Below are 56,561 nucleotides of genomic sequence, written 5' to 3' on the forward strand. Positions count from 1 at the left end.
AAGCACAGCGTGATATCAGCCATTTTTTGATGCATCGTTACAACTGGATTCGGCCTCACCAATTCGCGGAAACGATCAAGTGCTTTACTTAACGGATTTCGGATCATCAGAAACGCAAAAGCCCCGCTTTCGCGAGGCTCTCGTGTCAATCTTGGCGGGAAACCAGGGATTCGAACCCTGGGAACGCTATTAACGTTCGCCGGTTTTCAAGACCGGTGCATTCAACCACTCTGCCAATTTCCCTTGTGCATCACGGGATTATAGTAGCCCTTCCCGTCTCAGCGGGCGCCATAATACCCGAATGAAACACACTGTCAAACTCTCGCCATCGCTTGTTACAGAGCGTCTGTTATGATCTTTGCGACTGAACGTTTCAAAACCACAGGAGTGTCGCCATGCGCGAACAGAATTACGCAGTGAATGGCAACGCCCAGGCTGAGCAGCTTGAAGTCAGCCGCGTGTTGCGCAACACCTACGGCTTGCTCGCCCTGACCCTCGCCTTCAGCGGTGTGATGGCGTTCGTGGCTCAGCAGATGCGTGTTGGCTACCCGAATATCTTTGTTGTGCTGATCGGCTTCTATGGTCTGTTCTTCCTGACCAACAAGCTGCGTGACTCGGCCTGGGGCCTGGTGTCGGCGTTTGCCCTGACCGGTTTCATGGGCTTTATCCTTGGCCCGATCCTCAACCGTTACTTGGGTATGGCCGGCGGCGCGGAAGTGGTCAGTTCGGCGTTTGCCATGACGGCGCTGGTGTTTGGTGGCTTGTCGGCCTATGTGCTGATCACCCGCAAGGACATGAGTTTCCTCGGCGGCTTCATCACCGCAGGCTTCTTCGTGTTGCTGGCGGCGGTGGTGGCGGGCATGTTCTTCCAGATCAGCGGCCTGCAACTGGCGATCAGCGCAGGTTTTGTGCTGTTCTCGTCGGTGTGCATCCTGTTCCAGACCAGCGCCATCATCCACGGCGGCGAGCGCAACTACATCATGGCCACCGTCAGCCTGTATGTGTCGATCTACAACCTGTTTATCAGCCTGTTACAGATCTTCGGCATCATGAGCCGCGACGACTGATTCATTGCCGCAATAAAAAATGCCCCGTATCGAAAGATGCGGGGCATTTTTGTTTGTGCGGAATTCAGTACCGGTTGGGTTCCATCTCCAACTCAACCTTGAAACGCTGGGCGATGTCCTGCTGGATACGCCGCGCGAGGTTGGCAATATCCTGCCCGGTGGCGCCGCCGTAGTTGACCAGCACCAATGCCTGCATGCTATGCACGCCTGCGTCCCCCTCTCGAAAACCCTTCCAGCCGGCCTTGTCGATCAGCCAGCCGGCGGCGAGTTTCATCTGCCCGTCGGCCTGGGGATAGGCCACCAGATCCGGGTATTGGCTTTTCAACTCGGCAGCCAGTACCGGGGACACGAGCGGGTTTTTGAAGAAGCTGCCCGCATTGCCCAGCTCTGCCGGATCGGGCAGTTTCTCGCGGCGAATACTGCAAATCGCACGGCTGACGTCACTCGGCGTGGCATCGGTGATGCCCTGCGCCGCCAGACGCTGCTGCACCGGGCCGTAGTCGAGTTTCAGATGGCGAGTGCGGCTCAGGGCAAAGCGCACGCGCAGGATCAGCCAGCGTCCGGTGTGCTGCTTGAACAGGCTGTCACGGTAGCCGAACTGGCACTCTTCCAGGCTGAAATCGCGCAGCTCGCCGGTCTGGCGATCCAGGGCGGTGAGGCCGGCGAATACATCCTTGATCTCCACCCCATAGGCCCCGATGTTCTGCATCGGCGCTGCACCGACAGTGCCGGGGATCAAGCTGAGGTTTTCCAGGCCGCAGAAACCGTGCTCAAGGGTCCACAACACAAACGGATGCCAGGGTTCACCCGCTTCGGCCTCGATCACCACGCGGCTGTCGTCGTCCTGCAACACCCGAATGCCCCGGGTTGCCATGCGCAATACCAGGGCTGGAATGTCCTGGGTCAGCAGCAGATTGCTGCCGCCACCGATCACCAGCAACGGCAGCGCCTGCGCCGCCGCGTACGCCAGGGCTTCACGCACATCGGCATCGCCACGGGCCTCGGCGAACAATTGGGCGCGCACATCGATGCCAAAACTGTTGAAGGGCTTGAGCGAGACCTGCGCCTGCACCTGCAAGGTCATAACCGTCCCTTCAATTCGATCACCAATAAATCACAGGCACGCTCGATCAGGTCCAGCACCCTGTCGAAGCCCTGTTCGCCTTCGTAGTAAGGGTCTGGCACTTCGTCCACTTCGGCGTCAAAGCGGCGCAGGAACAGATCCAGCTCCGCCTTGCCCTGCCCCGACTGCATGATCTTGAGGTGACGCAGGTTACTGTGGTCCATCGCAAGGATCAGGTCATAGCGCGCGAAATCGGCGCGGCTGACCTGCTGGGCGCGTTGGGACGACAGGTCATAACCGCGCATCAGCGCCGCACGCTGGCTGCGCTGGTCCGGCGGGTTGCCCACATGCCACTCACCGGTGCCGGCGGAGGCCACGTCGACCTGACCCGCCAGCCCCGCTTCGCGCAACTTATGGCGCAGTACGCCTTCAGCCGTGGGCGAGCGACAGATGTTGCCCAGGCAGACAAACAGAACCTCCATCAAGCCCCCAGCAGGCGCCGAACGCGCTCGAGGTCTTCCTGGGTGTCGACACCGGCCGGTGGCGCTTCGAGTGCATCGCCGACATGGATGCGCACGCCATGCCACAAGGCCCGCAGTTGCTCCAGGGATTCGGTGTTTTCCAGCCAGCACGGGCCCCAACTGACGAAGTCGTGCAGGAACCCGGCGCGATAGGCGTAAATGCCAATGTGGCGGCGGTACGGCACGCCTTCGGGCAACACATCAGGGTGTTTGGCAAAGGCATCGCGCGCCCAGGGCAAGGTCGAACGGCTGAACGTCAGCGCCAGGCCGTTGAGGTCGCTGACCACCTTGACCACATTCGGATTGAACAGGGTGTCCACGTCTTCGATCGGTTCGGCCAGGGTGGCCATGCGCGCTTCGCCATGGGCCGCCAGGTTGGCGGCAACCTGGTCGATCACGCTCGGCGGAATCAACGGCTCGTCACCTTGCACGTTGACCACGATAGCGTCGTGCGCCAGGCCCAGTTGAGTGGCCACTTCAGCCAGGCGGTCGGTGCCGGAGTTGTGGTCTTCACGGGTCAGCACCGCCTCGGCGCCAAACCCTTTGCAGACTGCGACGATGCGTGCGTCATCGGTAGCCACCACCACGCGCTCGGCGCTGCTTTTGCACGCCTGTTCCCACACCAGCTGAATCATCGGCTTGTTGCCAATCATTTGCAGCGGCTTGCCCGGCAGGCGAGTCGATGCGTAGCGCGAGGGAATGACAACGGTAAAGGCGGTGGTCATTTATCCAGACGCTCATCGGTGGTAAGGGTGCGGGCTTCGCTTTCGAGCATCACCGGGATACCGTCGCGGATCGGGTAGGCCAGGCCCGCGCCTTTGCTGATCAGCTCGGTTTTATCGGCGCTGAGCTTGAGCGGGCCTTTGCAGATCGGGCAAGCAAGGATATCGAGCAGTTTGGTGTCCATGAAGATTTCCTGGAAAAAAGCGTGTTAGGGCAAGGGACGTGCGGGCAGCAGGCGCGTCAGCTGCGTGTCGAGCCAGGCGACAAACGCCGGCGACGGCAGCGCATCCACCGCAAGGTACCACCAGTCAGGCTGTGCGAAGGCGCGGCACTTCACCGCGTCCTTCTCGGTCATCACCAGCGGCAATGACGGGGTAAAACTCAAGACCTCGGCGCTGTACTGCGCGTGGTCGGCAAATACATGGGGTATGGGCTGACAGTGTAGCGTTTCAAGGGTGGTGAAGAAACGCTGCGGGTTACCGATGCCGGCGACCGCATGCATGGCCTGACCCGCCTGGAAGTGGTCGACCGGCCTGCGCTCGCCGCTGTGCAGATTGATCAGTGCGGTGGGCTGCAGGCGAAAGGCAAAACCGTCTTCACGGTCGGCCCCTGAGCCGTTATATAACAGCGCATCGACGCTTTGCAGGCGCTCCACCGGCTCGCGCAGCGGCCCGGCAGGCAGGCACCGGCGGTTGCCCAGGCCACGGGCGGCATCAATCAGGACCAGTTCAAGATCACGGGCCAGGCGGTAATGCTGCAGGCCGTCGTCAGACAGAATCAGGTCCAGGGGTTCGCTTTGCAGCAAGGCTCTTACCGCACGACTGCGGTCGGGGTCGATCATCAGCGGCACGCCGCTGCGCTGCACGATCAGCAACGGCTCGTCGCCAGCCACGGCGGCACTGTGGACAGCCTCGACGCGCCAGGGCAGTTGCGGCGGTTTGGCGCCGTAGCCACGGCTGACCACGCCCACGCGCAGACCGGCGCGGCGACAGTGTTCGATCAACCACAGAATCAACGGCGTCTTGCCGGTGCCGCCCACGGTGATATTGCCCACCACTACGACTGGCACAGGCGCCTTGTAGATGTCGCCCTCCCCGGCCACGAAGCGCGCGCGCTTGCGCTGCACCACCCGACGATACAGACACTCCAACGGTGTCAGCAGCGCCAGGGCCGGATGGCCTGTGTACCAGGCCTTGAGCAGACGATCGGACATTGCCATCAGGGTTGGCCCGCCGCCTCGACGGTGCTCATGCGCAAGTGGCTGAAGCCCAGCTTGCCGGCGGCGTCCATCGCAGTGATCACGGCCTGGTGCTGGGTCTTGCCATCGGCACTGATGGACAACGGCATTTTGGTATCGCCGCCGGATTCTTTCTGCAACGCGTCCATCAGGCTGTTGAGGTCGTTTTTCTCCAGCAACTGGTTGTTCACGGTGAACACGCCATCAGCGCTGATGGCGATGTCCAACTGCTTGACCTGCTGGTCCTCGGCCAGCGAGCCGCTCACCGCTTCCGGCAGATCAACCCGCAGCGCGGTCTGCCGAGTGAACGTGGTGGTCACGACAAAAAACAGCAGCAGGATAAACACCACGTCGATCAGCGATGCGAGGTTGATATCGACATTTTCCCGTCGCTTGCGGCGAAATTTCACACCTTGTCCTCAACCAGGTCCACGTCACGGTCGCCCTGCACCACTTCCACCAGCTTGATGGCTTCCTGCTCCATGCCCACCACCAGCTCATCGATGCGCCGTTGCAGGAAACGGTGGAAGAACACCGATGGAATACCCACCATCAGACCCGCTGCGGTGGTGATCAAGGCTTTGGAAATACCGCCGGCCAACACCGCTGCGTTGGTGGTCATGCCTGACCCCATGAACGAACTGAAGATATCGATCATGCCCAGCACGGTGCCGAGCAAGCCGAGCAACGGCGCCATCGCGGCGATGGTGCCGAGCGCATTGATGTAGCGCTCCAGCTCATGAATAACGCGGGCGGCGGCCTCTTCGATGCATTCCTTCATGATCTCGCGACCATGCTTGGAGTTGGCCAGGCCCGCCGCGAGGATTTCGCCCAGGGGCGAATTGGCACGCAGTTCCTTGAGCTTCTGTTTGTCGAGCTGCTTGTTCTTGATCCAGCCCCACACCTGCCCCAGCAGATGCTCGGGGGTCACGCGACTGGCACGCAAGGTCCACAGACGTTCGGCGACGATGCCCAGCGCTGCGATGGAACTCAAGATGATCGGCAACATCATCCAACCACCGGATTTGACCAATTCCCACACAGTGAATGTCCCCTCGAAAAAGTGCGCCACTTTACCATATAGGTTCGGTCGCGGGGCCCGCCCGTCGCAGGCCGTGAGCGCGTTGGATAGCGAATCAGCGTAACGGTTCACGCCAGAAGCGGCGTTGCGCGCGTACAACCGTGGCAGGCTCGAAAGCCCCCAACTGCAGGCGTACCGCCCCCTGCTCGGCGCTGTCATACACCCGGCTGCTCAATGCGCGGTAACGCTCCAGCACCTGGGCGTGCGGATGGCCGAATGCATTGCCGCGCCCCCGCGAGATCAGCACCGACGTTGGCGCCAATTGCTGCACAAAAGCCCGGGACGACGAACTGCGGCTGCCATGGTGAGGGGCTTGCAGCCAGTCGGTGCGCACCGCGAGCGGCGAGTCGAGCAAGGCGCGCTCGGCGGCGCGATCGATATCGCCGGTGAGCAGCAAGCGTTCGCCGTTGGCCTGTACCTGCAACACGCAGGACTTCGGGTTACCATCGACGGCGCCGGACCATTGCCACAGCTCGAATGACACGCCGTCCCACTCCCAGCGTTCGCCACCGAGACAGGGTCGAGTGCCGAGGAACTCAGGCAGCCCGTCGGTTTCACCGCCCACCACTCGCTTGACCGGCAGCCCGCGCGCCACTGCTGCCGCGCCGCCGGCGTGGTCGGCATCGGCGTGGCTGATCAGCATCAAATCCAGCGACGCGATGCCAAGTTTTTTCAGCGACGGCAACACCACCCGCGCGCCCAGGTCTGTGCCCCTCGAACGCGGGCCGGCATCGTAAAGCATGCTGTGATGGCGGGTGCGCAGGATAATCGCCTGCCCCTGGCCGACATCCAGCTGCACCACGTCCACCCGCCCGTGGGGCACCGGCTCACGCGGTGGAAACACCGCCAGCAACAGCATCGGCCACCCCAACAGCCGAAAAGGCACACCGCCCGGCAGCAGCACGATCACCGCGCCGGCCAGACTCACCAGCCAATACCCCAAGGGCACGTCAGCCGGTATCCACGCCGGCAGGTGCGCCGCCAGCAGCGCAAGGCCCTGGAACAGCAGGTCCAGCGCGCCGCCCGCCAACCACAGCATGCCCTCTCCCAGAAATGGCACCGCCAGCAGCGCAGTCCCCAGTAATGCCAACGGCAACACCACCAGGCTGATCCAGGGCACCGCGACCAGATTGGCAAGGGGAGCACTCAGGCTGATCGGCAAATCAAGCATCAGTAACAAGGGAAAAAGACCGATGGCGATCAACCCTTGCGGACGCGTCCAGGCCTGCCACAGGCGCCACGGGCCCAAGCGCCCGCCAAAGGCCAGTATCAACACCGCAACCGCACCGAACGATAACCAGAATCCGGGCTGCAGACTCGCCAGCGGCTCCAGCACCAGCACCCCGTTGAGTGCCAGCAGCAACGGCCACCAGGCACCCAGGTGGCGAAAACGCAACCGCCACAGCAGCACCAGCCCCACCATGACGCAGGCCCGCTGCACCGGTACGCCGAACCCCGCCAGCGAGCCGTAACCCAGCGCGGCAACAAACGCCAGGCCGCACGCCCAGGGCAACCACGGCCAGGTGGCGGGCCAGCAACCATAACGCGCCAGCAACGCGATCAGCCCGTAGATCAGCCCCGCCAGCAGGCCAATATGCTGGCCGGAGATTACCAGCAGGTGCACCGTGCCGGTGTCTTGCAGCACTTGCCAGTCTTCGTCCGCCAACCCGGAGCCGTCGCCCAGCACCAGCGCGGCCAAGCCCGCTTCGCGGCCCTGGGCATCCACCGCCATCAGGCGCTGGCGCAGCGCATCGCGCCAGGCGTTGCTGGCCGGCGTCAGGCGCTCGCCGTCCTTTACCGTACCGGTCGCGCCAATGCGCTGCGCCAACAGCCAGGCTTCGTGATCGAAGCCCTGAAAGTTGAGCAGGCCGGACGGTCGCTTCAGGGTCACGGCCAACCGCCAACGCTCGCCGCTGTGCACCGCCGGCCCGCCATGCCAGGACACCCGGATGAGCCTGGGCAAGCGGGCATTGCGTGACCGGCTGTCGGCCAGCTCGAAGCGCACGCCAGTGGATGTCTGCTGCGGTAACCCGACCACCCGCCCCTCCAGCCAACGCGTCTGGCCGTCCAGTGCGGGGCTCAATCGGTCGTCCAGCGCCCGCTGCGCGCTGATGCACGCCCAGCTCAAACCGAACAGAAAAAAGGCCAGCGCGAAGGTACGAAACGGCAACAGCATCAAGGCCAGCACCAGCATCGCGAGCAGCCATCCGGTGGCCGGCAATGCCGGTAGAAAACGCAAGGTCAGCAACCCCAGCGCCAAGGCGAACATCCCTGTTTTCATGACTCATCCTTTGCAAGTGACCCACTCAGTCATAGCTGGGCCGCGGACGGCGCCTTTGATGTTTTGTCACAAAGTCTGAATTTTCTGTTTATAGAATGCGGGCATACTTGCCCCTCGAACTGACCTGGACCCCTTATGCCCCGGCGCTTATTCAAACGGTACATGCCCGACCCCAGCAGTATCAGGGAACACAAGTCATTACAGTTTCTTGGGACTTTGCTGCATGACCCGAACCTCTGGCACCTGAACCGCCACTCGGTGGCGCGGGCCATGGCCGTGGGCCTGTTCGCGGCCTTTATTCCGATTCCCTTGCAGATGTTATTGGCGGCAGTGCTGGCCATCGCGGTGCGCGGCAACATGCCCATCGCCGTCAGCCTGGTATGGCTGACCAATCCGATCACCATGCCGGTGGTGTTCGTGTGCACATACATGACCGGCGCCTGGCTGATGAACGTGCCGGCACGCAGCCTGCCCGACCACCTTACCTGGGAATGGATCAGCGGCCAGCTCAACACCCTGTGGCAGCCGTTCCTGCTGGGTTCGGTGGTGCTGGGGCTGGTGCTTGGCGCCCTCGCCTACTGCCTGACCATGGGCTACTGGCGCTGGTGGGTCGCGCGCCAATGGAAGCGTCGCAAACTGCGCCGCCGCTGAAACCCGACACGCACGCTCCCGCTCAAGACCATTAATTTTCAGGATTCCAGGCCGCGCAAATGGCTACACTGCGCAGGTGGCGCGGGCCGGATGCCCGCGTGGAAGATTGATATCAGTGGTAGCAGGAGAAGTGGCGTGCTTAGAAGAATGGGAATTAAAGGCCGCGTACTGTTGCTGACCTTATTGCCGACCAGCCTGATGGCGTTGTTGCTGGGCGGGTATTTCACCTGGATGCAGCTCTCCGAGTTGCAGACCCAACTGCTGCAACGCGGCGAAATGATCGCCGAGCAACTGGCGCCGCTGGTGGCGCCGGCACTGAGCAGCAAGAACGCTGACCTGCTGGAACGCATCGCCACCCAATCCCTTGAGCAGACGGACGTGCGCACCGTGTCGTTCCTCGCACCGGACCGCACGCCCCTGGCCCATGCCGGCCCGACCATGCTCAACCCGCCGCCGACCGGCAATAACTCGCACCTGCTGCAGCGCACCGGCAATGACGCCACGCGCTATCTGCTGCCGGTGTTCGGCCGTCATCGCAACCTGGCCGGCGAGCTGATCCCCGATGAAGCCGACCGCCTGCTGGGCTGGGTCGAGGTGGAACTGTCCCACAATGGCATGCTGCTGCGCGGCTACCGCAGCCTGTTCGCCAGCCTGCTGCTGATCGCTGTCGGCCTGATCCTGACCGCCGCGCTGGCCCTGCGCATCAGCCGCACGATCAACGCGCCGATTGGCCAGATCAAGCAGGCCGTGGCCCAGCTCAAGGACGGCAACCTGGAAACCCGCCTGCCACCGCTGGGCAGCCAGGAGCTGGACCAGCTCGCCTCGGGCATCAATCGCATGGCCGAAACCCTGCAGAACGCCCGCGAAGAACTGCAACACAGCATCGATCAGGCCACCGAAGACGTACGCCAGAACCTGGAAACCATCGAAATCCAGAACATCGAGCTGGACCTGGCCCGCAAGGAGGCCCTGGAAGCCAGTCGCATCAAGTCGGAGTTCCTGGCCAACATGAGCCATGAGATCCGCACCCCGCTCAACGGCATCCTGGGCTTCACCCACCTGCTGCAAAAAAGCGAACTCTCGCCGCGCCAGCTGGATTACCTGGGCACCATCGAAAAATCCGCCGACAACCTGCTGGGCATCATCAACGAGATCCTTGATTTCTCGAAGATCGAGGCCGGCAAGCTGGTGCTCGACAGCGTGCCGTTCAACCTGCGCGACCTGCTGCAGGACACCCTGACCATCCTCGCCCCCGCCGCCCATGCCAAGCAGCTGGAACTGGTCAGCCTGGTGTACCGCGACACCCCGCTGGCGCTGGTCGGCGACCCGCTGCGCCTCAAGCAGATCCTGACCAACCTGATCAGCAACGCGATCAAGTTCACCCGCGAAGGCACCATCGTTGCCCGCGCCATGATCGAAGACGAACAGGAAGACAGCGTACAACTGCGCATCAGCGTGCAGGACACCGGCATCGGCCTGTCCAGCCAGGATGTGCGCGCGCTGTTCCAGGCGTTCAGCCAGGCCGACAATTCGCTGTCGCGCCAGCCCGGCGGCACCGGCCTGGGGCTGGTGATTTCCAAGCGCCTGATCGAGCAGATGGGCGGCGAAATCGGCGTCGACAGCACACCGGGCGAAGGCTCGGAGTTCTGGATCAGCCTCAACCTGCCCAAGACCCGCGACGACGTCGACGACCTGCCCTCTGCGCCGCTGCTTGGCCGGCGCGTTGCCGTGCTGGAGAACCACGAACTGGCGCGCCAGGCCCTGCAACATCAACTGGAAGACTGCGGTCTGACAGTGACGCCATTCAATACCCTGGAAAACCTGACCAACGGCATCACCAGCGCCCACCAGACCGAACAGGCCATCGATCTGGCGGTGCTTGGCGTGACCGCCAACGACATTCCGCCCGAGCGCCTCAACCAGCACCTGTGGGACCTCGAACATCTGGGTTGCAAGGTGCTGGTGCTGTGCCCGACCACCGAACAGATGCTCTTCAACCAGTCCGTGCCCAACCCCAACAGCCAGTTGCAGGCCAAACCTGCGTGCACGCGCAAACTGCGCCGTGCCCTGGCCGACCTGATCAGCCCGCGTCCCTAGCGCGCCGAGCCTGGCGAGCCACTGTCCAGCCGTGCACCGCGAGTGCTCTGCGTCGACGACAACCCGGCCAACCTGTTGCTGGTGCAAACCCTGCTCGAAGACATGGGCGCCAAGGTGCAGGCGGTGGACAGCGGTTACGCAGCGATCAATGCGGTGAAGCAGGAAACCTTCGACCTGGTGTTGATGGACGTGCAGATGCCGGGCATGGACGGACGCCAGAGCACCGAGGCGATTCGCCAGTGGGAAAGCGAACGCCACGGCACGCCGCTGCCGGTGGTCGCGCTCACGGCCCACGCCATGGCCAACGAAAAACGCGCGCTGCTGCAGAGCGGCATGGACGACTACCTGACCAAGCCGATCAGCGAACGGCAACTGGCCCAGGTGGTGTTGAAATGGACCGGCCTGGCCCTGCGCAACCAGGGCCCCGAGCGGGTCACTGAAAACCTCGGCCACGGCGTGCAACTGCTGGTGCTCGACCATGAAGAAGGCCTGCGCCTGGCCGCCGGCAAGACCGACCTGGCGGCCGACATGCTTGCCATGCTGCTGGCGTCGCTGGAGGCCGACCGCCTGGCCATCACCGTCGCCCGCGAAGCCAATGACAATCAGGCCCTGATCGAACGCGTCCACCGCCTGCACGGTGCCACGCGCTACTGCGGCGTGCCGCAACTGCGCGCCGCCTGCCAGCGCGCCGAAACCCTGCTCAAGCAGGACGATGCCAAGGCCGCGGCGGCGCTGGATGAACTGGACATGGCCATTACCCGACTGGCCAGTGAGGCACGGGTGAGCGCCTGATTCGCATTGATCAGCGATAACATACCAGGCTCATGATAGGCCGGCACCCGTGATAGGATGCCGCGCCTATTTGGAGGATCCATGGCCGAACACGATTTCCGCTTCAGCTTGCTGAGCCCGCAACACACCCTGATCGAATGCCGCGCCCTGGTGCCGGGCCGTTACCAGGTGACCGGCAACGGCGGTTCGATCAAGCACGGCGACGTGCTGATCGTCACCCTGCGCGGCAGTAAAACCCTGTCGATGCGCCTGACCGTCGAAGGGGACGCACGCTACTCCATCCGCCCCGCCGGCCAGTGGGTCGCCATGGCCCACGGGCCACAATTCGGCGAACTGGAGATTCACACCTGGAAGGTCAATTGCGACAGCTGCGACAGCGTGCTGGAGTTTGAATTTGCCGTTGAAACCAAGCTGACCAAAGCACCGCTACAGCCAGCGGCCAACGCACGCATCAAAGAATTGGGCTGGGCCAGCGAGGGCGACAGGCACCGCTGCCCGAAATGCCAGCAGGCCGCGCAATGAGAGGCCTGTTGCTCATCGCCCTGGCGGCCGGCCTGAGCGGTTGCGCCGGTCACGCAGTCAAGCTCAAGCAGGATCACAGCTACGTGGTGGAATGGATCGGCGAACGGCCGCTGATGGACGACGCGAACCTGACCGTCACCCTCGGCGCCGATGGTCGCGCCTACGGCAACGGTGGCTGCAACCACTGGTTTGCGCCCTACACCGTCAACGGCGACACCCTCAGCTTCGGCAAGATCGGCAGCACCCGCAAGCTCTGCGCCGAGGCCCTGATGGAGCAGGAACAGCGCTTCTTCCAGGCCCTGCAAAGCGTGCAACGCTGGGATATCTCGCCTACCGAACAGACCCGCTTCTGGCCGGCCGAAGGCAAACCGATTCGCCTGTGGCTCGAAGAAGGCTGATCGCAAGGTTGGCGCAAACCGAATGTGGGAGGGGGCTTGCTCCCGATAGCGGTGTATCAGTCAACCGATGTATGGACTGACACTCTGCAATCGGGAGCAAGCCCCCTCCCACATGTGTTTTGGGGTATGCCCTTTAGCCGCGCAACGCCTTGAGCTTGGCCAGCACCCCCGCCGCCGTCTGCTCGCCCATCAACTGCTCGCGCACCTTGCCCTTGTCGTCAATGATGTAGGTCACCGGCAACGCCTCGCTGCGCGGGATATCAAAGAGCTCTTCGGGGTCCTGCGCCAATACGGTGAACTTGATCCCCAGCTTCTCGCTGGCGGCCTTGAGTTCCTCGCCCTGCACATTGTCGAAATTGACCCCGAACACGCCGATATTCTGGGCTTTCAACTGTTCGGATAACGCATTGAGCTCGGGGATTTCCGTGCGGCACGGGCCACACCATTCCGCCCAGTAGTTGACCACCAGCCACTGCTTGTCGAGGCGCTCCGCCGCCACCTTCTGGCCGTACTGATCAACGCCATAGTCATTGCCGCAGCCGCTGAGCAGCAGGGTTGTGATGATCGCCAATGCACCGATCAGTCGCCTTGTCATGGAGTAATCCTTCGCAAAAATGAACGTGGGCTGCGACCGGTTGCCTCTTACGGTTTAAGGACGGGCCGCCACGCGGGTAGAATACCCGCCACCTTACGCAAGATGCGACCCGCACATGACCGATCTGACGCTTTATCACAACCCGCGCTGCTCGAAATCCCGCGGTGCGCTCGAACTGCTTGAAGCCCGTGGCCTCGCCCCAACCGTGGTGCGCTACCTCGAAACCCCGCTGAACACCGCGCAACTGAAGGCGTTGCTCGGCAAACTGGGCATTACCGCGCGCCAACTGCTGCGCACCGGTGAAGACGAATACAAGACCCTCGACCTGGCCGACGCCACCTTGAGCGAAGCCCAGGTGATCGCCGCCATCGCCGCGCATCCGAAGTTGATGGAACGCCCGATCCTGGAAACCGCCGACAAGGCCGTCATGGGTCGCCCGCCCGAGAAGATACTGGAGATTTTGCCGTGAGTACGCCGTATGTGCTGGTGCTGTATTACAGCCGTAACGGCTCGGTGAGCGAGATGGCAAGGCAGATTGCCCGTGGCATCGAGCAAGGCGGGCTGGAAGCGCGCCTGCGCACGGTGCCGGCGATTTCCGCCGAGTGCGAAGCCGTGGCGCCGGGTATTCCGGAAGAAGGCGCGCTGTATGCGAGCCTGGATGACCTGAAAAACTGCTCGGCCCTGGCCCTGGGCAGCCCGACACGCTTTGGCAACATGGCCGCGCCGCTCAAGTATTTTCTCGATGGCACCAGCAACCTGTGGCTCACCGGCGCCCTCGTCGGCAAGCCGGCCGGGGTGTTCACTTCCACCGCCAGCCTGCATGGCGGCCAGGAAACCACATTGATGTCGATGCTGCTGCCATTGCTGCACCACGGCATGCTGATCACCGGCCTGCCCTACAGCGAGCAGGCGCTGCTCGACACCCAGGGCGGCGGCACGCCCTACGGCGCCAGCCACCATGCCGGAGCGGACGGCAAGCGCCTGCTCGATCAACATGAAACCGCCCTGTGCCGCGCCCTGGGCCAGCGCCTGGCGAAAACCGCACGGCTGTTGGAAGGCCAACCCGGCTAAGGTCCTGCCACCCCGCTCCCACATTTTGCAATGCATGCCAAAAGTGGGAGCGGGCTTGCCCGCGAAGGGCTCACCTGGGTCTCAATGATTGACGGTATAAGCCAGCATCATCGACAGCTGACACATCGGCCGCCCGCTCTCGGCGTGCCACTGATTGAACGCGCCCTGCACCGCCGCCAGGTCCCGCAGGCTGGTGGGTGCCCTGTCGACGATCTTCTGCGCATTCAGCGCCGCCACCACGTCATCACTGGGCACGAAGGTGTCTTTGCCCACCATGCGCAAAAAGCGCGGCGCCGACAGCCCGCCCAACTGGTGGCCGTGCTTGCTCAGGTATTTCCACAACCCGACGATATCGGTCACCGGCCAGTCGGCGACAAACGCGCCGAAGCTGCCCTTTTCCTGCTCGATGTCGAGGATCATCTGCGCGTTGCGCGGCACGCTCTTGAGCTTGCCCAAGTGGCGGATGATGCGCGTGTCCTGCATCAGCCGTTCCAGGTGTTCGGCGCCCATCAGCACGACTTTTTCCGGGTCGAAACCGAAGAATACCTGCTCGAATGCCGGCCACTTGGCGTCCACCACGCTGTGCTTCAAGCCTGCGCGAAACACCCGCAACGCCAGGGTCGACAGGTAGCGGTCATCGCTGATCTTGCGCAACTGCGCGGCCGTTTTGGGCGTTGGCAGGTGGGCTTCCAGCTTGGCCGCCGAGCCGAAGCGGTTCAGACAATATTCGTTCAGCCACTTGTAATCGCGCATGCCCTCTCCCGGGATTTAAATGAAAACGGCGCCCGTGAGCGCCGTCTCTCAGAGCGTTGCAGGGCCTCAGAGGTTCACTACATTGACGAAGCGCGAGGCGGCGCTCTCGTCGATACGCAGGCTGGTGAAGTCGAACAGGTTGCGGTCGGCCAACTGCGATGGGATCACGTTCTGCAGGCTGCGGAAGATGCTCTCGGTACGCCCGGGGGTCTTGCGCTCCCAGTCCAGCAGCATCTCCTTGACCACCTGGCGTTGCAGGTTTTCCTGGGAGCCGCACAGGTTGCACGGGATGATCGGAAACTGCTTGAGGTCGGAGTAGGCCTGGATATCCTTCTCGTTGCAATACGCCAGCGGGCGGATCACCACGTTGCGCCCGTCGTCGGCGCGCAGCTTGGGCGGCATGGCCTTGAGCGAGCCGTTGAAGAACATATTGAGAAAAAAGGTTTCGACGATATCGTCGCGATGGTGACCCAACGCCATCTTGGTCGCGCCGATCTCGTCGGCAAAGGTGTAGAGCGTGCCCCGGCGCAGGCGCGAGCACAGCGAGCAGGTGGTCTTGCCTTCAGGGATCAGTTCCTTGACCACCGAATAGGTGTCCTTCTCGACGATGTGGTACGCCACGCCCAATCCCTTGAGGTAGGCCGGCAGCACATGTTCGGGAAACCCCGGTTGTTTCTGGTCCATGTTGACGGCAACGATGTCGAACTTGATCGGCGCGACCTTTTGCAGGTGCAGCAACACATCGAGCATCGTATAGCTGTCTTTGCCGCCGGAGAGGCAGACCATGACCTTGTCGCCGTCCTCGATCATGTTGAAATCGGCCACCGCCTCACCGGCCAGGCGACGCAGGCGTTTTTGCAGTTTGTTCTGGTTGACCGTAAGAGTGCCCATGGCGCTTGGATCCGCTGGAGGTGTGTGACGAAAAGCGCAGCATTTTACCGATAAGACCGGCGAAGTTCCAATGCGCCCGCAGAGCCTTCAAAACCCTGGGCAATGACCATTCGGCGCCTGACAGATTCGGAAACACCCCGCTTTGCGGCATACTGGACCGCTCTGGAGATAGATACAGCATGTCCGAGCCACTCAATACCCGCGTCGAAGATTGTTTCCTGCAAGCCGAATCCTTTTTCAAACGAAGCTTCAAACGCCCGCAGATCAGCCTCAAGCTGCGGGGCCAGAAAGCCGGTGTCGCGCATTTGCACGAAAACCTGCTGCGCTTCAATCCACAGCTGTACCGCGAAAACAGCCAGCACTTCCTGAAACAGACCGTGGCCCATGAGGTGGCGCATCTGATTGCCCACCAATTGTTTGGCGAGCGCATCCAGCCCCATGGCGAGGAATGGCAACTGATCATGCGCGGCGTTTATGAACTGCCGCCGGATCGCTGTCACACCTATGCGGTGAAGCGCCGCCAGGTCACTCGCTACATCTACCGATGCCCGTGTGCGGACAGCGACTTTGCGTTTTCCGCGCAGCGCCATGGCATGGTGGCTCAGGGGCGCAGGTATCTGTGTCGGCGGTGTCGGCAGACGTTGGTGTTCAGCGGGGAAACCCGCGTGGAATAAGGGCCTCATCGGGAGCAAGCCCCCTCCCACATTTGACTCGGTGAACGCCGTCACATGTGGGCGCTGGCTTGCCTGCGATAGCGCTCGACCAATCACCGCACCGTTTTGATCACGGCGGGCTTTTTCGCGACAGCCGCTTTATCATTGGCCCACGTTTGTTTGCCGAGTGTTCCATGAAGTTCGCGATTGCACTGTATAGCGCCGCCCATGCGCCCTCCTCGCGCCGCGCCTTGCTGTTCGCCCAGGCAGTATTGGCCGGCGGGCACGACATTGTACGGCTGTTCTTCTATCAGGATGGTGTGTACAGCGCGTCCAACAACATCGTCGCGCCGCAGGATGAGCAAGACATCGCGCGCCAGTGGCGTGAGTTTGTCAGCCAGCATCAGCTCGACGGCGTGGTGTGCATTGCCGCCGCCCTGCGCCGTGGCGTGCTTGACCGCGAAGAAGCCACCCGTTATCAGCGCAGCGCGGTGAACCTGGATGCGCCCTGGGCGCTGTCGGGCCTGGGGCAATTGCACGACGCCATTCAGGACGCCGACCGCCTGATCTGTTTTGGAGGGCCGTGACATGTCCAAATCCTTGTTGGTGATCAGCCGCCAGGCGCCGTGGTCCGGCCCGAGCGCGCGCGAAGCCCTGGATATCGTGCTGGCCGGTGGCGCGTTCGATCTGCCGATCGGCCTGCTGTTCATGGACGACGGCGTGTTTCAGTTGGCGTCGGACCAGAACGCCAAAGCCGTGCAACAAAAGGATCTGAGCGCCAACCTGCAGGCGCTGGAGCTGTTCGGCATCGACGATGTGTTCGCCTGCAACCACAGCCTGGAAGTACGCGGACTGAATGCGCCGCCCAGCGCCCAAGGCCTGCACAGCGACGCCATTGCCCAATTGATCGACCGTTACGACCAGGTGATAACCCTCTGATGTCGACTCTTCATGTGCTCTCCCACTCCCCGTTCACCGACAGCCGTCTTGACAGCTGCCTGCGCATCTGTGGCGCCGAAGACGCGATCCTGCTCTGCGGCGACGGCGCCTACGGCCTGCAAAGCGCAGCCCTGCAAGGCAAAGGCGTAAAAGTCTTCGTGCTGGCCGAAGACAGCCAGGCGCGCAACCTGCCACTGCCCGACTGGGCCGACAGCGTCGATTACCCCGGCTTCGTGCAACTGTCGGTTGACTACGACAAGGTCAACACCTGGCTATGAACACCCTCACCGTCGGCGCGCGCCGCCTCGAACTGGACAAGGACGGCTACCTCGTCGACCTCAACGACTGGTGCGTGGACGTCGCCCACGCCCTCGCCGCTGCCGAAGGCTTGGCATTGACCCCCGCGCACTGGGAAATCCTCGAGTTGCTGCGCGGTTTTTATGCCGAGTTCCAGCTGTCCCCGGCCACGCGCCCGCTGATCAAGTACACCGCCTTGAAGCTGGGCCCGGAAAAGGGCAACAGCCTGCACCTCAACAAACTGTTCAACGGCACTCCCGCCAAACTCGCCGCCAAGCTGGCGGGCCTGCCCAGGCCGACGAATTGCTTATGACCGACTTTGCCCCGCTTACCCTCGCAACGCCCGAAGAGCACCCGTTTGCGCCGTTCGTGCGCATCCTCGGCAAAGGCAAGCGCGGCGCGCGCAACCTGACCCGCGCCGAAGCCCGCGAAGCCATGGGCATGTTGCTCGACGAACAGGTCGAAGACACCCAGCTCGGCGCCTTCCTGATGCTGCTGCGCCACAAGGAAGAAAGCCCGGAAGAACTCGCCGGCTTCACCGAAGCCGTGCGCGAGCGCCTGAACGCGCCAGCGTTGAATGTGGACATCGACTGGCCCACCTATGCTGGCAAAAAGCGCCACCTGCCGTGGTTCCTGCTGGCGGCCAAGTGCCTGGCGCAGAACGGCGTGCGCATCCTGATGCACGGCGGCGGCGCGCACACCGCCGGTCGGCTGTACACCGAGCAATTGCTTGAAACCCTGCAAATCCCCCTGTGCCGCACCTGGCAACAGGTCGAAGCGGCCTATGAACACGGCAACCTGGCGTTTATCCCACTGGGCGACTGGGCGCCGCAGCTGCAACGCATGATCGACCTGCGCAACACCCTGGGCCTGCGTTCGCCGATCCACTCGCTGGCGCGCCTGCTCAACCCACTGAGTGCCCGTTGCGGCCTGCAAAGCATTTTCCATCCGGGCTACCAGGGCGTGCACCGCGATGCCAGCGGCCTGCTGGGCGATAACGTGATCGTGGTGAAAGGCGACGGCGGCGAAATCGAGATCAACCCCGACACCCTCAGCCATTTGTACGGCACCACGGGCGGCCAGAGCTGGGACGAAGAATGGCCTGCGCTCTCCGCCCAGCGCCATGTCAAACCGGCCAGCCTGGAGCCCGAGCATTTAAAGGCGCTGTGGCGCGGCGACGTCGAGGACAGCTACCCGCAACTGGCGCTGATCGCAACCATGGCGCTGGCCCTGCGCGGCCTTGGCCAGCCACGGGAGCAGGCGTTCGAACGGGCCCGGCAATACTGGTTAGCGCGGGACAAATCGATTTAATCGATCATTGTCGCCGGCTATTTGCGCTTTTAGTCCGAACTCACGCCTTTAGACTGGGCTCCAACGCTTATTAGCCAAGGAGCCAATCATGGGTTTGCTGATCGAAGGACACTGGAAAGACCAGTGGTACGAAAGTAGCGCAGATGGCGCGTTCCAGCGCGAACAGGCACAACGTCGTAACTGGGTGACCGCCGACGGCGCGCCCGGCCCGAGCGGTGAAGGCGGCTTCGAGGCCGAGGCCGGCCGCTATCACCTCTACGTGTCGCTGGCGTGCCCGTGGGCTCACCGCACCTTGATTCTGCGCACACTCAAGGGTTTGGAAAATCTGATCGACGTGTCGGTAGTCAGTTGGTTGATGCTGGAAAACGGCTGGACCTTCGACAAGGCCCACGGCTCCACTGGCGACGCTCTGGATGATTTCCAGTTCATGCACCAGCGCTATACCGCCGACACCGCCGACTACACCGGGCGCGTCACCGTGCCGGTGCTGTGGGACAAAAAACTCAAGCGCATCGTAAGTAATGAATCGGCGGAGATCATCCGCATGTTCAACAGCGCGTTCAACGGGTTGACCGGCAACACCCTGGACTTTTACCCCGAGCACCTGCGCCCGACGATCGACGCACTGAACGAGCGCATCTACCCGGCCGTCAACAACGGCGTGTATCGCGCAGGCTTTGCCACCTCGCAGCAAGCGTACGAAAGTGCCTTTGATGATGTGTTTGCCGAGCTGGACCATCTGGAACAGCACCTGGGCACGCATCGCTACCTGGCCGGTGAGTACCTGACCGAGGCGGATGTGCGCTTGTTCACCACGCTGATCCGCTTTGATGCGGTGTATTACAGCCACTTCAAGTGCAACCTGCGCCGGATCGCCGATTATGCGAATTTGTCGAACTGGCTACGGGAGATGTATCAGTGGCCGAGGGTGGCCGAGACGGTGGATTTTGCGCATATCAAGGGGCATTACTACGGGAGCCATCGCACGATCAATCCGACCGGGATCGTGCCGAAGGGACCGTTGCAGGGGTTTGATGGCGAGCATGATCGCAACAGGCTGCCTCGCCAGGGCGTTCACGGCTGATTGCACTTTGGGAAGCGGGCCTGCCTTCAGTTAACTGTGGCGAGCAGGCTTGTCCTGCGCTGGGCTGCGAAGCAGCCCCAAAACCAGGCGCTGAGCCGTATCAGGTACACCGCGTTTTGCTGGATTGGGGGCGCTTCGCACCCCGACGCGGGGCAAGCCCGCTCGCCACAACAGGCGGGTTTGCCCCAAAAAAGGGGTTTGCCATGAGGAAGCGATGTCAGACCTGGGCCTGGGCGCCTTCGAACCATTTGAGTTTTTCACGCAACACCACCACCTCACCCACGATCACCAGTGTCGGCGCATGCACTTCATGCTCCGCCACCATGCGCGGCAGGTCGGCCAGGGTGCCGGTGAATACGCGCTGATTGGCGGTCGTCCCCTGCTGGATCAACGCAGCCGGGGTGTCCGGCGCGCGGCCATGCAGGATCAGCTGTTCGCAGATGATCGGCAAACCAATCAAGCCCATGTAAAACACCAGGGTTTGCGACGGGCCGACCAGGTCCCGCCAGGGCAGGTCCGAGGTGCCGTTCTTCAAATGCCCGGTGATGAAACGCACCGATTGCGCATAATCGCGGTGGGTCAGCGGAATCCCGGCATAGGCCGCGCACCCGCTGGCCGCAGTGATCCCCGGCACCACCTGGAACGGGATGCCATGGGCCGCCAGCTCTTCGATTTCTTCACCGCCACGTCCAAAAATGAACGGATCGCCACCCTTGAGGCGCAGCACGCGCTTGCCTTGCCTCGCCAGGCTGACCAACTGCTGATTGATCTGCTCCTGCGGCACCGCGTGTTCAGCGCGGCGCTTGCCAACGTAGACGCGCTCGGCATCGCGGCGGCACAGATCCAGAATCGCCGGCGCCACCAGGCGGTCATACAGCACCACATCGGCCTGCTGCATCAGGCGCAGCGCGCGGAACGTCAGCAGGTCCGGGTCGCCGGGGCCGGCGCCTACCAGATACACCTCGCCCGGCGCATAGGGCGGCGCTCCGTTGACCTTTTCGATCAACAGGCGCTCGGCTTCAGCACCCTGCCCGGCCAACTGACGGTCGGCAATCGGGCCTTGAAACACCTCTTCCCAAAACGCGCGGCGTTGCTGCACATCCGGGTACAAACCTTTGACCTGAGCGCGAAAGCGCGCCGCCAGGCCGGCCAGTTGACCGTAAGTCGATGGAATCCAGGTTTCCAGCTTGGCGCGAATCAACCGCGCCAGCACCGGCGCATCGCCGCCGCTGGACACTGCGATCACCAGCGGCGAGCGGTCGACAATCGCCGGGAAGATCACGCTGCACAACGCTGGCGCATCCACCACATTGACCGGCACGCAACGGCGCTTGGCATCACTGGACACCTGCGCGTTCAACGGCTCGTCGTCGGTGGCCGCGATCACCAGCACGCAACCATCGAGGTCGGCCTCCTGATAACCGCGCAGCACTACCTCCCCGCCACTGCCCAGCACCAGTTCACGCAACTGACCTTCGACCTGGGGAGCAACCACCTGCAGCAACGCACCGGCCTCGGCCAGCAGGCGGGATTTGCGCAAGGCAATTTCCCCACCGCCGACGACCAGTACACGACTGCCGCGCAGGTTATGAAACAGCGGCAGAAATTCCATTTAACCGATGACCTCGACGCCCGCCATGTACGGCTTGAGCACCTCCGGCACGCGGATCGAACCGTCTGCCTGCTGGTAGTTTTCCAGCACGGCCACCAGGGTACGGCCAACGGCCAGGCCCGACCCGTTGAGGGTGTGCACCAGTTCCGGTTTGCCGGTTTCCGGGTTACGGAAACGCGCCTGCATGCGCCGCGCCTGGAAATCGCCGCAGTTGGAGCACGACGAAATCTCGCGGTATTTGTCTTGGCTCGGCACCCACACTTCCAGGTCGTAGGTCTTCACGGCGCTGAAACCCATGTCGCCGGTGCACAGCGCCAATACGCGATAAGGCAACTCCAGCAGCTGCAGCACGCGTTCGGCGTTGGCGGTCAGGCCTTCGAGAGCTTCCATCGATTTGGAAGGTTCGACCACCTGTACCATTTCGACCTTGTCGAATTGATGCTGACGGATCATGCCGCGGGTATCACGCCCCGACGCGCCGGCTTCGCTGCGGAAACACGGGCTGTGGGCGACGAACTTGAGCGGCAGTTGCCTGGCATCGAGGATCTCGCCGGCGACGATGTTGGTCAGCGACACTTCGGCGGTCGGGATCAGGTACAGGTCGGCTTCGCCATCGCGGCTGATCTTGAACAGGTCTTCTTCGAATTTCGGCAACTGGCTGGTGCCCATCAGCGCCGGGCCCTGCACCAGGTAAGGCGTGTAGGCCTCCTCGTAACCGTGCTCGGCGGTGTGCAGGTTGATCATGAACTGCGCCAGGGCACGATGCATGCGTGCAATCGGGCCGCGCAGCAAGGCAAAGCGCGCGCCGGACATTTTTGCGGCGGTCTCGAAATCCAGGCCGCCGGTCAGTTCGCCGAGGGCGACGTGGTCCTTGATCTCGAAATCGAAGGCTTTGGGCGTGCCCCAGCGACGCACTTCGACGTTACCGTCTTCGTCGGCGCCAATCGGCACCGATTCGTGGGGAATATTGGGGATGCCCAACAGGATCGAATCCAGCTCGGACTGGATCCTGTCCAACTCGACCTTGCCCTCGGACAGCTCGCTGCCCATGCGCTCGACGTCCGCCATCAACGGCGCGATGTCTTCGCCGCGCTGCTTGGCCTGGCCGATGGATTTGGAGCGCGCGTTACGTTCAGCCTGCAGTGCTTCGGTGCGGGTCTGGACAGTCTTGCGCTGTTCTTCCAGCGCTTCGATGCGCGCAACATCCAGGGCAAAACCACGGGATGCCAGGCGGTCCGCTACGTCCTGAAGGTTGCTACGTAACAGTTTGGAATCGAGCATGTCGGTCTCTCGTTTATCAAAGTTTGGTCAAGGACAGGCCGGCCCAGGTGGCGAGCAGCCCGCCGAACACGCTGATGCCCAGGTACCCGAAGGCAACCAGGGCCTGGCCGCTTTCCAGCAGGCGCAGCGTGTCCAGTGAAAAGGATGAAAAGGTCGTCAGACCGCCTACAAAGCCGACAATCAAGCCGGCACGAATCTCAATCGGCACTTCCGGGCGCAACAGGAACCAGCCGTACAACAGCCCGATAATCAGGCACCCCACCAGATTGACCGCCAGGGTCGCCGCGTAAAAATGCTTTGGCCAGTTGGCGCTCACCCACGTACCGGTGGCGAAACGCAATAATGTACCAGCGATGCCGGCAGCGGACACGGCAAGAATCGTCTTGATCACTACTTTCTCCGCTGCCTGGGGCTGAGACGGTCGAGTTGCGCGAGGTGATTGAGCTTTTCGCCGATCTTCAGCTCCAGGCCACGGGGCACCGGCTGGTAGAGCGGTAACGGCTCAAGCGCATCGGGGAAGTAATCTTCGCCGGCGGCGTAGGCGTCCGGCTCATCATGGGCGTAGCGGTATTCATCGCCGTAACCCAGTTGCTTCATCAACTTGGTCGGCGCATTGCGCAGGTGCATCGGCACTTCGAGGGAGCCGTGTTCGGCCGCCGCGCGTAGCGCCGACTTGAAGCCCATGTACACCGCATTGCTTTTTGGCGCGCAGGCGAGATAAGTGATGGCCTGGGCCACCGCCAACTCGCCTTCCGGGCTGCCGAGGCGCTCCTGCACGTCCCAGGCGGCCAGGCACAGGCTCAGGGCGCGCGGGTCGGCGTTGCCGATGTCCTCGCTGGCCATGCGCACCACCCGGCGCGCCAGGTACAACGGGTCGCAACCGCCGTCGATCATCCGCGCAAACCAGTACAACGCGCCGTCCGGGTTGGAGCCGCGCACCGATTTGTGCAGCGCCGAAATCTGGTCGTAGAAGGCTTCGCCGCCCTTGTCGAAACGTCGACGCGTATCGCCCAACAGGCTTTGCAGGAGATCGACGCCAATCTCGCTGCCGTCTTCAGCCAGGTCCGAGGCGTTTTCCAGCAGGTTGAGAAAGCGCCGGCCATCGCCATCGGCGGCGGTGAGCAGAATCTGAAAGCCTTCGTCGCTGACGCTCAACTGGCGCTTGCCCAGGCCCTTGTCTTCGCCCAGGGCGCGCTGCAACAGCTTCTGCATGGCGGCGGCGTCCAGGCTCTTGAGCACATAGACCCGCGCTCGCGAGAGCAAGGCGTTGTTGAGCTCGAAAGAGGGGTTTTCGGTGGTGGCGCCGATAAAGATCAGCGTACCGTCCTCGACGTAGGGCAGAAACGCGTCCTGCTGCGACTTGTTGAAGCGATGCACTTCGTCGACAAACAGGAGGGTGCGCTTGCCGTACTGGCCGGCCTGCTGTTTGGCGACTTCCACCGCCTGGCGGATTTCCTTGACCCCGGCGAGTACCGCCGAGACCGTTTCAAAGTGGGCATCCGAGACTTTGGCCAGCAGCCGCGCCAGGGTGGTCTTGCCCACGCCGGGCGGCCCCCAGAAGATCATCGAGTGCAGCGCACCCTGCTCCAGGGCTTCGCGCAGGGGCTTGCCGCGCGCGAGCAGGTGTTCCTGACCGACATACTCATCCAGGTTGGTCGAGCGCAGGCGCGCGGCCAGTGGCTGGGCAATCGGGTCACTTCGAAACAGGTCCATGGGCAGCGTTTGTAACCTCTGGGCAGTTTATTCCTGGATCACATCGGCACCCTTGGGGATGTCGAACTTGAATCGGGACGCGGGCACCGGCGTATTGGCCTTCACCCCGGTGAACAGGATGTCGGTGCGCTGGCCGACGCTGTCGATCAGGCGCATGTTGTTGATCACGCCGTTGCCGAACGACAGTTGCAGACTGTCAAACAGCGTGTCCTTGGATTTGGGCTTGAGGGTGAACTCGATCACGTTGCTGGTTTGCTTGGACGTGATGTCGAAGCTGTCGTTGATTTTCGACACATCACCGGACAGCAGCAGCGCCGGGGTCTGGTTCAGACGCGGGTCGAGCTTCTTGATGGTCGCCTGCTCCAGGTCCGGGTCCCACAGCGTGACCTTCTGGCCGTCGGAGACGATGGTCTGCTCGGACTTGCCTTCGGTGTGCCAGTAGAACAGGCCGGGGCGCTGCACGGCCATCTCGCCGGCGGTTTCCTGCAAGCGGGTGCCGCCGGCGTCCAGGGTCAGCTGGGAGAAGCGCGCGGTGAGGGTCTGGGATTTGTCCAGCAGGTTTTTCAGACTGGCGACGGAGGCCGGGTCGGCGTGCGCCGAAACAGCAGTCAGGGCCAGGGCCGGCAACAACAGCATGCGGATAAGGCGCATGGGAGTCCTCGTTGAGTAATCAGGGCGCGCCGCGTGCTGCCACGCGGCGCGGGATCAGTCGCGCGCCTGCCCGGGGGCAATGACTTCGCGCGAGCCGTTGGTGTTCATCGCGGTGACGACGCCGGCGTTTTCCATCGATTCAATCATGCGCGCGGCGCGGTTGTAGCCGATCTTCAGCTTGCGCTGTACGGCGGAGATCGAGGCACGACGGCTTTCCAGCACGAAGGCCACGGCCTCGTCGTAGAGCGCATCGGTTTCGGCATCATCGTCGCCACCGCCGCTGCCGCCGTCGAAGCCGCTGCCGGCTTCTTCCACACCGGCGAGGATGTCGTCGTTGTATTCCGGCGCACCGCGCAGTTTCCACGCCTCCACCACGCGGTGCACTTCGTCATCGGACACGAAGGCGCCGTGCACGCGGATCGGCAGGCTGGTGCCGGGCGGCATGTAGAGCATGTCGCCGTGGCCCAGCAGCTGTTCGGCACCGCCCTGGTCGATGATGGTGCGTGAGTCGATCTTGCTCGACACCTGGAACGCCATGCGCGTCGGGATGTTGGCCTTGATCAGGCCGGTGATCACGTCCACCGACGGACGCTGGGTGGCGAGGATCAGGTGGATACCGGCGGCACGCGCCTTCTGGGCGATCCGCGCGATCAGTTCTTCGACCTTTTTGCCGACGATCATCATCATGTCGGCAAATTCGTCGACCACCACCACGATGGTCGGCAGCTTGGTCAACAGCGGCGCTTCGTCGTGAATGCTTTCGCGCTTGTACAGCGGATCGGTCAGCGGCGTGCCGGCGTCCTGGGCTTCCTTGACCTTGGCATTGAAGCCCGACAGGTTACGCACGCCCATCTTGGCCATCAGCTTGTAGCGCCGCTCCATCTCGGCCACGCTCCAGCGCAGGGCATTGGCGGCGTCCTTCATGTCGGTGACCACCGGGCACAGCAGGTGCGGAATGCCTTCGTAGATCGACAGTTCAAGCATCTTCGGGTCGATCATGATCAGCTTGGCGTCGTCCGGGCCGGACTTGAACAGGATCGACAGGATCATCGCGTTCACGCCCACCGACTTGCCGGAACCGGTGGTACCGGCCACCAGCAGGTGGGGCATTTTCGCCAGGTCCGTGATCACCGGCTTGCCGCCGATGTCATGACCCAGGGCCAGGGTGACCGGCGATTTGAAGTTGTCGTATTCCGGGGTCGACAGCACCTCGGAGAAGCGCACGATCTGGCGGTCTTCGTTGGGAATCTCGATACCCACGGTGGTCTTGCCGGGGATCACCTCCACCACGCGCACGCTGGTCACGGCCAGGGAGCGGGCGAGGTCTTTGGCCAGGTTGGAAATACGGCTGACCTTTACCCCGGCGGCCGGCTGGATTTCGTAACGGGTGATCACCGGGCCCGGGTGGATCGAGTCCACCGAGACTTCGACGCCGAATTCCTTGAGCTTGATTTCCAGCAGGTGGCCGACCGCCGCCAGGGATTCCGGGGAATAGTTGAGTTGTTTCTTTTCGGCCGGGTCGAGAATCGAGATCGGCGGCAAGGTGCCTTCCACGGCGCTGTCGATGAACAACGGCGCCTGTTTCTCTTTCTGCACGCGGTTGCTCGGCTCGGGAGCCTTTGCCGGTGCCGGGGCAATTACCGGCGGCACCTGCTTCTCGCGGTCCGACATGTGTTTGCTCAGGGCCTGCTCGCGCTCGATCAGGCGCTCCTTGACCTTGGCCTGCTCACGGCGGTCCGGCGTGGTCGGCGCGACCACCTCGTTGACGCGGGTGTCCACCTCGCGCAACTGCGCGACCATGCGCTTGCGCTCGACACGCGCCGACCACCAGCGGTTGGCGGCGCTCTGGAACAGCTCCAGCAGGTCGAGGGTGATCTTGCCGGTCACGTCCATCACCTTGAACCATGACAGGTCGGTGAACACCGTGAGGCCGAAGAGGAACAGCGCAATGAACATCAATGTGCTGCCCTGGATATTCAGGCTCTTGCGTGCCAGGTCGCCGAGGCTTTCGCCCAGCGCGCCGCCCGCGCCCGCCGGCAGGCCGGTGGGCGCATGAAAGTGGATATGCGCCAGCGCCGCACCGGACAGCACCAAAAAGACCAGGCCGATCAGGCGCCAGGAGAACAGCCAGCCGCTCCACTGCCACGGTTCATGACGCTGGCGGAAGATCTGCCAGGTCTTGATCGCCAGCAGCAACGGGAAGATATAGGCGAAGTAGCCCAACACCATGAACAGGATATCGGCGCTGTAGGAACCGGCAGGGCCGCCGAAGTTCTGCACGTCTTCGATCTTGCTGTTGTGGCTCCAGCCCGGGTCGTCCTTGCCGTAAGTGAGCAGGGCCATCATCAGAAACAGGCACAGGGCACCGATGGCGATCAGCGCACCTTCCTTGAGTCGGTAGTGCAGGTGCTGGCGCCAGGCCGGCACGACTGCTGCTTTGGGTGTTGCGGCGGATTTCTTCAAAACGGGTCTTTTCCTGCGCGGTTAGCGCGTCCATCTGTTGAATGACTGCACATGCTGCCCAATCCGAGCAGCTGAAAAAGTGAACGAATGTCGGTGAATCTACTGTTAACACGGGGCGCTGGACAGGCGAAATGACGATAACGCCACAATGGCCGCATTGTACGGGTTTGCGTGCGTGATGCCACACACTTGCCCCTCACCCACAAGTCTGGACGATTAACGTGTCATGACCTGTGCAATTTGAGCATGCATTGCCTTAGCTGACAAAGGCTTATGCGCGGTTTTTATCATTCAAGGCAAGCTTGGCAAAGGGCCTGCATTGGCGCGACCCGATTACGACCGCGCCCCTTGCACAGAGTTGCAGAAACACGCGTTTACGCTAATACCCGACAATGTGCCCTTCGCACTGGCCGTGCGCTGCCACGTCGACAATAATCACCCCTCAAGCGGCAGGCGTCATATCTGCCATCCCCTCCCCTTCTGCAAAGCCTGGATGCCATGCTGACCTGGTTACAACGCGACACCCTGACTTTTCCGCCACTGGCCAAAGCCATGCGTGAACCCAATGGCTTGCTGGCCGCCGGCGGCGACCTGTCGGCCGAACGACTGATCCAGGCCTACCGCCACGGCTGTTTCCCCTGGTTCTCCGAGGGCCAGCCGATTCTCTGGTGGTCGCCGGACCCGCGCACGGTTATTTTTCCCGACGAACTGCATGTATCACGCAGCCTGGGCAAGCTGCTGCGCCAACAGCGCTACGGCGTGACGTTCGATCAGGACTTCGCTGCGGTGATCCAGGCCTGTGCGGCGCCGCGCAGCTACGCCGACGGCACCTGGATCACCGAAGGCATCCAGAGCGCCTACCAGACGCTGCATCAGCGTGGTTATGCGCACTCGGTGGAGGTATGGGACGACGGTGAGCTGGTGGGCGGGCTGTACGGCCTGGCCATGGGCCAGTTGTTCTTTGGCGAGTCGATGTTCAGCCGCGCCGACAATGCCTCGAAATTCGGCTTCGCCACCCTTACCCGACAATTGAAGGCCTGGGGCTTCGTGCTGATCGACTGCCAGATGCCCAACGACCACCTGCACAGCCTCGGTGCACGCGCCATCCCACGCAGTGAATTCGCCGATTTCCTGCACAAACACCTGGATCGGCCCAATGCAGGCCCGTGGGTTTCCTAGGCGACATCCGCGCACCTGGCTTACACTTATTTCAAAGCTTATCCCGAGGGTTGATCATGACCGAGCTGGCGCGCTTGAAGTTTTATGCCACTCAAGCCCACTCTTGCAGCTATCTGCCCGATGAGCAGGCCACCACGCTGTTCCTCGATCCCAGCCAGCCCATGGACGTGCACGTGTACGCCGACCTCTCGGAAATGGGGTTTCGGCGCAGTGGCGATCACCTGTACCGACCCCACTGCCAGCACTGCAATGCCTGCGTACCGGCGCGCATCCCGGTGGCGCAGTTCGTGCCCGACCGCAATCAGAAGCGCATCCTCAAGCGCAATGCCGACCTGACGGTGACGCCGGCCCTGCCCAGGTTCACCGAGGAATACTTCGACCTCTATCAGCGCTATATCGAACAGCGGCACGCCGACGGCGATATGTTTCCGCCCAGCCGCGACCAATTTTCCACCTTTCTGGTGCGCGAGCTGCCCTTTTCACGGTTTTACGAGTTTCGCCTGGAAGGTCGTCTGGTGGCGGTCGCCGTTACCGATCTACTGCCCAATGGCCTGTCGGCGGTCTACACCTTCTATGAGCCCAGGGAAGAGCGCCGCAGCCTCGGGCGCTTTGCAATCCTGTGGCAGATCGGCGAGACGCTGCGCCAGGAACTGGAGGCGGTGTACCTCGGTTACTGGATCAAAAACTGCCAAAAGATGAACTACAAGACCCAATATCGGCCCATTGAGCTGCTGATTAATCAAAGATGGGTCACCCTTAACTAGAACCCCTTGGCTTGAACACCCTTTTTCGGGCACAATGCACGCCGCTTTTGCCTGGCGCAGTTGCACCGGGCCATTCACTGGATACCGAGGGCTTTACTGCATGTCGAAAGAAGACAGCTTCGAAATGGAAGGCACTGTCGTCGACACCCTGCCCAACACCATGTTTCGTGTGGAGTTGGAAAATGGGCACGTCGTAACCGCGCATATCTCCGGCAAGATGCGCAAGAACTACATCCGTATTCTTACCGGTGACAAAGTGCGCGTCGAGCTGACGCCCTATGACTTGAGCAAAGGGCGCATCACTTACCGCGCTCGCTAAGCAAGTCAATACAAAACGCCCGGTTATGCCGGGCGTTTTTGTGTATGCGCATTATTTATTTACCAACACCGCACTTTGATTTCTGCTGTGCTGAAAGTGGTTTGCAGACAGCAAAAAGGCGCCTTTCGGCGCCTTTTGTATTGCTGTGGAGCGATCAGGCCATTTCTGCGGTGGTCTCGAACTCGAAGGTCAGCTCGCCGTCCTTCAGGTCGATGTGCACCACGCCGCCATGGTCGGCCAGTTCGCCGAACAGGATCTCTTCGGCCAATGGCCGCTTGATCTTGTCCTGGATCAGACGCGCCATCGGGCGAGCCCCCATTGCCGCGTCGTAGCCACCCTCGGCGATCCAGCTGCGCGCCGCTTCCGTTACGTCCAGTTGCACGCGCTTGTCTTCCAGCTGCGCCTGCAGTTCGGTGAGGAACTTGTCCACCACGCTCTTGATAACCTCATGGCTGAGGCGACCAAACTGGATGATGGTGTCCAGACGGTTACGGAACTCCGGCGTAAAGCTCTTCTTGATCACTTCCATCGCATCGGAAGAGTGATCCTGGTGGCTGAAGCCGATCGAGGCCCGCGCGGCGGTTTCGGCACCGGCGTTGGTGGTCATGATCACGATCACATTGCGGAAGTCCGCCTTGCGCCCGTTGTTATCGGTCAGGGTGCCGTGGTCCATCACCTGCAGCAGCAGGTTGAAGACTTCCGGGTGGGCCTTCTCGATCTCATCGAGCAGCAAGACGCAATGCGGTTGCTTGGTGATCGCTTCGGTCAACAGGCCGCCCTGATCAAAACCGACATAGCCCGGCGGCGCACCGATCAGGCGCGACACGGTGTGGCGCTCCATGTACTCGGACATGTCGAAGCGCACCAGCTCAATGCCCATCGCCTTGGCCAGCTGCCGCGCCGCTTCGGTCTTGCCGACGCCGGTAGGACCTGCGAACAGGAATGAACCGACCGGCTTGTCCGGCGACTTGAGCCCCGCACGCGACAGCTTGATGGCCGTGGACAGCGAATCAATCGCCGCATCCTGGCCGAACACGGTGAGCTTGAGGTCACGCTCCAAGTTACGCAGCAGCTCCTTGTCGGAACTGGTGACGTGTTTTGGTGGAATCCGCGCGATTTTCGCCACGATGTCCTCAACCTGCGGCACATCGATGCGCTTCACACGTTTTTCGACCGGCTGCAGGCGCTGGTAGGCACCCGCCTCGTCAATCACGTCGATGGCCTTGTCCGGCATATGCCGGTCATTGATGTAACGTGACGCCAGCTCGGCCGCCGCGCGCAACGCCTCATCGGTGTACTCGATGCCATGGTGCGCTTCGAAGCGCCCCTTGAGCCCGCGCAGAATGCCGATGGTGTCTTCGACCGAAGGCTCGGAGACGTCGACCTTCTGGAAGCGGCGCGCCAGAGCACGGTCTTTCTCGAAGATGCCGCGAAATTCCTGGAATGTCGTCGAACCGATGCAACGAATATCACCCGACGACAGTAATGGCTTGAGCAGGTTGGAAGCATCCATCACCCCGCCGGACGCCGCACCGGCACCGATGATGGTGTGGATTTCGTCAATGAACAGAATGGCTTGCGGGCGTTTTTTCAACTCACCGAGCAGCGCCTTGAAGCGCTTCTCGAAGTCGCCACGGTACTTGGTGCCGGCGAGCAACGCGCCGAGATCAAGGGAGTAGACGACGCTGTTGGCCAGCAGGTCCGGCACCTGATTGTCGACGATGCGCTTGGCCAGGCCTTCGGCAATCGCGGTCTTGCCCACGCCGGCCTCACCCACCAGTAACGGGTTGTTCTTGCGCCGACGCGCAAGGATCTGCGCCACGCGCTCGACCTCAAGCTCACGCCCTACCAGCGGATCGATCCGCCCCTGGCGCGCCAGCTCGTTGAGGTTGCTGGCATAGGCATCCAACGGGTTGCTTGAAGAAGAAGACTCACCGCCCTCGTCGTCCTGCATATCCTGCTCACCCTCGGAATGATCACCGTGCCCGGGCACCTTGGAGATACCGTGGGCGATGTAATTGACCACATCGATACGGGCCACGCTCTGCTGCTTGAGCAGGAACACGGCCTGGCTTTCCTGTTCGCTGAAGATGGCCACAAGCACATTGGCGCCTGTGACTTCGCGCTTGCCGGAGCTCTGTACGTGGAACACAGCACGCTGCAATACCCGCTGGAAGCCCAGGGTTGGCTGGGTCTCGCGGTCCTCGTCATGCACGGGGATCAATGGCGTGGTGGAGTCGATAAACTCCTGCAGGTCATGCTTGAGCTTGTCGAGGTTGGCGCCGCACGCACGTAGAACGGTGGCGGCAGCTTCGTTATCCAAAAGTGCCAGCAGCAGGTGTTCGACGGTCATGAATTCATGACGCTTCGAACGAGCCTCCTTGAAGGCAAGATTGAGGGTGACTTCGAGCTCGCGGTTTAACATAGCTTCACCTCATACCCAAGTGGTCGGCGTTAACCGTCCTTCTCGATTTCACAGAGTAGCGGATGCTGGCTTTCCCTGGCGTACTGGTTGACCTGCATGGCCTTTGTCTCGGCGATGTCGCGGGTAAACACTCCACATACTGCCCGTCCTTCTGTGTGAACGGCCAGCATTACCTTGGTCGCCAACTCGCGGTTCAGGTTAAAAAACACCTCGAGCACTTCGACCACGAAATCCATCGGTGTGTAGTCATCGTTGAACAAAACCACCTTGTACATCGGCGGCGCCTGTAAAGCAGGCTTGGCCTCCTGAACAGCAATGCCTGCAGAACCGTCGTCATCGTGTTGGTGATCCGGGCGATCCTGATTGAAGGTTAGTCGAATCTGGCTGATTGCATGCATGGAAAGAAAGGTTCGTCAGTGGTTCAGTAACAGTGGTGGGGGCGAGCTGTCAGAATTTCAACTCCCGACGGCGGGTCGCCTTGACTATCGGCAAATCGGTGTTACAACCAATAGAACCCACAGTGGGTAAAAAAGGTCCGCGCAGTCAACCTTATTTATTCGGGTTAGGACGGATAAACTGGATGATACTCCAGTGATGGAGTCTGGTGCAGAGGGATATGGTATGTCTGGCGTCAAGATCAATGGCAAGGTCAAATGGTTTAACAATGCCAAAGGGTATGGATTCATTGTTGAAGATGGCAAGTCCGATGACCTTTTTGCGCATTACTCCGCAATTAGCATGGAGGGCTACAAAACGCTGAAAGCTGGCCAACCGGTGTCCTTTGAGATCATTCAAGGACCGAAGGGGCTGCATGCCGTCGCTATATGTGCTGTTTGCGTACAAAGCCCGGCGAAACCCCATGACGAAACGCACAACGCAGAGATTGCTCAACAGGAAATAAAAGAACCGGCCTAGCCAGATACTGCACTGAGCGTCCTGCAAAATAAGAACCGGCCACCCTGGAACCATCAGGATGGCCGGTTTTTTTTCGCCTCGTTCTACATATGCGAAATCAACGCCTCGCCAAAGCCCGACGACGACACCAGCGTCGCGCCGTCCATCAGGCGCTCGAAGTCATACGTCACGGTCCTGGCCGAAATAGCCCCATTGGTGCCTTTTATGATCAGGTCTGCCGCCTCGGTCCAGCCCATATGGCGCAGCATCATTTCCGCCGACAGAATCAGCGAGCCCGGATTGACCTGGTCCTTGCCCGCGTACTTGGGCGCCGTCCCATGGGTAGCCTCGAACATGGCCACGGTATCGGACAGGTTGGCCCCCGGCGCAATGCCGATGCCGCCCACCTCCGCCGCCAGCGCATCGGACAGGTAGTCACCGTTCAGGTTGAGCGTGGCGATCACGTCATATTCAGCCGGGCGCAACAGGATCTGCTGAAGCATGGCGTCGGCAATGGCGTCCTTGACCACCACATTCCTGCCCGTTTTGGGATTCTTGAACTGCATCCACGGGCCGCCGTCGAGCAGGGTCGCGCCAAATTCCTTCTCGGCGATGCCGTAGGCCCACTCTTTAAAGGCGCCCTCGGTGAACTTCATGATGTTGCCTTTGTGCACGATGGTCAGCGACTCACGGTCATTGTCCACCACGTACTGCAGGGCCTTGCGCGCCAGACGTTCGGTACCTTCTTTGGATACGGGTTTGACGCCAATGCCGCAGTCCTGGTCGAAACGGATCTTGGTGACGCCCATTTCCTCCTTGAGAAACTTGATCACCTTGATCGCTTCCGGCGAGCCGGCCTTCCATTCGATGCCGGCGTAAATGTCCTCGGAGTTTTCGCGGAAGATGGTCATGTCCACGTCCCCAGGCTTCTTCACCGGGCTGGGAACACCTTCGAACCAGCGCACCGGGCGCAGGCACACGTACAGGTCCAGTTGCTGACGCAGGGCCACGTTCAGTGAACGGATACCGCCACCCACCGGCGTGGTCAGCGGCCCTTTGATGGACACCACGTAATCCTTGACTGCGTCGAGGGTTTCCTGAGGCAGCCAGGTGTCCTGATCATAGACTTGAGTCGCCTTTTCGCCGGCATACACCTCCATCCAGGAGATCCTGCGCGTGCCGCCGTAGGCTTTTTCAACCGCTGCATCGACCACCTTGATCATCACCGGGCTGATGTCGACGCCGATGCCATCACCTTCAATGTAAGGGATGATCGGGTGATCAGGCACATTGAGCGAATGGTCTGCATTGACGGTGATTTTGTCGCCGACGGACGGAACCTGAATCTTCTGGTATCCCATGCTGAACTCCATCTATGGATTGAACATCTGGCTGCGTTCGAGCCTACTCCAGATAAATACACCTGACACCCGGCGCCCTGCTCATTTGCATCGAAAACAGCGTCATTTGTCGCCTACAAGCTTTATACCCATGGCAAAATCGCCAATCCTGAGCACATCGCGCAACCTCTGGCGCGCCCAGCCCGCCTGCGACCTTTAGACCAATGGACGACACACCTTTTGTGTGAAGGCTCTACGTGAGCATGGCGACCTATGTATAATGCCGCCGCTGACCCAAGAGTCACGACGGCTGACCGCTCTGGAACAGGCGCCTTCAGCTGCCGAGCCGGACTACTACCCTAGTCCACCCGCTTGACGCTCGACTGATGCAACTCAACATCACCGCGAAGAAACCTCGACATTTCGCTCATGGATGACTTTGAACGAACGCGCTCAACCCAGGCGCATCTCGAGTTTCTGCGCACGCTTTCAGCAAATGAAGAGAGTTAATCCGAATATGCCCACCCGCTCGAAGATCATCTATACCTTCACCGACGAAGCCCCGGCCCTCGCCACCTATTCATTGCTGCCTATCGTAGAGGCCTTCACCGCTTCCGCTGATATTGCCGTGGAGACCCGCGACATTTCCCTCGCCGGGCGCATCCTCGCAAGCTTCCCCGAGCAACTGGGCGCCAAGGCTGTAGCGGACCACCTCGCCGAACTGGGCGACCTGGCCGTAACCCCTGAAGCCAACATCATCAAGCTGCCCAACATCAGCGCCTCGACCCCGCAGCTGCAAGCCGCGATCAAGGAACTGCAGGCCCAGGGCTATACCCTGCCGGACTACCCGGAAACCGTAACCACCGACGCGGAAAAAGAAACCCGTGCACGTTACGACAAGGTCAAGGGCAGCGCCGTGAACCCGGTACTGCGCGAAGGCAACTCCGACCGCCGCGCACCGCTGTCGGTCAAGAACTACGCGCGCAAGCACCCGCACAAAATGGGCGCCTGGGCAGCTGACTCCAAGTCTCACATCGCTCACATGAGCAATGGCGACTTCTACGGCAGCGAAAAATCCGTTCAGATCGGCGCCGCCGACGCGGTCAAGATCGAGCTGATCGCCCAGGACGGCACCGCCAGCGTCCTGAAGGAAAAGACCTCGGTACAGGCCGGCGAAATCATCGACACCGCCGTGCTGAGCAAAAACGCACTGCGCAGCTTCATCGCCGCCGAAATCGAAGACGCCAGAAAACAAGGCGTGCTGCTGTCGGTTCACCTCAAGGCCACCATGATGAAGGTCTCCGACCCGATCATGTTCGGCCAGATCGTTGCCGAGTTCTATAAAGATGCCCTGACCAAGCATGCCGCCGTGCTTGAGCAGATCGGCTTTAACCTGAACAACGGCATCGGCGACCTGTACGCACGCATCAAGGCCCTGCCGGCCGAGCAGCAAGCGCAGATCGAAGCGGATATCCAGGCGGTCTACGCCGCTCGCCCATCGCTGGCGATGGTCAACTCCGACAAGGGCATCACCAACCTGCACGTGCCGAGCGACGTGATCGTCGACGCCTCGATGCCGGCAATGATCCGTGACTCCGGCAAGATGTGGGGCACCGACGGCCAACTGCACGACACCAAGGCCGTGATCCCGGATCGCTGCTACGCGACCATCTACCAGGCGGTCATCGAAGACTGCAAGGCTCATGGCGCCTTCGACCCGACCACCATGGGCAGCGTGCCGAACGTCGGCCTGATGGCCAAGAAAGCCGAAGAGTACGGCTCCCACGACAAGACGTTCCAGATCAAGGCCGACGGCGTTGTGCGCGTCACCGACAGCAAGGGCAACCTGCTGATGGAACAGACCGTCGAAGCCGGCGACATCTTCCGCATGTGCCAGACCAAGGACGCGCCGATCCAGGACTGGGTCAAGCTCGCCGTCAACCGTGCCCGCGCCAGCGACACCCCGGCCATCTTCTGGCTCGACCCACAGCGCGCGCACGATGGTGCCGTGGTCGAGAAAGTTCAGACCTACCTGAAAGACCACAACACCGAAGGCCTGGACATCCGCATCATGTCGCCGGTCGACGCGATGAAGTTCACGCTGGAGCGCACCCGCAAGGGCCTGGACACCATCTCGGTGACCGGCAACGTCCTGCGCGACTACCTGACCGACCTGTTCCCGATCATGGAACTGGGCACCAGCGCCAAGATGCTGTCGATCGTGCCGCTGATGAACGGCGGCGGCCTGTTCGAAACCGGCGCCGGCGGTTCGGCGCCCAAGCACGTGCAGCAACTGCTGGAAGAAAACTTCCTGCGCTGGGACTCACTGGGCGAGTTCCTCGCACTGGCCGCGTCCCTTGAGCATTTGGGTGTGACGTACAACAACCCGAAAGCCCTGGTACTGTCCAAAACCCTGGACCAGGCCACCGGCCAGTTTTTGGACAACAACAAGTCGCCTTCGCGCAAAGTCGGCAACATCGACAACCGCGGCAGCCACTTCTACCTGGCGCTGTACTGGGCCCAGGCCCTGGCCGCCCAGACTGAAGATACCGCGCTGCAGGCGCAGTTCGCCGAGCTGGCCAAAACCCTGGCCGCGAACGAAGCAACCATCGTTGCCGAGCTCAACGCCGTACAGGGCAAGCCCGTTGACATCGGCGGCTACTACGCGCCGAACCCTGAGCAGACCAGCAAGGCCATGCGCCCGAGCAATACGCTCAATGCGGCGATCGCCAAGTTGAAGTAAGGCTGTAACGCAGCACCACGAACCCCGGCCGAGTGCCGGGGTTTGTGTTTCCACCGCCCAGCCACTGAAGAAACCCTCCCACACTGGCTATGATTCCTACCCAGGATCGCGCTGTATTCTGCAATGGAGAGACTTGCCCATGACCTGGCTACCCCACATCACCGTCGCCACCCTCGTTGAAGACAATGGCCGCTTCCTGATGGTCGAGGAACTCAAGGGCGGCCGCGCCGTGCTCAACCAGCCGGCCGGGCATCTGGAGCCCAATGAGACCCTCACCGAAGCCGCGGTGCGCGAAACCCTTGAAGAAACCGGCTGGGATGTTGAAGCCACCGGCATTGTCGGCATCTACCTGTACACCGCACCCAGCAATGGTGTGACCTACCAGCGCGTGTGCTTTATCGCCAAGGCGCTCAAACACCACCCCGACTATCAACTGGACGAAGGCATCATCAGCGCCCGCTGGCTCAGCCGGGACGAGCTGATCGCCGTGCGCGAGGACTGGCGCAGCGAGCTGATCATCCGCTGTATCGATGATTATCTGGCCGGCCAGAGGCACAGTCTGGAATTGATCCGCCCTTCTCTTTAGCCTTAGCGGCTGCGGCCTGCTAGAATCGCGTCCTTTTTCAAGACACCCGTTGAAACCCTATGCGTGATCCAGCCCCTTCTGACACACAAAAGAAGCGCGTCATCGTCGGCATGTCCGGCGGCGTGGATTCTTCCGTTTCCGCCGTTCTGCTCATGGAGCAGGGTTATGAGGTGGAAGGCCTGTTCATGAAGAACTGGGAAGAAGACGATGGAACCGAATACTGCACCGCCATGGACGACCTGGCGGATGCGCAGGCCGTGTGCGACAAGATCGGCATCAAGCTGCACACCGCCAACTTCGCCGCCGAGTACTGGGACAATGTGTTCGAGCACTTCCTGGCCGAATACAAGGCGGGCCGCACGCCGAACCCGGACATCCTGTGCAACCGCGAAATCAAGTTCAAGGCATTCCTCGACTACGCCCTGATGCTCGGCGCCGACCTGATCGCCACCGGGCACTACGTGCGCCGCCGCGATATCGACGGCCGCACCGAATTGCTAAAGGGCCTGGACCCGAACAAGGACCAGAGCTACTTCCTGCACGCCGTCGGCGGCGAACAGATCGCCAAGACCCTGTTCCCGGTGGGCGAACTGGAAAAACCCGAAGTGCGCAGGATCGCCGAGCAACACGGCCTGGCCACCGCGAAGAAGAAGGATTCCACGGGCATCTGCTTTATCGGTGAGCGCCGTTTCAGCGATTTTCTCAAGCAGTACCTGCCAGCGCAGCCGGGCGAGATCAAAACCTCTTCAGGCGAAGTCATCGGCCGCCACCACGGCCTGATGTACCACACCATCGGCCAGCGCCAGGGCCTGGGCATCGGCGGCTTGAAAGACGCCGGTGAAGAGCCGTGGTACGTGCTGGTCAAGGACCTGGAACACAACGTGCTGGTCGTCGGCCAGGGCAACGAGCACCCGCTGCTGTTCTCCGGCGCACTGCTCGCCTCCGAGATCTACTGGGTCAACCCTATAGACCTCAGCACACCGCGCCGCCTGACCGCGAAGGTGCGTTATCGCCAGGGCGACCAGCCCTGCACCCTGGAAAAAACCGCCAGCGGCTACCGCGCCACCTTCGACGACCCGCAACGCGCGGTCACCCCAGGCCAGTCCGTGGTGTTTTACGATGGCGAAATCTGCCTGGGCGGCGGCGTGATTGAAGTCGCGCAAGCCTGGAGCCACCCGGCATGAGCCCGACCCAGGAGCAATTGACGGCGCTCGGCGGCGTGTTCCTCGCGGCGGTGCTGGTGGACAAGATCGCCAGGACCGGCCAGGTCACCGAAGCCGGCCTGACCTGCATGCTCGGCAGCCTGCTGATCCGTGACCCCAAGGACACCCTGGAAGTCTACGGTGGCGACGATCTGGCGCTGCGTGAAGGCTACCGCGCACTGATCGGTGCCTTGGAGCGCGACCCCAGCACCCTGCAGCGCGAGCCGTTGCGCTATGCCCTGTCGATGCTCGGCCTGGAGCGTCAACTGGCCAAGCGCGACGAAATGCTCGACACCATCGGCAAGCGCCTGCCGCAGATCCAGTCCCAGGTCGAACACTTCGGCCCGGCCCACGAAAACGTGATTGCCGCCTGCGGCGCGCTGTACCAGGACACCCTGAGCACCTTGCGCCAGCGCATCCAGGTGCACGGCGACATGCGCAACCTGCAGCAACCGAACAACGCCTCGAAGATCCGCGCGCTGCTGCTGGCCGGTATCCGTTCGGCACGCTTGTGGCGCCAGTTGGGTGGCCATCGCTGGCAATTGGTGATCAGCCGACGCAAATTGCTCAAAGAGCTTTACCCGTTGATGCGCAACGAATAAGTCGCCGCAACAGGTGTGTTTTCACGCCGTTACGCGTAATACGCCGGTCAGTTGGCAACGGACCGGCGGATCTTTTCATGTATGATACGCGCCCCATTTCGTTGCCCGACTGTCCGAGAGCACCCCATGCAGCTTTCTTCGCTCACTGCGGTTTCCCCTGTTGACGGCCGCTACGCCGGCAAAACCCAGGCCCTGCGCCCTATTTTCAGCGAGTACGGCCTGATCCGTGCGCGCGTGCTGGTTGAAGTGCGCTGGCTCCAGCGCCTCGCCGCTCACCCTGGCATCAGCGAAGTGCCGGCGTTCTCCGCCGAAGCCAACGCAGTGCTCAACACCCTGGCGGACAACTTCGCCCTGGAGCACGCCGAGCGTGTGAAAGAAATCGAGCGCACCACCAACCACGACGTCAAAGCCATCGAGTACCTGCTCAAGGAGCAGGCGGCCAAGCTGCCGGAACTGGCCCAGGTCAGCGAATTCATCCACTTTGCCTGCACCAGCGAGGACATCAACAACCTGTCCCACGCCCTGATGCTGCGCGAAGGCCGTGATGACGTGATGCTGCCACTGATGCGCCAGACTGCCGAGGCCATCCGTGAGCTGGCCGTGCGTTTCGCCGCCGTGCCGATGCTGTCGCGCACCCACGGCCAGCCGGCGTCGCCGACCACCCTGGGTAAAGAGCTGGCCAACGTCGTGTACCGCCTGGAGCGCCAGATCGCTCAGGTGGCGGCCGTGCCGCTGCTGGGCAAGATCAACGGCGCCGTGGGCAACTACAACGCGCACCTGTCGGCCTACCCCGAGATCGACTGGGAAGAAAACGCCCGCGCCTTTATCGAAGACGAGCTGGGCCTGGGCTTCAACCCCTACACCACGCAGATCGAACCCCACGACTACATCGCCGAGCTGTTCGACGCCATTGCGCGCTTCAACACCATTCTGATCGACTTCGACCGCGATATTTGGGGCTACATCTCCCTGGGCTACTTCAAGCAGCGCACCATTGCCGGCGAAATCGGTTCGTCGACCATGCCGCACAAGGTCAACCCGATCGACTTCGAAAACTCCGAAGGCAACCTCGGCATCGCCAACGCGCTGTTCCAGCACCTGGCCAGCAAGTTGCCGATCTCCCGCTGGCAGCGCGACCTGACCGACTCCACCGTACTGCGCAACCTCGGCGTGGGTTTTGCCCATAGCGTGATCGCGTACGAAGCCAGCCTTAAAGGCATCAGCAAGCTTGAGCTCAACGAGCAGAAGATCGCCGCTGACCTGGACGCCTGCTGGGAAGTGCTGGCCGAGCCGATCCAGACCGTGATGCGCCGCTACAACATCGAAAACCCCTACGAAAAGCTGAAAGAATTGACGCGCGGCAAGGGCATCAGCCCTGAAGCGCTGCAAACTTTCATCGACGGCCTGGACATGCCAGCCGCGGCCAAGGCCGAGCTGAAATTGCTGACGCCGGCCAACTACATCGGCAACGCTGTCGAGCAAGCCAAACGCATCTGACCATCGCAAGACCCTTGAGACGCCCGGCCGCGCCGGGCGTTTTCATTTCAGTCTTAAAAGTGCTTTTTTTCAATAGGTTACACATGAATCCTGATATCCCTCTTCAACTCCTGGGCGGCATCACGGCACGGGAGTTCCTGCGCGACTACTGGCAGAAGAAACCCTTGCTGATCCGTCAGGCCATCCCTGATTTCGAAAGCCCGATCGACGCCGACGAACTGGCGGGCCTGGCGCTGGAAGAAGAAGTCGAATCGCGCCTGGTGATCGAGCATGGCGAGCGTCCGTGGGAACTGCGTCGCGGGCCGTTTGCCGAAGATACCTTCAGTACCCTGCCCGAACGCGAGTGGACCCTGCTGGTGCAGGCGGTCGACCAGTTCGTGCCGGAAGTGGCCGAGTTGCTGCAACAGTTCCGCTTCCTGCCGAGCTGGCGCATTGACGACGTGATGATCAGCTTCGCCGCACCGGGCGGCAGCGTGGGCCCGCACTTCGATAACTACGACGTGTTCCTGCTGCAGGCCCAGGGCAAGCGCAACTGGAAGATCGGCCAGATGTGCAACTCCGAGAGCCCACTGCTGCAGCATGCCGACCTGCGCATCCTCGCCGACTTCGAAGAAAGCGCCGAATGGGTGCTGGAGCCGGGCGACATGCTCTACCTGCCGCCGCGCCTGGCCCATTTCGGCATTGCCGAGGACGACTGCATGACCTACTCGGTGGGCTTCCGCGCTCCGAGCGCCGCCGAAGTGCTGACCCACTTCACCGACTTCCTCAGCCAGTACCTGACCGACGAAGAACGCTACACCGACGCCGATGCGCAGCCGGTCAGCGACCCACACCAGATCCAAAGCGACGCCCTCGACCGCCTCAAGAGCCTGCTGGCCGAGCACATGAGCGACGAGCGCATGCTGCTGACCTGGTTCGGCCAGTTCATGACCGAGCCGCGCTACCCGGAACTGGTGGCCGGCGAAGAGCTGGGCGAAGACGACTTCATCGCCAGCCTGCAGGACGGCGCGATCCTGGTGCGCAACCCGAGCGCGCGCCTGGCATGGTCGGAAGTCGACGACGACGTGCTGCTGTTCGCCAGTGGCCAGAGCCGCTACCTGCCAGGCAAGCTGCGCGAGCTGCTGAAGCTGGTGTGCTCGGCCGATGCGCTGCACAGCGACAACCTCGGCCCATGGCTGGCCGACGAAGACGGCCGTGACCTGCTGTGCGAACTTGTAAAGCAGGGCAGCCTGGGGTTCGCCGATGAATAGGATTCACGTAAGTGTCGCGGACTGGCGAAAGGATATCGACGAGATTCGACGCATTCGTGAAGCGGTGTTTGTCGCTGAACAATCGGTTCCACCCGAGCTGGAGTGGGATGCGGACGACGCGGGCGCCATGCATTTTCTGGCGTTTGAAGGCGACTTTCCCATAGGCACCGCGCGCCTGCTGCCCAGCGGCGAGATCGGCCGCGTGTCGGTACTCAAGGACTGGCGCGGGCTGAAAGTGGGCGACAAGCTGATGGAAACGGTGATCGGCGTGGCCGAGCAACGTGGGCAAACCCGACAGTTCCTCAGTGCGCAGGTGTACGCGGCGCCGTTTTACGAGCGGTTGGGCTTCAAGATCGTCAGCGATGAGTTTCTTGAAGTCGGGATTCCGCATGTGGATATGGTGCGCGGGGACTGATCCGGGACCGCGTCGCGGCTATCGGGGGCAAGCCCCCTCCCACATTTTGACCGAGTACATCTTCAAGTGTGGGAGGGGGCTTGCCCCCGATGGCTGTTTCAGCAACGCCACAAAATGCCCTGCCTTGCCAGGGCATTTTGCTGCCTGATATTCAACTTGCGCCCTGCCAGGCCGACAAACTGGCACTATCCAAGCTTGAACCAATCGCAGAGATCACGGACATGTCCCTACGCACCCTGCTCACCGCCCTCCTCCTGACCACGAGCGTGTCGGCCATGGCCGACACGGCCGTGGTCGACCTGAGCAATCGCACCAGCGCCGACCTGCTGCCCGTGGCGCAAAACTTCATTGGCAAGGACGGCACCGTCAGCGCCTATGGCAATCAGCTGATCGTCAATGCGCAACCGGATAAAATCGAGGGTTTGCGCGCCCTGCTCGCGCAGCTGGACACACCCGCCAGGCGCCTGCTGATCACCGTCGACACCAATGAAAACAACCAGCAAACCAACGGCCAGGTGATCAGCTACAGCACCGAGAGCCGTGACGGCGGCATTCAGCAGATCCAGGCCAGCGAAGGCGTGCCCGCACTGATCCAGGTGGGCCAGAGCGTGCCGCTGACCAGCACTCAGCAGGACAGTTACGGTCGCCTGCAGAATCAGACCCAGTACCGCAATGTCACCCAGGGTTTCTATGTCACCGCCAGCGTCACCGGCGAGACCGTTCACCTGGCGATCAGTACCAACCGTGACCGCATGAGCCAGGAGCGTCCCGATGTAGTGAACGTGCAAAGCACCGACACAACCGTCAGCGGCCGCCTGGGCGAGTGGATTTCCCTGGCCGGCATCAACCGCGCGACTCAAGCCGACAAATCCTCTACAACCCGCAGCTACTCTACTCAGGGCCGCGATGACCTGACTGTACGGGTCAAAGTCGACAGCCTGAACTGAGGCACCAAAAACTGACTGACAAGTCGCATCAAGGCAAATATGTAGTGCTTTTAAAAAAGCACTACAAAATGTTTGACGCCCCAAAAAAGGCTGTGCATGATGGCCTCGCTCCCGCTAATCCAGGGCCCTGGCAAGGGGCCCTTGAACCCTAACAAGACGCGACGACGAGGTTTATCTCCATGGCACTGACACGCGAACAGCAAATTGCAGCCCTCGAAAAAGATTGGGCTGAAAACCCACGCTGGAAAGGCGTGACCCGCGCTTATTCGGCTGCTGACGTCGTCCGCCTGCGCGGCTCGGTCCAACCTGAGCACACCTTTGCCAAACTCGGCGCCGAGAAGCTGTGGAACCTGGTCACACAGGGCGCCAAGCCGTCCTTCCGCCCCGACAAGGATTTCGTCAACTGCATGGGCGCCCTCACCGGCGGCCAGGCCGTGCAGCAGGTAAAAGCCGGGATCCAGGCGATCTACCTGTCCGGCTGGCAAGTGGCGGCGGACAACAATTCCGCCGAATCCATGTACCCCGACCAGTCGCTGTACCCGGTGGACTCGGTGCCGACCGTGGTCAAGCGCATCAACAACTCGTTCCGCCGTGCCGACCAGATCCAGTGGAAAGCCGGCAAAGGCCCGGGCGACGAAGGCTACATCGACTACTTCGCGCCCATCGTGGCCGATGCCGAAGCCGGTTTTGGCGGCGTGCTCAACGCCTACGAACTGATGAAAAGCATGATCGAGGCAGGCGCTGCCGGCGTGCACTTCGAAGACCAGTTGGCCTCGGTGAAAAAATGCGGCCACATGGGCGGCAAGGTGTTGGTTCCGACCCAGGAGGCGGTACAGAAGCTGACCGCTGCGCGCCTGGCCGCCGACGTGGCCGGCACCCCGACCATCATCCTGGCCCGCACCGACGCCAACGCCGCCGACCTGTTGACGTCCGATTGCGACCCGTACGATCAGCCGTTCGTGACCGGCGAACGCACTCAGGAAGGGTTCTACAAGGTGCGCGCCGGCCTCGACCAGGCCATCGCCCGCGGCCTGGCCTACGCGCCGTATGCCGACCTGATCTGGTGCGAAACCGCCAAGCCGGACCTGGACGAGGCCCGTCGCTTCGCTGAAGCGATCAAGAAGGAATACCCGGACCAGCTGCTGTCCTACAACTGCTCGCCGTCCTTCAACTGGAAGAAGAACCTGGACGACGCGACCATCGCCAAGTTTCAGCGCGAACTGTCGGCCATGGGCTACAAGCATCAGTTCATCACCCTGGCCGGCATTCACAACATGTGGCACAGCATGTTCAACCTGGCGCACGACTACGCCCGCAACGACATGACCGCCTACGTGAAACTGCAGGAGCAGGAGTTCGCCGACGCTTCCAAGGGCTACACCTTCGTGGCGCACCAGCAGGAAGTGGGCACCGGCTACTTCGATGACATGACCACCGTGATCCAGGGCGGCACTTCGTCGGTGACTGCGCTGAAGGGTTCGACTGAAGAAGAGCAGTTCCACTAAGACCACAACACCGCACAGCAAAAAGCCCCGACTGGTTCGGGGCTTTTTGCTGTGCGGCGTGGGGCTCAACTGTGGGAGGGAGCAAGCCCCCTCCCACACTGGATCCTGTGTCGATTGCGCAGGTTTTGCGCAAAACATTGATCCAGAGCGGTATCTGCGTACACCGGATCGGTTAAAAAATCCGTTCCAGCAACTAACAGCATTCAACCAAGTAACAACAACTTCCCGCGCCACACGAGAACCATTCCCTTAAACCCCTCACAAACAATAGTCATTATCATTTGGCGCATAAAAACTTGGTTGTCGCGTCAACCGGGCGTAATTGATTCAAAGCCCGCTAATGCCCGCAGAGCAAGGGCTACAGCCCCACAAAGGTGCACTATGTGCTTTATCCACCGAATAATTTCGCCGCAGGAATTTTACTTGCCCGGTGTTTAGCCATAAAATCACCGAGATTGATTGCAGTGCGACATATCGTCACTGCATCGTTACTTTTTCGAGCTCAGAGACCTTTGCTCTCTGTTAAGGATTTCCAGCATGACCGAAGCGACAGGACTCATCGCCCACAACTGGGGCTTTGCCATTTTCCTCCTCGGTGTCGTGGGGCTTTGCGCCTTCATGCTTGGTGTCTCCAGCCTCCTCGGGTCAAAAGCCTGGGGGCGCAGCAAGAATGAACCGTTCGAGTCCGGCATGCTGCCTACAGGTGGCGCCCGCTTGCGGCTCTCAGCCAAATTCTATCTGGTCGCGATGCTCTTCGTGATCTTCGATATCGAAGCCCTTTTTCTCTTTGCCTGGTCTGTGTCCGTCCGCGAAAGCGGCTGGACCGGATTCGTCGAAGCTCTCGTTTTCATAGCAATTCTGTTGGCAGGCCTTGTCTACCTGTTCCGAGTGGGCGCCCTTGACTGGGCTCCGGAAGCTCGTCGCAAGCGGCAAGCGAAGCTGAAACAATGAGGCTTTGGCGATGCAATACAATCTCACCAGGATCGACCCGGATGCTCCTAACGATCAGTACCCCATCGGCGAACGGGAAACCGTCTCCGATCCGTTAGAAGATCAAGTCCACAAAAATATCTACATGGGCAAGCTCGAAGACGTGCTGAGCGGTGCGGTCAACTGGGGGCGTAAAAACTCCCTGTGGCCGTACAACTTCGGCCTTTCGTGCTGCTACGTGGAAATGACCACCGCCTTCACGGCGCCCCACGACATCGCGCGCTTTGGCGCCGAAGTGATCCGGGCATCGCCGCGCCAGGCGGACTTCATGGTTATCGCCGGTACCTGCTTTATCAAGATGGCGCCGATCATTCAGCGCCTCTACGAGCAAATGCTCGAGCCCAAGTGGGTTATCTCCATGGGTTCGTGCGCCAACTCCGGTGGCATGTACGACATCTACTCCGTGGTTCAGGGGGTGGACAAGTTCCTGCCCGTGGACGTCTACGTGCCTGGCTGCCCGCCCCGCCCTGAAGCTTTTCTGCAAGGCTTGATGCTGCTGCAGGAATCGATTGGCAAGGAGCGTCGCCCGCTTTCCTGGGTCGTCGGTGATCAAGGCGTGTACCGCGCCGAGATGCCGTCACAAAAGGAACAGCGCCGCGAACAGCGAATCGCAGTGACCAACCTGCGCAGCCCCGACGAAGTCTGATCCAGCCCGCTTCTTTTATAGAACGAACACCTGGCCTCATTCTTTACGTTGACCGAAAGCGATAAAAAACCATGACTACAGGCAGTGCTCTGTATATCCCGCCTTACAAGGCAGACGACCAGGATGTGGTCGTCGAACTCAATAACCGTTTTGGCCCTGACGCCTTCACCGCCCAGGCCACACGCACCGGCATGCCCGTGCTGTGGGTGGCGCGAGCCAGGCTCGTCGAAGTCCTGAGCTTCCTGCGCAACCTGCCCAAGCCGTACGTCATGCTCTATGACCTGCATGGCGTGGACGAGCGTCTGCGCACCAAGCGCCAGGGCTTGCCGAGCGGTGCCGACTTCACCGTGTTCTATCACCTGCTGTCGATCGAACGTAACAGCGACGTGATGATCAAGGTTGCCCTCAGCGAAGGCGACCTGAGCGTGCCGACCGTCACCGGTATCTGGCCCAACGCAAGCTGGTACGAGCGCGAAGTCTGGGACATGTTCGGTATCGACTTCCCGGGCCACCCGCACCTCACGCGCATCATGATGCCGCCGACGTGGGAAGGTCACCCGCTGCGCAAGGACTACCCTGCGCGCGCCACCGAATTCGACCCGTTCAGCCTGACCCTGGCCAAGCAACAGCTCGAAGAAGAAGCCGCGCGCTTCCGCCCGGAAGACTGGGGCATGAAACGCTCCGGCACCAACGAGGACTACATGTTCCTCAACCTGGGCCCGAACCACCCTTCGGCTCACGGTGCCTTCCGCATCATCCTGCAACTGGACGGCGAAGAAATCGTCGACTGCGTGCCCGACATCGGCTACCACCACCGTGGTGCCGAAAAGATGGCCGAGCGTCAGTCCTGGCACAGCTTCATTCCGTACACCGACCGTATCGACTACCTCGGCGGCGTGATGAACAACCTGCCGTACGTGCTCTCGGTCGAGAAGCTCGCCGGTATCAAGGTGCCGGACCGCGTCGACACCATCCGCATCATGATGGCCGAGTTCTTCCGCATCACCAGCCACCTGCTGTTCCTGGGTACTTACATCCAGGACGTGGGCGCCATGACCCCGGTGTTCTTTACCTTCACCGACCGTCAACGCGCCTACAAGGTCATCGAAGCCGTCACCGGTTTCCGCCTGCACCCGGCCTGGTACCGCATCGGCGGCGTGGCGCATGACCTGCCCAACGGCTGGGAGCGTCTGGTCAAGGAATTCATCGACTGGATGCCCAAGCGTCTGGACGAGTACCAAAAGGCCGCGCTGGACAACAGCATCCTCAAGGGCCGCACTATCGGCGTTGCGCAGTACAACACCAAGGAAGCCCTGGAATGGGGCGTCACCGGTGCCGGCCTGCGTTCCACCGGCTGCGATTTCGACTTGCGCAAGGCGCGCCCGTATTCGGGCTACGAGAACTTCGAGTTTGAAGTGCCGCTGGCCGCCAATGGCGATGCCTACGACCGCTGCATCGTGCGCGTCGAAGAAATGCGCCAGAGCCTCAAGATCATCGAACAGTGCATGCGCAACATGCCGGCCGGCCCATACAAGGCGGATCACCCGCTGACGACGCCGCCGCCCAAAGAGCGCACGCTGCAGCACATCGAAACCCTGATCACGCACTTCCTGCAGGTTTCGTGGGGCCCGGTGATGCCGGCCAACGAATCCTTCCAGATGATCGAAGCGACCAAGGGTATCAACAGTTATTACCTGACGAGCGATGGCGGCACCATGAGCTACCGCACCCGGATTCGTACTCCAAGCTTCCCGCACTTGCAGCAGATCCCTTCGGTGATCAAAGGCGAGATGGTCGCGGACTTGATTGCGTACCTGGGTAGTATCGATTTCGTTATGGCCGACGTGGACCGCTAAGCATGAACAGCACGCTTATCCAGACAGACCGTTTCACCTTGAGTGAAACCGAGCGCTCGGCCATCGAGCACGAGCTGCATCACTACGAAGACCCGCGCGCGGCGTCGATCGAAGCCCTCAAGATCGTGCAGAAGGAACGTGGCTGGGTGCCGGACGGCGCCCTCTACGCCATCGGCGAAATCCTCGGCATCCCGGCCAGCGACGTTGAAGGCGTGGCCACGTTCTACAGCCAGATCTTCCGCCAGCCGGTGGGTCGCCACATCATTCGCGTGTGCGACAGCATGGTCTGCTACATCGGTGGCCACGAATCGGTGGTCAGCGAAATCCAGGCCACACTGGGCATCGGCCTCGGCCAGACCACCGCAGACGGCCGCTTCACGCTGCTCCCGGTGTGCTGCCTGGGCAACTGCGACAAGGCGCCGGCGTTGATGATCGACGACGACACGTTCGGTGACGTACAGCCTGCTGGCGTGACCCAATTGCTCGAGGGCTACCCATGACCCTGACCTCTTTCGGCCCGGCCAACCTGATCAAGCGTTCGGCCGAGACCCACCCGCTCACCTGGCGCCTGCGTGACGACGGCGAGCCGGTCTGGCTCGACGAGTACCAGACCAAGAACGGCTACGCCGCTGCACGCAAGGCCTTCGCCGACATGGCCCAGGACGACATCGTCCAGACCGTGAAAGACGCCGGCCTCAAGGGGCGCGGCGGCGCGGGCTTCCCCACGGGCGTGAAGTGGGGCCTGATGCCCAAGGACGAATCCATCAACATCCGTTACCTGTTGTGCAACGCGGATGAAATGGAGCCGAACACCTGGAAAGACCGCATGCTGATGGAGCAACTGCCCCATCTGCTGATCGAAGGCATGCTGATCAGCGCACGCGCGCTCAAGACCTACCGTGGCTACATCTTCCTGCGTGGCGAATACACCACCGCCGCCAAGCACCTCAACCGCGCCGTGGCAGAAGCCAAGGCAGCAGGCCTGCTGGGCAAGAACATCCTCGGTTCCGGTTTTGACTTCGAACTGTTCGTGCACACCGGCGCCGGGCGTTATATCTGCGGTGAAGAAACCGCACTGATCAACTCCCTCGAAGGCCGCCGCGCCAACCCGCGCTCCAAGCCGCCCTTCCCTGCCGCCGTGGGCGTGTGGGGCAAGCCGACCTGCGTGAACAACGTCGAAACCCTGTGCAACGTGCCGGCGATCATTGCCGACGGCGTCGACTGGTACAAATCGTTGGCCCGCGAAGGCAGTGAAGACATGGGCACCAAGCTCATGGGCTTCTCCGGCAAGGTCAAGAACCCTGGCCTGTGGGAGCTGCCGTTCGGCGTCACCGCACGCGAGCTGTTCGAGGACTACGCCGGCGGCATGCGCGACGGCTACACCTTGAAAGCCTGGCAGCCTGGCGGCGCCGGTACCGGCTTCCTGCTTCCTGAACACCTCGACGCACAAATGTATGCCGGCGGTATCGGCAAAGTCGGCACCCGGATGGGTACCGGCCTGGCGATGGCGGTGGACAACACCGTGAACATGGTTTCGTTGCTGCGCAACATGGAGCAGTTCTTCGCGCGTGAATCGTGCGGTTTCTGCACCCCATGCCGCGACGGTCTGCCGTGGAGCGTGAAGCTGCTGATGGCCCTGGAAAACGGCGAAGGCCGCGAGGGGGATATCGAAACCCTGCTCGGCCTGGTCGGCTTCCTCGGCCCAGGCAAGACCTTCTGTGCTCACGCACCGGGCGCCGTGGAGCCATTGGGCAGCGCAATCAAATACTTCCGCCCTGAATTCGAGGCCGGCATCGCGCCAACCCGCGCGGGCGAGCTGACTCAGGTGGTATCGCCGACCATGGTCGGCGCGTAACGCTTTAAAAGGCGAAGGGCCCGTGCCCCTCGCTTTCTCATGTGCTGACGCCTTGATGGCTGTGTAGATGCACCTGAATAACAAGATTCCATTAGCCACGCCCGCTGACAACGGGCCAACGAAGAACTTTGAACCATGGCCACTATCCACGTAGACGGCAAAGCGCTCGAAGTCGATGGGGCGGACAACCTGTTACAGGCATGTCTGTCACTCGGCCTCGACATCCCGTATTTCTGCTGGCACCCCGCGCTCGGTAGCGTCGGTGCCTGTCGCCAGTGCGCGGTCAAGCAGTACACCGACGAAAACGACACCCGTGGTCGTATCGTCATGTCGTGCATGACCCCAGCCACCGACAACACCTGGATCTCCATCGAAGATGAAGAATCCAAGGCGTTCCGCGCCAGTGTCGTCGAATGGCTGATGACCAACCACCCCCACGACTGCCCGGTCTGTGAGGAAGGCGGTCACTGCCACCTGCAAGACATGACAGTGATGACCGGCCACAACGAGCGCCGTTATCGCTTCACCAAGCGCACCCACCAGAACCAGCAACTGGGCCCGTTCATCTCCCACGAAATGAACCGCTGCATCGCCTGCTATCGCTGCGTGCGTTTCTATAAGGACTACGCCGGCGGCACCGACCTGGGCGTATTCGGCGCCCACGACAACGTGTACTTCGGTCGCGTTGAAGACGGCGTTCTGGAAAGCGAGTTCTCCGGCAACCTCACCGAGGTCTGCCCGACCGGTGTGTTCACCGACAAGACCCACTCCGAGCGCTACAACCGCAAGTGGGACATGCAATTCGCGCCGAGCATCTGCCATGGCTGCTCCAGCGGTTGCAACATTTCCCCGGGCGAGCGCTACGGTGAACTGCGTCGCATCGAAAACCGCTTCAACGGTTCGGTCAACCAGTACTTCCTCTGCGACCGTGGCCGTTTTGGCTACGGCTATGTCAACCGCAAGGATCGCCCGCGCCAGCCATTGCTGGCCGATGGCACCCAGCTGAGCCTGGACAGCGCGCTGGATAAAGCCGCCGACCTGCTGCGCGGCCGCAACATTGTCGGTATCGGTTCGCCACGCGCCAGCCTCGAAAGCAACTTCGCGCTGCGCGAGCTGGTTGGCGCCGAGCACTTCTACAGCGGTATCGAAGCCGGCGAGCTGGAGCGCATCCGTCTGGTCCTGCAAGTGCTCAACGACAGCCCGCTGCCAGTGCCGAACATGCGCGACATCGAAGACCACGATGCGATCTTCGTGCTCGGTGAAGACCTGACCCAGACCGCAGCGCGCGTGGCCCTGTCCCTGCGCCAGTCGGTCAAGGGCAAGGCCGAAGACATGGCCGACGCCATGCGCGTGCAGCCGTGGCTCGACGCCGCCGTGAAAAACATCGGCCAGCACGCGCTGAACCCGCTTTTTATCGCCTCCCTGGCTGAAACCAAGCTCGACGACATCGCCGAAGAATGCGTGCACGCAGCACCGGACGATCTGGCCCGCATCGGTTTCGCCGTGGCCCACGCCCTCGACGCCAGCGCACCGGCCGTCGAAGGCCTGGACACTGAAGCCCTTGAGCTGGCCCAGCGTATCGCCGACGCCCTGCTGGCGGCCAAGCGTCCGTTGATCATTGCCGGCACCTCGCTGGGTTCCAGGGCGCTGATCGAGGCCGCTGCCAACATCGCCAAGGCCTTGAAGCTGCGCGACAAGAACGGCTCCATCAGCCTGGTAGTGCCGGAAGCCAACAGCCTTGGCCTGGCCATGCTCGGTGGCGAGTCCCTGGACGCCGGCCTGCAAGCGGTGATCGACGGCAACGCCGACGCCATCGTGGTGCTGGAAAACGACCTGTACACCCGCACCGACGCTGCCAAAGTTGACGCCGCGCTCAACGCCGCCAAGGTGCTGATCGTCGCCGACCACCAGCAGACCGCCACCAGCGAACGCGCCCATCTGGTACTGCCGGCCGCCACCTTCGCCGAAGGCGACGGTACGCTGGTCAGCCAGGAAGGCCGCGCCCAGCGCTTCTTCCAGGTGTTCGATCCGAAGTACATGGACGCCAGCATCCTGGTTCACGAAGGCTGGCGCTGGCTGCATGCCCTGCGCGCGACCCTGCTGAACCAGCCGATCGACTGGACCCAGCTCGATCACGTCACCGCCGCCACCGCCGCCAGCGCGTCGCAGCTTGCGCGGATTGTCGATGCCGCACCGTCCGCCGCGTTCCGCATCAAGGGCATGAAACTGGCCCGCGAACCGCTGCGTTACTCCGGTCGTACCGCCATGCGCGCCGACATCAGCGTGCACGAACCGCGCACCCCGCAAGATCACGACACCGCGTTCGCCTTCTCCATGGAAGGCTACTCGGGTTCGGCCGAACCGCGTCAGCAGGTGCCGTTTGCCTGGTCGCCGGGCTGGAACTCGCCACAGGCCTGGAACAAGTTCCAGGACGAAGTGGGTGGTCATATCCGCGCGGGCGACCCGGGCACCCGCCTGATCGAAAGCACGGGTGATTCGCTGAACTGGTTCGCCGCCGTACCGCGTCCGTTCAACCCGGCGCCGGGCACCTGGCAGGTTGTGCCGTTTTTCCACCTGTTCGGCAGTGAAGAAAACTCTTCCAAGGCCGCTCCGGTGCAAGAGCGCATTCCAGACGCCTACGTGTCGCTGGCCAAGTCCGAAGCCGATCGCCTGGGCGTCAATGACGGTGCCCTGCTCAGCCTGAACGTGGCCGGCCAGACCCTGTGTCTGCCGCTGCGCATCAACGATGAGTTGGGTGCCGGCCTGGTTGCATTGCCTAAAGGCCTGGCGGGCATCCCGCCGGCCATTTTCGGCAAAACCGTTGACGGTCTGCAGGAGGCAGCGCAATGACCTGGTTCACCCCTGAAGTGATCGACGTGATCATCTCGGTCGTCAAGGCCATCGTGATCCTGTTGGCCGTGGTCGTCGCGGGCGCCCTGCTCAGCTTCGTCGAACGTCGTCTGCTGGGCTGGTGGCAGGACCGTTACGGTCCGAACCGCGTTGGTCCGTTCGGCATGTTCCAGATCGCTGCCGACATGCTGAAGATGTTCTTCAAGGAAGACTGGACTCCGCCGTTCGCCGACAAGGTGATTTTCACCCTGGCACCGGTGGTGGCCATGAGCGCCTTGCTGATCGCCTTCGCGGTCATCCCGATCACCCCGACCTGGGGCGTGGCGGACCTGAACATCGGCCTGCTGTTCTTCTTCGCCATGGCCGGTCTGTCGGTGTATGCGGTGCTGTTCGCCGGTTGGTCGAGCAACAACAAGTTCGCCCTGCTGGGCAGCTTGCGCGCCTCGGCACAGACCGTGTCCTACGAAGTGTTCATGGGCCTGGCGCTGATGGGCATCGTGGTGCAGGTCGGCTCGTTCAACATGCGCGACATCGTCGAGTACCAGGCGCAGAACCTGTGGTTCATCATTCCGCAGTTCTTCGGCTTCTGTACCTTTTTCATTGCTGGCGTGGCCGTGACTCACCGTCACCCCTTCGACCAGCCGGAAGCGGAACAGGAACTGGCCGACGGTTACCACATTGAATATGCCGGCATGAAGTGGGGCATGTTCTTCGTCGGTGAGTACATCGGCATCATCCTGATCTCGGCCCTGCTGGTGACGCTGTTCTTCGGCGGCTGGCACGGTCCGTTCGGCATCCTGCCGCAGTTGGCGTTCTTCTGGTTCTCCCTCAAGACCGCGTTCTTCATCATGTTGTTTATCCTGCTGCGCGCTTCCATTCCGCGTCCACGGTACGACCAGGTGATGGATTTCAGCTGGCGCTTCTGCCTGCCACTGACCCTGATCAATTTGCTGGTGACTGCTGCCGTTGTGTTGTTGAACACGCCAGCGGCCGCGGTTCAGTGAGGATTTGACCCATGTTCAAATATATTGGCGACATCGTTAAGGGTACCGGTACCCAGTTGCGAAGCCTGGTGATGGTGTTCGGTCACGGCTTTCGCAAACGCGACACCCTGCAATACCCGGAAGAAGCGGTGTACCTGCCGCCGCGCTATCGCGGCCGCATCGTGCTCACCCGCGACCCCGATGGCGAAGAGCGTTGCGTAGCCTGCAACCTGTGCGCCGTGGCGTGCCCGGTGGGTTGCATCTCCCTGCAGAAAGCTGAAACCGAAGACGGTCGCTGGTACCCGGACTTCTTCCGCATCAACTTCTCGCGCTGCATTTTCTGCGGCCTCTGCGAGGAAGCTTGCCCGACCACCGCGATTCAGCTCACGCCGGATTTCGAGATGGCCGAGTTCAAACGTCAGGACCTGGTGTACGAGAAAGAAGATCTGCTGATCTCTGGTCCCGGTAAAAACCCTGATTACAACTTCTATCGTGTTGCAGGTATGGCCGTTGCCGGTAAGCCCAAGGGCGCCGCACAAAACGAAGCCGAACCGATCAACGTGAAGAGCTTGCTGCCTTAAGGAAGAAAGATGGAATTCGCTTTCTATTTCGCATCGGGTATCGCAGTGGTGTCCACGCTTCGCGTGATCACCAACACCAACCCTGTGCACGCCCTGCTCTACCTGATCATTTCGCTGATCGCCGTGGCCATGACCTTCTTCGCCCTCGGCGCGCCGTTTGCCGGTGTGCTGGAAGTGATCGCCTACGCTGGCGCCATCATGGTGCTGTTCGTGTTTGTGGTGATGATGCTCAACCTGGGGCCGGCCTCGGTCGCCCAGGAACGCGTCTGGCTCAAGCCCGGCATCTGGCTCGGCCCGGTGATCCTCGCAGCCCTGCTGCTGGGTGAACTGCTGTATGTGCTGTTCGCTCACCAGAGCGGCCAGGCCATCGGCCACACCACCGTAGACGCCAAGGCCGTGGGCATCAGCCTGTTCGGCCCGTACCTGCTGGTGGTCGAACTGGCTTCGATGCTGCTGCTCGCCGCAGCCATCACGGCCTTCCACTTGGGCCGCAACGAAGCCAAGGAGCAATGACGATGCCTGCTATCCCTTTGGAGCATGGTCTGGCGGTCGCCGGCATCCTGTTCTGCCTTGGCCTGGTCGGCCTGATGGTGCGCCGTAACATTCTGTTCGTGTTGATGAGCCTGGAAATCATGATGAACGCTGCGGCACTGGCGTTCATCGTGGCGGGCGCACGTTGGGGCCAGCCGGATGGACAAGTCATGTTCATCCTGGTGATCAGCCTGGCAGCCGCCGAGGCCAGTATTGGCCTGGCGATCCTGCTGCAGCTGTACCGTCGCTTCCACACGCTTGATATCGACGCTGCCAGTGAGATGCGCGGATGAACATGATCTTTCTGACTTTCGTATTTCCCCTGATCGGTTTCCTGCTGCTGTCGTTCTCTCGCGGGCGCTGGTCGGAAAACCTCTCGGCCCTGATCGGCGTGGGCTCCATTGGTCTGTCGGCCATTGTGGCCGCCTATGTCATCTGGCAATTCAACGTGGCGCCGCCGGAAGGCGGTCACTACACGCTCGTGCTGTGGCAGTGGATGTCGGTGGAGGGCTTCAAGCCCAACTTCGCTCTCTACGTCGACGGCCTGTCGATCACCATGCTCGGCGTGGTGGTGGGTGTGGGCTTTCTGATCCACCTGTTCGCATCCTGGTACATGCGCGGCGAAGCGGGCTACTCGCGCTTCTTTGCCTACACCAACCTGTTTATCGCCAGCATGCTGTTCCTGGTATTGGGCGATAACCTGTTGTTCCTGTACTTCGGCTGGGAAGGCGTGGGCCTGTGCTCGTACCTGTTGATCGGTTTCTACTACAGCAACCGCAACAACGGTAACGCGGCCCTCAAGGCGTTTATCGTCACCCGTATCGGCGACGTGTTCATGGCCATCGGCCTGTTCA

Annotated in this window: 57 protein-coding genes, 1 tRNA gene and 2 pseudogenes (2 of these 60 only partly in view); 39 read left to right on the plus strand and 21 right to left on the minus strand. The window is 61.8% G+C overall.

Annotation, left to right across the window (positions count from 1 at the left end; all coding sequences use genetic code 11):
- A pseudogene (locus tag TU79_RS25125) lies at positions 1-92 on the plus strand (integrase core domain-containing protein) (its annotated part extends 154 nt beyond the left edge of the window); the annotation flags it as partial.
- Positions 93-152: 60 nt separating this feature from the next.
- Here the strand turns inward: TU79_RS25125 and TU79_RS07955 are convergent.
- Positions 153-243: transfer RNA gene (locus TU79_RS07955), tRNA-Ser, on the minus strand.
- Between the two features lie 152 nt (positions 244-395).
- Here TU79_RS07955 and TU79_RS07960 point away from each other — a divergent pair.
- Positions 396-1,067, plus strand: a complete 672-nt coding sequence (locus TU79_RS07960) for a Bax inhibitor-1/YccA family protein (protein ID WP_003174664.1) — start codon at positions 396-398, stop codon at positions 1,065-1,067.
- Between the two features lie 64 nt (positions 1,068-1,131).
- Here TU79_RS07960 and murB read toward each other — a convergent pair whose 3' ends face one another.
- The 8 genes from murB to TU79_RS08000 all read right to left on the minus strand — a co-directional run bounded on the left by murB (position 1,132) and on the right by TU79_RS08000 (position 7,973).
- Positions 1,132-2,151 (minus strand): UDP-N-acetylmuramate dehydrogenase, encoded by a 1,020-nt coding sequence (gene murB / locus TU79_RS07965; protein WP_057007483.1) that lies wholly within the window; start codon positions 2,149-2,151, stop codon positions 1,132-1,134.
- On the minus strand, positions 2,148-2,612 hold the full coding sequence (locus TU79_RS07970; RefSeq protein WP_057007642.1) for a low molecular weight protein-tyrosine-phosphatase: 465 nt from the start codon (positions 2,610-2,612) through the stop codon (positions 2,148-2,150). Before TU79_RS07970 ends, murB begins: the two co-directional genes overlap by 4 nt.
- Positions 2,612-3,376 carry a 3-deoxy-manno-octulosonate cytidylyltransferase gene (gene kdsB / locus TU79_RS07975; RefSeq protein ID WP_057007484.1) on the minus strand — a complete coding sequence of 255 codons (765 nt, stop codon included), beginning with the start codon at positions 3,374-3,376 and terminating at the stop codon, positions 2,612-2,614. The genes TU79_RS07970 and kdsB overlap by 1 nt, the downstream gene beginning before the upstream one ends.
- On the minus strand, positions 3,373-3,558 hold the full coding sequence (locus tag TU79_RS07980; protein ID WP_003174668.1) for a Trm112 family protein: 186 nt from the start codon (positions 3,556-3,558) through the stop codon (positions 3,373-3,375). Before TU79_RS07980 ends, kdsB begins: the two co-directional genes overlap by 4 nt.
- 24 nt (positions 3,559-3,582) lie before the next feature.
- A complete protein-coding gene (gene lpxK / locus TU79_RS07985; protein WP_057007485.1) occupies positions 3,583-4,593 on the minus strand; it encodes a tetraacyldisaccharide 4'-kinase in 1,011 nt (336 codons plus the stop codon).
- Positions 4,593-5,021 carry an ExbD/TolR family protein gene (locus TU79_RS07990; protein ID WP_057007486.1) on the minus strand — a complete coding sequence of 143 codons (429 nt, stop codon included), beginning with the start codon at positions 5,019-5,021 and terminating at the stop codon, positions 4,593-4,595. The genes lpxK and TU79_RS07990 overlap by 1 nt, the downstream gene beginning before the upstream one ends.
- Positions 5,018-5,653: a MotA/TolQ/ExbB proton channel family protein gene (locus TU79_RS07995; RefSeq protein WP_015372391.1), complete on the minus strand. Its 636-nt coding sequence runs from the start codon at positions 5,651-5,653 to the stop codon at positions 5,018-5,020. The genes TU79_RS07990 and TU79_RS07995 overlap by 4 nt, the downstream gene beginning before the upstream one ends.
- A 94-nt stretch (positions 5,654-5,747) precedes the next feature.
- Positions 5,748-7,973, minus strand: a complete 2,226-nt coding sequence (locus TU79_RS08000) for a DNA internalization-related competence protein ComEC/Rec2 (protein ID WP_169793786.1) — start codon at positions 7,971-7,973, stop codon at positions 5,748-5,750.
- A 135-nt stretch (positions 7,974-8,108) separates the two neighbouring features.
- Here TU79_RS08000 and TU79_RS08005 point away from each other — a divergent pair, with 135 nt between their 5' ends.
- From TU79_RS08005 to TU79_RS08020, 4 genes and pseudogenes are all read left to right on the plus strand, one after another.
- Complete coding sequence (locus TU79_RS08005; protein WP_057007488.1) at positions 8,109-8,624, plus strand: DUF2062 domain-containing protein; 516 nt, start codon at positions 8,109-8,111, stop codon at positions 8,622-8,624.
- Positions 8,625-8,759: 135 nt separating this feature from the next.
- A pseudogene (locus TU79_RS08010) lies at positions 8,760-11,513 on the plus strand (response regulator).
- A gap of 81 nt (positions 11,514-11,594) precedes the next feature.
- On the plus strand, positions 11,595-12,035 hold the full coding sequence (locus tag TU79_RS08015; RefSeq protein WP_057007489.1) for a hypothetical protein: 441 nt from the start codon (positions 11,595-11,597) through the stop codon (positions 12,033-12,035).
- A complete protein-coding gene (locus TU79_RS08020) occupies positions 12,032-12,433 on the plus strand; it encodes an META domain-containing protein (protein ID WP_057007490.1) in 402 nt (133 codons plus the stop codon). The genes TU79_RS08015 and TU79_RS08020 overlap by 4 nt, the downstream gene beginning before the upstream one ends.
- Positions 12,434-12,566: 133 nt before the next feature.
- Here TU79_RS08020 and TU79_RS08025 read toward each other — a convergent pair whose 3' ends face one another.
- Positions 12,567-13,028, minus strand: coding sequence for a TlpA disulfide reductase family protein (locus TU79_RS08025; protein WP_057007491.1), 462 nt, complete (start codon positions 13,026-13,028; stop codon positions 12,567-12,569).
- Between the two features lie 115 nt (positions 13,029-13,143).
- Between TU79_RS08025 and arsC the strand changes: the two genes are divergently transcribed.
- Both arsC and wrbA read left to right on the plus strand, forming a co-directional pair.
- Positions 13,144-13,497 carry an arsenate reductase (glutaredoxin) gene (gene arsC / locus TU79_RS08030; RefSeq protein ID WP_057007492.1) on the plus strand — a complete coding sequence of 118 codons (354 nt, stop codon included), beginning with the start codon at positions 13,144-13,146 and terminating at the stop codon, positions 13,495-13,497.
- Positions 13,494-14,099 (plus strand): NAD(P)H:quinone oxidoreductase, encoded by a 606-nt coding sequence (wrbA, locus tag TU79_RS08035; protein ID WP_057007493.1) that lies wholly within the window; start codon positions 13,494-13,496, stop codon positions 14,097-14,099. Before arsC ends, wrbA begins: the two co-directional genes overlap by 4 nt.
- An 81-nt stretch (positions 14,100-14,180) precedes the next feature.
- Here the strand turns inward: wrbA and TU79_RS08040 are convergent, their stop codons facing one another.
- On the minus strand, positions 14,181-14,852 hold the full coding sequence (locus TU79_RS08040; RefSeq protein WP_057007494.1) for a DNA-3-methyladenine glycosylase I: 672 nt from the start codon (positions 14,850-14,852) through the stop codon (positions 14,181-14,183).
- Positions 14,853-14,918: 66 nt separating this feature from the next.
- Complete coding sequence (gene ttcA / locus TU79_RS08045; protein ID WP_057007495.1) at positions 14,919-15,743, minus strand: tRNA 2-thiocytidine(32) synthetase TtcA; 825 nt, start codon at positions 15,741-15,743, stop codon at positions 14,919-14,921.
- Positions 15,744-15,922: 179 nt separating this feature from the next.
- On the opposite strand from ttcA, the gene TU79_RS08050 reads away from it, so the two are divergent.
- The 7 genes from TU79_RS08050 to TU79_RS08080 all read left to right on the plus strand — a co-directional run bounded on the left by TU79_RS08050 (position 15,923) and on the right by TU79_RS08080 (position 20,027).
- The gene (locus TU79_RS08050; RefSeq protein WP_057007496.1) at positions 15,923-16,417 is read left to right on the plus strand and encodes a SprT family zinc-dependent metalloprotease; all 495 of its coding nucleotides are present in this window, start codon (positions 15,923-15,925) and stop codon (positions 16,415-16,417) included.
- A gap of 173 nt (positions 16,418-16,590) precedes the next feature.
- On the plus strand, positions 16,591-16,983 hold the full coding sequence (tusD, locus tag TU79_RS08055) for a sulfurtransferase complex subunit TusD (RefSeq protein WP_057007643.1): 393 nt from the start codon (positions 16,591-16,593) through the stop codon (positions 16,981-16,983).
- A 1-nt stretch (position 16,984) separates the two neighbouring features.
- Positions 16,985-17,335, plus strand: a complete 351-nt coding sequence (gene tusC, locus TU79_RS08060; protein ID WP_057007497.1) for a sulfurtransferase complex subunit TusC — start codon at positions 16,985-16,987, stop codon at positions 17,333-17,335.
- Positions 17,335-17,613, plus strand: a complete 279-nt coding sequence (gene tusB / locus TU79_RS08065) for a sulfurtransferase complex subunit TusB (protein WP_057007498.1) — start codon at positions 17,335-17,337, stop codon at positions 17,611-17,613. Before tusC ends, tusB begins: the two co-directional genes overlap by 1 nt.
- A complete protein-coding gene (locus TU79_RS08070) occupies positions 17,610-17,945 on the plus strand; it encodes a TusE/DsrC/DsvC family sulfur relay protein (RefSeq protein WP_057007499.1) in 336 nt (111 codons plus the stop codon). The genes tusB and TU79_RS08070 overlap by 4 nt, the downstream gene beginning before the upstream one ends.
- Positions 17,942-18,943 (plus strand): glycosyl transferase family protein, encoded by a 1,002-nt coding sequence (locus tag TU79_RS08075; RefSeq protein WP_057007500.1) that lies wholly within the window; start codon positions 17,942-17,944, stop codon positions 18,941-18,943. The genes TU79_RS08070 and TU79_RS08075 overlap by 4 nt, the downstream gene beginning before the upstream one ends.
- An 88-nt stretch (positions 18,944-19,031) precedes the next feature.
- The gene (locus tag TU79_RS08080) at positions 19,032-20,027 is read left to right on the plus strand and encodes a glutathione S-transferase family protein (protein ID WP_057007501.1); all 996 of its coding nucleotides are present in this window, start codon (positions 19,032-19,034) and stop codon (positions 20,025-20,027) included.
- A gap of 217 nt (positions 20,028-20,244) precedes the next feature.
- Here TU79_RS08080 and cysG read toward each other — a convergent pair whose 3' ends face one another.
- The 6 genes from cysG to TU79_RS08110 are packed head-to-tail and all read right to left on the minus strand — an operon-like array spanning position 20,245 to position 27,747.
- Entirely contained in the window at positions 20,245-21,639 is a 1,395-nt protein-coding gene (gene cysG / locus TU79_RS08085; protein WP_057007502.1) for a siroheme synthase CysG, read from the minus strand.
- Positions 21,640-22,920, minus strand: coding sequence for a serine--tRNA ligase (gene serS / locus TU79_RS08090; protein WP_057007503.1), 1,281 nt, complete (start codon positions 22,918-22,920; stop codon positions 21,640-21,642).
- Positions 22,921-22,936: 16 nt separating this feature from the next.
- Positions 22,937-23,311: a fluoride efflux transporter CrcB gene (gene crcB, locus TU79_RS08095; RefSeq protein WP_057007504.1), complete on the minus strand. Its 375-nt coding sequence runs from the start codon at positions 23,309-23,311 to the stop codon at positions 22,937-22,939.
- Positions 23,311-24,633 carry a replication-associated recombination protein A gene (locus tag TU79_RS08100; protein ID WP_057007505.1) on the minus strand — a complete coding sequence of 441 codons (1,323 nt, stop codon included), beginning with the start codon at positions 24,631-24,633 and terminating at the stop codon, positions 23,311-23,313. Before TU79_RS08100 ends, crcB begins: the two co-directional genes overlap by 1 nt.
- 27 nt (positions 24,634-24,660) lie before the next feature.
- A complete protein-coding gene (lolA, locus tag TU79_RS08105; protein WP_057007506.1) occupies positions 24,661-25,284 on the minus strand; it encodes an outer membrane lipoprotein periplasmic chaperone LolA in 624 nt (207 codons plus the stop codon).
- Between the two features lie 54 nt (positions 25,285-25,338).
- Entirely contained in the window at positions 25,339-27,747 is a 2,409-nt protein-coding gene (locus TU79_RS08110; protein ID WP_057007507.1) for a DNA translocase FtsK, read from the minus strand.
- Between the two features lie 498 nt (positions 27,748-28,245).
- Between TU79_RS08110 and aat the strand changes: the two genes are divergently transcribed.
- The 3 genes from aat (at position 28,246) to infA (ending at position 30,009) form a co-directional block, all read left to right on the plus strand.
- Positions 28,246-28,926, plus strand: coding sequence for a leucyl/phenylalanyl-tRNA--protein transferase (aat, locus tag TU79_RS08115; protein ID WP_057007508.1), 681 nt, complete (start codon positions 28,246-28,248; stop codon positions 28,924-28,926).
- 56 nt (positions 28,927-28,982) lie between these two features.
- Positions 28,983-29,690, plus strand: coding sequence for an arginyltransferase (locus tag TU79_RS08120; RefSeq protein WP_057007509.1), 708 nt, complete (start codon positions 28,983-28,985; stop codon positions 29,688-29,690).
- A 100-nt stretch (positions 29,691-29,790) separates the two neighbouring features.
- Positions 29,791-30,009 (plus strand): translation initiation factor IF-1, encoded by a 219-nt coding sequence (gene infA / locus TU79_RS08125; RefSeq protein WP_002553999.1) that lies wholly within the window; start codon positions 29,791-29,793, stop codon positions 30,007-30,009.
- Between the two features lie 154 nt (positions 30,010-30,163).
- Here the strand turns inward: infA and clpA are convergent, their stop codons facing one another.
- On the minus strand, positions 30,164-32,434 hold the full coding sequence (gene clpA / locus TU79_RS08130) for an ATP-dependent Clp protease ATP-binding subunit ClpA (protein WP_057007510.1): 2,271 nt from the start codon (positions 32,432-32,434) through the stop codon (positions 30,164-30,166).
- Between the two features lie 29 nt (positions 32,435-32,463).
- Positions 32,464-32,832, minus strand: a complete 369-nt coding sequence (gene clpS / locus TU79_RS08135) for an ATP-dependent Clp protease adapter ClpS (protein WP_057007511.1) — start codon at positions 32,830-32,832, stop codon at positions 32,464-32,466.
- 223 nt (positions 32,833-33,055) lie between these two features.
- Between clpS and cspD the strand changes: the two genes are divergently transcribed.
- Positions 33,056-33,349 (plus strand): cold shock domain-containing protein CspD, encoded by a 294-nt coding sequence (gene cspD / locus TU79_RS08140; protein WP_057007512.1) that lies wholly within the window; start codon positions 33,056-33,058, stop codon positions 33,347-33,349.
- Positions 33,350-33,432: 83 nt separating this feature from the next.
- Here the strand turns inward: cspD and icd are convergent, their stop codons facing one another.
- A complete protein-coding gene (icd, locus tag TU79_RS08145) occupies positions 33,433-34,689 on the minus strand; it encodes an NADP-dependent isocitrate dehydrogenase (RefSeq protein ID WP_057007644.1) in 1,257 nt (418 codons plus the stop codon).
- Positions 34,690-35,185: 496 nt separating this feature from the next.
- On the opposite strand from icd, the gene TU79_RS08150 reads away from it, so the two are divergent.
- The 20 genes from TU79_RS08150 to nuoL form a co-directional block, all read left to right on the plus strand.
- Positions 35,186-37,411, plus strand: coding sequence for an NADP-dependent isocitrate dehydrogenase (locus tag TU79_RS08150; protein ID WP_057007513.1), 2,226 nt, complete (start codon positions 35,186-35,188; stop codon positions 37,409-37,411).
- A 139-nt stretch (positions 37,412-37,550) separates the two neighbouring features.
- Positions 37,551-37,997: an NUDIX hydrolase gene (locus tag TU79_RS08155; protein WP_057007514.1), complete on the plus strand. Its 447-nt coding sequence runs from the start codon at positions 37,551-37,553 to the stop codon at positions 37,995-37,997.
- 59 nt (positions 37,998-38,056) lie between these two features.
- Positions 38,057-39,181, plus strand: coding sequence for a tRNA 2-thiouridine(34) synthase MnmA (mnmA, locus tag TU79_RS08160; protein WP_057007515.1), 1,125 nt, complete (start codon positions 38,057-38,059; stop codon positions 39,179-39,181).
- Positions 39,178-39,801, plus strand: a complete 624-nt coding sequence (hflD, locus tag TU79_RS08165) for a high frequency lysogenization protein HflD (protein WP_057007516.1) — start codon at positions 39,178-39,180, stop codon at positions 39,799-39,801. Before mnmA ends, hflD begins: the two co-directional genes overlap by 4 nt.
- 126 nt (positions 39,802-39,927) lie before the next feature.
- Positions 39,928-41,298: an adenylosuccinate lyase gene (gene purB, locus TU79_RS08170; RefSeq protein ID WP_057007517.1), complete on the plus strand. Its 1,371-nt coding sequence runs from the start codon at positions 39,928-39,930 to the stop codon at positions 41,296-41,298.
- An 83-nt stretch (positions 41,299-41,381) separates the two neighbouring features.
- Positions 41,382-42,548 carry a ribosomal protein uL16 3-hydroxylase gene (locus tag TU79_RS08175; RefSeq protein WP_057007518.1) on the plus strand — a complete coding sequence of 389 codons (1,167 nt, stop codon included), beginning with the start codon at positions 41,382-41,384 and terminating at the stop codon, positions 42,546-42,548.
- Positions 42,541-42,963, plus strand: a complete 423-nt coding sequence (locus tag TU79_RS08180) for a GNAT family N-acetyltransferase (protein ID WP_057007519.1) — start codon at positions 42,541-42,543, stop codon at positions 42,961-42,963. Before TU79_RS08175 ends, TU79_RS08180 begins: the two co-directional genes overlap by 8 nt.
- A 221-nt stretch (positions 42,964-43,184) precedes the next feature.
- Complete coding sequence (locus TU79_RS08185) at positions 43,185-43,910, plus strand: secretin N-terminal domain-containing protein (protein ID WP_057007520.1); 726 nt, start codon at positions 43,185-43,187, stop codon at positions 43,908-43,910.
- A gap of 179 nt (positions 43,911-44,089) precedes the next feature.
- Positions 44,090-45,415 (plus strand): isocitrate lyase, encoded by a 1,326-nt coding sequence (gene aceA / locus TU79_RS08190; protein WP_003232086.1) that lies wholly within the window; start codon positions 44,090-44,092, stop codon positions 45,413-45,415.
- Positions 45,416-45,952: 537 nt separating this feature from the next.
- The gene (locus TU79_RS08195; RefSeq protein WP_015372409.1) at positions 45,953-46,366 is read left to right on the plus strand and encodes an NADH-quinone oxidoreductase subunit A; all 414 of its coding nucleotides are present in this window, start codon (positions 45,953-45,955) and stop codon (positions 46,364-46,366) included.
- A 10-nt stretch (positions 46,367-46,376) separates the two neighbouring features.
- Positions 46,377-47,051: a NuoB/complex I 20 kDa subunit family protein gene (locus TU79_RS08200; RefSeq protein ID WP_012724951.1), complete on the plus strand. Its 675-nt coding sequence runs from the start codon at positions 46,377-46,379 to the stop codon at positions 47,049-47,051.
- Between the two features lie 71 nt (positions 47,052-47,122).
- Positions 47,123-48,907, plus strand: a complete 1,785-nt coding sequence (gene nuoC, locus TU79_RS08205) for an NADH-quinone oxidoreductase subunit C/D (protein WP_057007521.1) — start codon at positions 47,123-47,125, stop codon at positions 48,905-48,907.
- A gap of 2 nt (positions 48,908-48,909) precedes the next feature.
- Positions 48,910-49,407, plus strand: coding sequence for an NADH-quinone oxidoreductase subunit NuoE (gene nuoE / locus TU79_RS08210; protein ID WP_057007522.1), 498 nt, complete (start codon positions 48,910-48,912; stop codon positions 49,405-49,407).
- Positions 49,404-50,762: an NADH-quinone oxidoreductase subunit NuoF gene (nuoF, locus tag TU79_RS08215; RefSeq protein WP_003232078.1), complete on the plus strand. Its 1,359-nt coding sequence runs from the start codon at positions 49,404-49,406 to the stop codon at positions 50,760-50,762. The genes nuoE and nuoF overlap by 4 nt, the downstream gene beginning before the upstream one ends.
- 135 nt (positions 50,763-50,897) lie before the next feature.
- The gene (gene nuoG, locus TU79_RS08220) at positions 50,898-53,612 is read left to right on the plus strand and encodes an NADH-quinone oxidoreductase subunit NuoG (RefSeq protein ID WP_057007523.1); all 2,715 of its coding nucleotides are present in this window, start codon (positions 50,898-50,900) and stop codon (positions 53,610-53,612) included.
- Positions 53,609-54,616, plus strand: a complete 1,008-nt coding sequence (nuoH, locus tag TU79_RS08225; protein WP_057007524.1) for an NADH-quinone oxidoreductase subunit NuoH — start codon at positions 53,609-53,611, stop codon at positions 54,614-54,616. The genes nuoG and nuoH overlap by 4 nt, the downstream gene beginning before the upstream one ends.
- Positions 54,617-54,627: 11 nt before the next feature.
- Positions 54,628-55,176 carry an NADH-quinone oxidoreductase subunit NuoI gene (gene nuoI, locus TU79_RS08230; protein ID WP_003174725.1) on the plus strand — a complete coding sequence of 183 codons (549 nt, stop codon included), beginning with the start codon at positions 54,628-54,630 and terminating at the stop codon, positions 55,174-55,176.
- A gap of 9 nt (positions 55,177-55,185) precedes the next feature.
- Positions 55,186-55,689, plus strand: coding sequence for an NADH-quinone oxidoreductase subunit J (gene nuoJ / locus TU79_RS08235; protein ID WP_016974946.1), 504 nt, complete (start codon positions 55,186-55,188; stop codon positions 55,687-55,689).
- A gap of 2 nt (positions 55,690-55,691) precedes the next feature.
- Complete coding sequence (gene nuoK / locus TU79_RS08240; RefSeq protein WP_003174727.1) at positions 55,692-56,000, plus strand: NADH-quinone oxidoreductase subunit NuoK; 309 nt, start codon at positions 55,692-55,694, stop codon at positions 55,998-56,000.
- Positions 55,997-56,561, plus strand: the 5' end (the start) of a protein-coding gene (nuoL, locus tag TU79_RS08245; RefSeq protein WP_057007525.1) for an NADH-quinone oxidoreductase subunit L. It continues 1,289 nt past the right edge of the window; the window shows 565 of its 1,854 coding nt (coding positions 1-565); it begins with the start codon at positions 55,997-55,999; its stop codon lies beyond the right edge, outside the window. Before nuoK ends, nuoL begins: the two co-directional genes overlap by 4 nt.

It is taken from the genome of Pseudomonas trivialis (assembly GCF_001439805.1).
Classification (GTDB): domain Bacteria; phylum Pseudomonadota; class Gammaproteobacteria; order Pseudomonadales; family Pseudomonadaceae; genus Aquipseudomonas; species Aquipseudomonas trivialis.

Coding starts and splice junctions, on each gene's coding strand:
- TU79_RS07960 (WP_003174664.1), top strand. CDS start 396: ATGCGCGAACAGAATTACGCAGTGAATGGCAACGCCCAGGCTGAGCAG.
- murB (WP_057007483.1), bottom strand. CDS start 2,151: ATGACCTTGCAGGTGCAGGCGCAGGTCTCGCTCAAGCCCTTCAACAGT.
- TU79_RS07970 (WP_057007642.1), bottom strand. CDS start 2,612: ATGGAGGTTCTGTTTGTCTGCCTGGGCAACATCTGTCGCTCGCCCACG.
- kdsB (WP_057007484.1), bottom strand. CDS start 3,376: ATGACCACCGCCTTTACCGTTGTCATTCCCTCGCGCTACGCATCGACT.
- TU79_RS07980 (WP_003174668.1), bottom strand. CDS start 3,558: ATGGACACCAAACTGCTCGATATCCTTGCTTGCCCGATCTGCAAAGGC.
- lpxK (WP_057007485.1), bottom strand. CDS start 4,593: ATGGCAATGTCCGATCGTCTGCTCAAGGCCTGGTACACAGGCCATCCG.
- TU79_RS08000 (WP_169793786.1), bottom strand. CDS start 7,973: ATGAAAACAGGGATGTTCGCCTTGGCGCTGGGGTTGCTGACCTTGCGT.
- TU79_RS08005 (WP_057007488.1), top strand. CDS start 8,109: ATGCCCCGGCGCTTATTCAAACGGTACATGCCCGACCCCAGCAGTATC.
- TU79_RS08015 (WP_057007489.1), top strand. CDS start 11,595: ATGGCCGAACACGATTTCCGCTTCAGCTTGCTGAGCCCGCAACACACC.
- TU79_RS08020 (WP_057007490.1), top strand. CDS start 12,032: ATGAGAGGCCTGTTGCTCATCGCCCTGGCGGCCGGCCTGAGCGGTTGC.
- TU79_RS08025 (WP_057007491.1), bottom strand. CDS start 13,028: ATGACAAGGCGACTGATCGGTGCATTGGCGATCATCACAACCCTGCTG.
- arsC (WP_057007492.1), top strand. CDS start 13,144: ATGACCGATCTGACGCTTTATCACAACCCGCGCTGCTCGAAATCCCGC.
- TU79_RS08040 (WP_057007494.1), bottom strand. CDS start 14,852: ATGCGCGATTACAAGTGGCTGAACGAATATTGTCTGAACCGCTTCGGC.
- ttcA (WP_057007495.1), bottom strand. CDS start 15,743: ATGGGCACTCTTACGGTCAACCAGAACAAACTGCAAAAACGCCTGCGT.
- TU79_RS08050 (WP_057007496.1), top strand. CDS start 15,923: ATGTCCGAGCCACTCAATACCCGCGTCGAAGATTGTTTCCTGCAAGCC.
- tusD (WP_057007643.1), top strand. CDS start 16,591: ATGAAGTTCGCGATTGCACTGTATAGCGCCGCCCATGCGCCCTCCTCG.
- tusC (WP_057007497.1), top strand. CDS start 16,985: ATGTCCAAATCCTTGTTGGTGATCAGCCGCCAGGCGCCGTGGTCCGGC.
- tusB (WP_057007498.1), top strand. CDS start 17,335: ATGTCGACTCTTCATGTGCTCTCCCACTCCCCGTTCACCGACAGCCGT.
- TU79_RS08070 (WP_057007499.1), top strand. CDS start 17,610: ATGAACACCCTCACCGTCGGCGCGCGCCGCCTCGAACTGGACAAGGAC.
- TU79_RS08075 (WP_057007500.1), top strand. CDS start 17,942: ATGACCGACTTTGCCCCGCTTACCCTCGCAACGCCCGAAGAGCACCCG.
- TU79_RS08080 (WP_057007501.1), top strand. CDS start 19,032: ATGGGTTTGCTGATCGAAGGACACTGGAAAGACCAGTGGTACGAAAGT.
- cysG (WP_057007502.1), bottom strand. CDS start 21,639: ATGGAATTTCTGCCGCTGTTTCATAACCTGCGCGGCAGTCGTGTACTG.
- serS (WP_057007503.1), bottom strand. CDS start 22,920: ATGCTCGATTCCAAACTGTTACGTAGCAACCTTCAGGACGTAGCGGAC.
- TU79_RS08100 (WP_057007505.1), bottom strand. CDS start 24,633: ATGGACCTGTTTCGAAGTGACCCGATTGCCCAGCCACTGGCCGCGCGC.
- lolA (WP_057007506.1), bottom strand. CDS start 25,284: ATGCGCCTTATCCGCATGCTGTTGTTGCCGGCCCTGGCCCTGACTGCT.
- aat (WP_057007508.1), top strand. CDS start 28,246: ATGCTGACCTGGTTACAACGCGACACCCTGACTTTTCCGCCACTGGCC.
- TU79_RS08120 (WP_057007509.1), top strand. CDS start 28,983: ATGACCGAGCTGGCGCGCTTGAAGTTTTATGCCACTCAAGCCCACTCT.
- infA (WP_002553999.1), top strand. CDS start 29,791: ATGTCGAAAGAAGACAGCTTCGAAATGGAAGGCACTGTCGTCGACACC.
- clpA (WP_057007510.1), bottom strand. CDS start 32,434: ATGTTAAACCGCGAGCTCGAAGTCACCCTCAATCTTGCCTTCAAGGAG.
- clpS (WP_057007511.1), bottom strand. CDS start 32,832: ATGCATGCAATCAGCCAGATTCGACTAACCTTCAATCAGGATCGCCCG.
- cspD (WP_057007512.1), top strand. CDS start 33,056: ATGTCTGGCGTCAAGATCAATGGCAAGGTCAAATGGTTTAACAATGCC.
- icd (WP_057007644.1), bottom strand. CDS start 34,689: ATGGGATACCAGAAGATTCAGGTTCCGTCCGTCGGCGACAAAATCACC.
- TU79_RS08150 (WP_057007513.1), top strand. CDS start 35,186: ATGCCCACCCGCTCGAAGATCATCTATACCTTCACCGACGAAGCCCCG.
- TU79_RS08155 (WP_057007514.1), top strand. CDS start 37,551: ATGACCTGGCTACCCCACATCACCGTCGCCACCCTCGTTGAAGACAAT.
- mnmA (WP_057007515.1), top strand. CDS start 38,057: ATGCGTGATCCAGCCCCTTCTGACACACAAAAGAAGCGCGTCATCGTC.
- hflD (WP_057007516.1), top strand. CDS start 39,178: ATGAGCCCGACCCAGGAGCAATTGACGGCGCTCGGCGGCGTGTTCCTC.
- purB (WP_057007517.1), top strand. CDS start 39,928: ATGCAGCTTTCTTCGCTCACTGCGGTTTCCCCTGTTGACGGCCGCTAC.
- TU79_RS08175 (WP_057007518.1), top strand. CDS start 41,382: ATGAATCCTGATATCCCTCTTCAACTCCTGGGCGGCATCACGGCACGG.
- TU79_RS08180 (WP_057007519.1), top strand. CDS start 42,541: ATGAATAGGATTCACGTAAGTGTCGCGGACTGGCGAAAGGATATCGAC.
- TU79_RS08185 (WP_057007520.1), top strand. CDS start 43,185: ATGTCCCTACGCACCCTGCTCACCGCCCTCCTCCTGACCACGAGCGTG.
- aceA (WP_003232086.1), top strand. CDS start 44,090: ATGGCACTGACACGCGAACAGCAAATTGCAGCCCTCGAAAAAGATTGG.
- TU79_RS08195 (WP_015372409.1), top strand. CDS start 45,953: ATGACCGAAGCGACAGGACTCATCGCCCACAACTGGGGCTTTGCCATT.
- TU79_RS08200 (WP_012724951.1), top strand. CDS start 46,377: ATGCAATACAATCTCACCAGGATCGACCCGGATGCTCCTAACGATCAG.
- nuoC (WP_057007521.1), top strand. CDS start 47,123: ATGACTACAGGCAGTGCTCTGTATATCCCGCCTTACAAGGCAGACGAC.
- nuoE (WP_057007522.1), top strand. CDS start 48,910: ATGAACAGCACGCTTATCCAGACAGACCGTTTCACCTTGAGTGAAACC.
- nuoF (WP_003232078.1), top strand. CDS start 49,404: ATGACCCTGACCTCTTTCGGCCCGGCCAACCTGATCAAGCGTTCGGCC.
- nuoG (WP_057007523.1), top strand. CDS start 50,898: ATGGCCACTATCCACGTAGACGGCAAAGCGCTCGAAGTCGATGGGGCG.
- nuoH (WP_057007524.1), top strand. CDS start 53,609: ATGACCTGGTTCACCCCTGAAGTGATCGACGTGATCATCTCGGTCGTC.
- nuoI (WP_003174725.1), top strand. CDS start 54,628: ATGTTCAAATATATTGGCGACATCGTTAAGGGTACCGGTACCCAGTTG.
- nuoJ (WP_016974946.1), top strand. CDS start 55,186: ATGGAATTCGCTTTCTATTTCGCATCGGGTATCGCAGTGGTGTCCACG.
- nuoK (WP_003174727.1), top strand. CDS start 55,692: ATGCCTGCTATCCCTTTGGAGCATGGTCTGGCGGTCGCCGGCATCCTG.